Source organism: Sphingopyxis sp. MC1, from assembly GCF_000371385.1.
Lineage (GTDB): Bacteria > Pseudomonadota > Alphaproteobacteria > Sphingomonadales > Sphingomonadaceae > Sphingopyxis > Sphingopyxis terrae.
Map to the genome: position 1 here is coordinate 115,344 of NZ_AOUN01000002.1, position 57,671 is coordinate 173,014.

Annotated in this window: 51 protein-coding genes, 2 tRNA genes and 1 pseudogene (2 of these 54 cut by a window edge); 21 read left to right on the forward strand and 33 right to left on the reverse strand. The window is 61.3% G+C overall.

The genetic code is table 11. The features are described 5' to 3' along the window. Window positions 1–808, reverse strand: the 5' end (the start) of a protein-coding gene (locus EBMC1_RS01090; RefSeq protein WP_003039299.1) for a hypothetical protein. Its footprint begins 815 nt before the window's first position; only the first 808 of its 1,623 coding nucleotides appear in the window; its start codon is at window positions 806–808; the stop codon falls past the left edge of the window. Window positions 809–1,126: 318 nt separating this feature from the next. Here EBMC1_RS01090 and EBMC1_RS01095 point away from each other — a divergent pair. Both EBMC1_RS01095 and EBMC1_RS01100 read left to right on the forward strand, forming a co-directional pair. Continuing rightward, window positions 1,127–1,213: transfer RNA gene (locus tag EBMC1_RS01095), tRNA-Leu, on the forward strand. Between the two features lie 369 nt (window positions 1,214–1,582). Next, complete coding sequence (locus EBMC1_RS01100) at window positions 1,583–2,797, forward strand: hypothetical protein (RefSeq protein ID WP_003039302.1); 1,215 nt, start codon at window positions 1,583–1,585, stop codon at window positions 2,795–2,797. Between the two features lie 388 nt (window positions 2,798–3,185). Here the strand turns inward: EBMC1_RS01100 and EBMC1_RS01105 are convergent, their stop codons facing one another. The 3 genes from EBMC1_RS01105 to EBMC1_RS01115 are packed head-to-tail and all read right to left on the reverse strand — an operon-like array spanning window position 3,186 to window position 5,582. Beyond that, entirely contained in the window at window positions 3,186–4,889 is a 1,704-nt protein-coding gene (locus EBMC1_RS01105) for a recombinase family protein (protein ID WP_003039304.1), read from the reverse strand. Beyond that, window positions 4,882–5,319, reverse strand: coding sequence for a DUF2924 domain-containing protein (locus EBMC1_RS01110; protein WP_003039307.1), 438 nt, complete (start codon window positions 5,317–5,319; stop codon window positions 4,882–4,884). Before EBMC1_RS01110 ends, EBMC1_RS01105 begins: the two co-directional genes overlap by 8 nt. Next, window positions 5,319–5,582, reverse strand: coding sequence for a DUF3489 domain-containing protein (locus EBMC1_RS01115; protein ID WP_003039310.1), 264 nt, complete (start codon window positions 5,580–5,582; stop codon window positions 5,319–5,321). Before EBMC1_RS01115 ends, EBMC1_RS01110 begins: the two co-directional genes overlap by 1 nt. 93 nt (window positions 5,583–5,675) lie before the next feature. On the opposite strand from EBMC1_RS01115, the gene EBMC1_RS18255 reads away from it, so the two are divergent. From EBMC1_RS18255 to EBMC1_RS01125, 3 genes are all read left to right on the forward strand, one after another. Continuing rightward, the gene (locus tag EBMC1_RS18255) at window positions 5,676–6,086 is read left to right on the forward strand and encodes a hypothetical protein (protein ID WP_156000845.1); all 411 of its coding nucleotides are present in this window, start codon (window positions 5,676–5,678) and stop codon (window positions 6,084–6,086) included. A gap of 222 nt (window positions 6,087–6,308) precedes the next feature. Beyond that, a complete protein-coding gene (locus EBMC1_RS01120) occupies window positions 6,309–10,103 on the forward strand; it encodes an SIR2 family protein (RefSeq protein WP_003039312.1) in 3,795 nt (1,264 codons plus the stop codon). Between the two features lie 233 nt (window positions 10,104–10,336). Further along, entirely contained in the window at window positions 10,337–11,581 is a 1,245-nt protein-coding gene (locus EBMC1_RS01125; RefSeq protein WP_003039315.1) for a phospholipase D family protein, read from the forward strand. A 247-nt stretch (window positions 11,582–11,828) separates the two neighbouring features. On the opposite strand, the gene EBMC1_RS01130 is transcribed toward EBMC1_RS01125, so the two are convergent. Beyond that, window positions 11,829–12,047, reverse strand: coding sequence for a hypothetical protein (locus tag EBMC1_RS01130; RefSeq protein ID WP_040589102.1), 219 nt, complete (start codon window positions 12,045–12,047; stop codon window positions 11,829–11,831). 68 nt (window positions 12,048–12,115) lie between these two features. Then, entirely contained in the window at window positions 12,116–12,643 is a 528-nt protein-coding gene (locus tag EBMC1_RS01135; RefSeq protein WP_040589104.1) for a hypothetical protein, read from the reverse strand. A gap of 241 nt (window positions 12,644–12,884) precedes the next feature. Between EBMC1_RS01135 and EBMC1_RS01140 the strand changes: the two genes are divergently transcribed. The 4 genes from EBMC1_RS01140 to EBMC1_RS01155 are packed head-to-tail and all read left to right on the forward strand — an operon-like array spanning window position 12,885 to window position 20,169. Then, on the forward strand, window positions 12,885–14,396 hold the full coding sequence (locus EBMC1_RS01140; RefSeq protein ID WP_003039323.1) for an ATP-binding protein: 1,512 nt from the start codon (window positions 12,885–12,887) through the stop codon (window positions 14,394–14,396). Further along, on the forward strand, window positions 14,389–17,151 hold the full coding sequence (locus EBMC1_RS01145) for a Z1 domain-containing protein (RefSeq protein ID WP_003039325.1): 2,763 nt from the start codon (window positions 14,389–14,391) through the stop codon (window positions 17,149–17,151). The genes EBMC1_RS01140 and EBMC1_RS01145 overlap by 8 nt, the downstream gene beginning before the upstream one ends. Then, complete coding sequence (locus EBMC1_RS01150) at window positions 17,138–18,109, forward strand: PD-(D/E)XK motif protein (protein WP_003039326.1); 972 nt, start codon at window positions 17,138–17,140, stop codon at window positions 18,107–18,109. The genes EBMC1_RS01145 and EBMC1_RS01150 overlap by 14 nt, the downstream gene beginning before the upstream one ends. Then, window positions 18,109–20,169, forward strand: a complete 2,061-nt coding sequence (locus EBMC1_RS01155) for an AIPR family protein (protein WP_003039329.1) — start codon at window positions 18,109–18,111, stop codon at window positions 20,167–20,169. Before EBMC1_RS01150 ends, EBMC1_RS01155 begins: the two co-directional genes overlap by 1 nt. Window positions 20,170–20,194: 25 nt before the next feature. Here EBMC1_RS01155 and EBMC1_RS01160 read toward each other — a convergent pair whose 3' ends face one another. Next, the gene (locus EBMC1_RS01160) at window positions 20,195–21,772 is read right to left on the reverse strand and encodes a DNA cytosine methyltransferase (protein ID WP_231292845.1); all 1,578 of its coding nucleotides are present in this window, start codon (window positions 21,770–21,772) and stop codon (window positions 20,195–20,197) included. Window positions 21,773–21,789: 17 nt separating this feature from the next. Here EBMC1_RS01160 and EBMC1_RS01165 point away from each other — a divergent pair, with 17 nt between their 5' ends. The 3 genes from EBMC1_RS01165 (at window position 21,790) to EBMC1_RS01175 (ending at window position 23,667) form a co-directional block, all read left to right on the forward strand. Next, a complete protein-coding gene (locus EBMC1_RS01165; protein ID WP_003039334.1) occupies window positions 21,790–22,248 on the forward strand; it encodes a very short patch repair endonuclease in 459 nt (152 codons plus the stop codon). Between the two features lie 10 nt (window positions 22,249–22,258). Beyond that, the gene (locus tag EBMC1_RS18260) at window positions 22,259–22,435 is read left to right on the forward strand and encodes a hypothetical protein (RefSeq protein ID WP_156000851.1); all 177 of its coding nucleotides are present in this window, start codon (window positions 22,259–22,261) and stop codon (window positions 22,433–22,435) included. Window positions 22,436–22,495: 60 nt separating this feature from the next. Then, window positions 22,496–23,667, forward strand: a protein-coding gene (locus EBMC1_RS01175; protein WP_156000854.1) for an IS3 family transposase whose coding sequence is annotated in 2 segments (ribosomal slippage) — window positions 22,496–22,760 and window positions 22,760–23,667 — 1,173 coding nt in all. Because the reading frame shifts where the segments join, the coding sequence is not laid out codon by codon here. A gap of 163 nt (window positions 23,668–23,830) precedes the next feature. Here EBMC1_RS01175 and EBMC1_RS01180 read toward each other — a convergent pair. The 7 genes from EBMC1_RS01180 to EBMC1_RS01195 form a co-directional block, all read right to left on the reverse strand. Then, window positions 23,831–24,280 (reverse strand): hypothetical protein, encoded by a 450-nt coding sequence (locus EBMC1_RS01180; RefSeq protein WP_081611112.1) that lies wholly within the window; start codon window positions 24,278–24,280, stop codon window positions 23,831–23,833. 10 nt (window positions 24,281–24,290) lie between these two features. Beyond that, a complete protein-coding gene (locus tag EBMC1_RS17990) occupies window positions 24,291–24,593 on the reverse strand; it encodes an excalibur calcium-binding domain-containing protein (RefSeq protein ID WP_156000857.1) in 303 nt (100 codons plus the stop codon). 120 nt (window positions 24,594–24,713) lie between these two features. Then, a complete protein-coding gene (locus EBMC1_RS18955) occupies window positions 24,714–24,908 on the reverse strand; it encodes a DUF6961 family protein (protein WP_081611113.1) in 195 nt (64 codons plus the stop codon). A gap of 191 nt (window positions 24,909–25,099) precedes the next feature. After that, window positions 25,100–25,372 (reverse strand): DUF5818 domain-containing protein, encoded by a 273-nt coding sequence (locus EBMC1_RS18000; protein WP_231292846.1) that lies wholly within the window; start codon window positions 25,370–25,372, stop codon window positions 25,100–25,102. Window positions 25,373–25,685: 313 nt separating this feature from the next. Beyond that, window positions 25,686–26,627, reverse strand: coding sequence for a plasmid partitioning protein RepB C-terminal domain-containing protein (locus tag EBMC1_RS01185; protein WP_003039343.1), 942 nt, complete (start codon window positions 26,625–26,627; stop codon window positions 25,686–25,688). After that, window positions 26,614–27,516, reverse strand: a complete 903-nt coding sequence (locus EBMC1_RS01190; protein ID WP_003039345.1) for a plasmid partitioning protein RepB C-terminal domain-containing protein — start codon at window positions 27,514–27,516, stop codon at window positions 26,614–26,616. The genes EBMC1_RS01185 and EBMC1_RS01190 overlap by 14 nt, the downstream gene beginning before the upstream one ends. Then, window positions 27,513–29,201, reverse strand: a complete 1,689-nt coding sequence (locus EBMC1_RS01195; protein WP_003039346.1) for a recombinase family protein — start codon at window positions 29,199–29,201, stop codon at window positions 27,513–27,515. Before EBMC1_RS01195 ends, EBMC1_RS01190 begins: the two co-directional genes overlap by 4 nt. Here EBMC1_RS01195 and EBMC1_RS01200 point away from each other — a divergent pair. Both EBMC1_RS01200 and EBMC1_RS17680 read left to right on the forward strand, forming a co-directional pair. Then, the gene (locus EBMC1_RS01200; protein WP_003039348.1) at window positions 29,200–29,604 is read left to right on the forward strand and encodes a hypothetical protein; all 405 of its coding nucleotides are present in this window, start codon (window positions 29,200–29,202) and stop codon (window positions 29,602–29,604) included. The genes EBMC1_RS01195 and EBMC1_RS01200 overlap by 2 nt on opposite strands. A 227-nt stretch (window positions 29,605–29,831) precedes the next feature. Next, window positions 29,832–31,073: an NYN domain-containing protein gene (locus EBMC1_RS17680; protein ID WP_196795380.1), complete on the forward strand. Its 1,242-nt coding sequence runs from the start codon at window positions 29,832–29,834 to the stop codon at window positions 31,071–31,073. 41 nt (window positions 31,074–31,114) lie between these two features. Here the strand turns inward: EBMC1_RS17680 and EBMC1_RS18005 are convergent, their stop codons facing one another. Next, a complete protein-coding gene (locus EBMC1_RS18005) occupies window positions 31,115–31,369 on the reverse strand; it encodes a helix-turn-helix domain-containing protein (protein WP_003039352.1) in 255 nt (84 codons plus the stop codon). 109 nt (window positions 31,370–31,478) lie between these two features. Here EBMC1_RS18005 and EBMC1_RS01210 point away from each other — a divergent pair, with 109 nt between their 5' ends. After that, window positions 31,479–32,357, forward strand: a complete 879-nt coding sequence (locus EBMC1_RS01210; RefSeq protein ID WP_156000860.1) for a GIY-YIG nuclease family protein — start codon at window positions 31,479–31,481, stop codon at window positions 32,355–32,357. Window positions 32,358–32,636: 279 nt separating this feature from the next. Here the strand turns inward: EBMC1_RS01210 and EBMC1_RS01220 are convergent, their stop codons facing one another. After that, window positions 32,637–33,200, reverse strand: a complete 564-nt coding sequence (locus EBMC1_RS01220) for a hypothetical protein (protein ID WP_003039360.1) — start codon at window positions 33,198–33,200, stop codon at window positions 32,637–32,639. Here EBMC1_RS01220 and EBMC1_RS01230 point away from each other — a divergent pair. Further along, window positions 33,199–34,495: pseudogene (locus EBMC1_RS01230) on the forward strand (IS3 family transposase). The gene EBMC1_RS01220 and the pseudogene EBMC1_RS01230 sit on opposite strands and share 2 nt — an antisense overlap. A 175-nt stretch (window positions 34,496–34,670) precedes the next feature. On the opposite strand, the gene EBMC1_RS01235 reads toward EBMC1_RS01230, so the two are convergent. From EBMC1_RS01235 to EBMC1_RS01245, 3 genes are read right to left on the reverse strand one after another with little or no spacing between them, the layout of a single operon-like run. Then, entirely contained in the window at window positions 34,671–35,864 is a 1,194-nt protein-coding gene (locus EBMC1_RS01235; RefSeq protein WP_003039370.1) for an NnrS family protein, read from the reverse strand. After that, entirely contained in the window at window positions 35,861–38,113 is a 2,253-nt protein-coding gene (locus EBMC1_RS01240; protein WP_003039373.1) for a nitric-oxide reductase large subunit, read from the reverse strand. Before EBMC1_RS01240 ends, EBMC1_RS01235 begins: the two co-directional genes overlap by 4 nt. Before the next feature lie 42 nt (window positions 38,114–38,155). Further along, on the reverse strand, window positions 38,156–38,506 hold the full coding sequence (locus EBMC1_RS01245; RefSeq protein WP_003039377.1) for a cupin domain-containing protein: 351 nt from the start codon (window positions 38,504–38,506) through the stop codon (window positions 38,156–38,158). 298 nt (window positions 38,507–38,804) lie between these two features. Here EBMC1_RS01245 and EBMC1_RS01250 point away from each other — a divergent pair, with 298 nt between their 5' ends. After that, on the forward strand, window positions 38,805–39,512 hold the full coding sequence (locus EBMC1_RS01250) for a Crp/Fnr family transcriptional regulator (RefSeq protein ID WP_003039380.1): 708 nt from the start codon (window positions 38,805–38,807) through the stop codon (window positions 39,510–39,512). A gap of 360 nt (window positions 39,513–39,872) precedes the next feature. After that, a complete protein-coding gene (locus EBMC1_RS01255) occupies window positions 39,873–41,357 on the forward strand; it encodes a peroxidase family protein (protein WP_003039382.1) in 1,485 nt (494 codons plus the stop codon). 316 nt (window positions 41,358–41,673) lie between these two features. On the opposite strand, the gene EBMC1_RS01260 is transcribed toward EBMC1_RS01255, so the two are convergent. From EBMC1_RS01260 to EBMC1_RS01285, 6 genes are all read right to left on the reverse strand, one after another. Next, window positions 41,674–42,675 (reverse strand): type IV secretory system conjugative DNA transfer family protein, encoded by a 1,002-nt coding sequence (locus EBMC1_RS01260; RefSeq protein ID WP_196795381.1) that lies wholly within the window; start codon window positions 42,673–42,675, stop codon window positions 41,674–41,676. A 5-nt stretch (window positions 42,676–42,680) separates the two neighbouring features. Continuing rightward, window positions 42,681–43,355, reverse strand: a complete 675-nt coding sequence (locus tag EBMC1_RS01265; RefSeq protein ID WP_196795382.1) for a hypothetical protein — start codon at window positions 43,353–43,355, stop codon at window positions 42,681–42,683. A gap of 264 nt (window positions 43,356–43,619) precedes the next feature. After that, the gene (locus EBMC1_RS17685; RefSeq protein ID WP_003039392.1) at window positions 43,620–44,030 is read right to left on the reverse strand and encodes a DUF5681 domain-containing protein; all 411 of its coding nucleotides are present in this window, start codon (window positions 44,028–44,030) and stop codon (window positions 43,620–43,622) included. A 119-nt stretch (window positions 44,031–44,149) separates the two neighbouring features. Continuing rightward, the gene (locus EBMC1_RS01275) at window positions 44,150–45,436 is read right to left on the reverse strand and encodes a site-specific DNA-methyltransferase (RefSeq protein ID WP_231292847.1); all 1,287 of its coding nucleotides are present in this window, start codon (window positions 45,434–45,436) and stop codon (window positions 44,150–44,152) included. Between the two features lie 113 nt (window positions 45,437–45,549). Further along, a complete protein-coding gene (locus EBMC1_RS01280) occupies window positions 45,550–45,978 on the reverse strand; it encodes a hypothetical protein (RefSeq protein WP_003039397.1) in 429 nt (142 codons plus the stop codon). After that, a complete protein-coding gene (locus EBMC1_RS01285) occupies window positions 45,975–46,196 on the reverse strand; it encodes a helix-turn-helix domain-containing protein (protein ID WP_003039400.1) in 222 nt (73 codons plus the stop codon). Before EBMC1_RS01285 ends, EBMC1_RS01280 begins: the two co-directional genes overlap by 4 nt. 54 nt (window positions 46,197–46,250) lie before the next feature. Between EBMC1_RS01285 and EBMC1_RS01290 the strand changes: the two genes are divergently transcribed. Further along, window positions 46,251–46,802: a hypothetical protein gene (locus EBMC1_RS01290; RefSeq protein ID WP_156000871.1), complete on the forward strand. Its 552-nt coding sequence runs from the start codon at window positions 46,251–46,253 to the stop codon at window positions 46,800–46,802. Between the two features lie 481 nt (window positions 46,803–47,283). On the opposite strand, the gene EBMC1_RS01295 is transcribed toward EBMC1_RS01290, so the two are convergent. The 8 genes from EBMC1_RS01295 to EBMC1_RS01330 form a co-directional block, all read right to left on the reverse strand. Continuing rightward, window positions 47,284–47,360, reverse strand: a tRNA-Met gene (locus tag EBMC1_RS01295). A 59-nt stretch (window positions 47,361–47,419) separates the two neighbouring features. Next, window positions 47,420–47,905 (reverse strand): 2'-5' RNA ligase family protein, encoded by a 486-nt coding sequence (locus tag EBMC1_RS01300; protein ID WP_003039406.1) that lies wholly within the window; start codon window positions 47,903–47,905, stop codon window positions 47,420–47,422. A gap of 230 nt (window positions 47,906–48,135) precedes the next feature. Next, window positions 48,136–48,897, reverse strand: coding sequence for an alpha/beta fold hydrolase (locus tag EBMC1_RS01305; protein ID WP_003039409.1), 762 nt, complete (start codon window positions 48,895–48,897; stop codon window positions 48,136–48,138). A 2-nt stretch (window positions 48,898–48,899) separates the two neighbouring features. Continuing rightward, window positions 48,900–49,832, reverse strand: coding sequence for an endolytic transglycosylase MltG (gene mltG, locus EBMC1_RS01310; protein ID WP_003039412.1), 933 nt, complete (start codon window positions 49,830–49,832; stop codon window positions 48,900–48,902). A gap of 63 nt (window positions 49,833–49,895) precedes the next feature. Continuing rightward, window positions 49,896–51,155 (reverse strand): beta-ketoacyl-ACP synthase II, encoded by a 1,260-nt coding sequence (gene fabF / locus EBMC1_RS01315; RefSeq protein ID WP_003039414.1) that lies wholly within the window; start codon window positions 51,153–51,155, stop codon window positions 49,896–49,898. 169 nt (window positions 51,156–51,324) lie between these two features. After that, window positions 51,325–51,561 (reverse strand): acyl carrier protein, encoded by a 237-nt coding sequence (locus EBMC1_RS01320; RefSeq protein ID WP_003039428.1) that lies wholly within the window; start codon window positions 51,559–51,561, stop codon window positions 51,325–51,327. 222 nt (window positions 51,562–51,783) lie between these two features. Next, the gene (locus EBMC1_RS01325; RefSeq protein WP_003039433.1) at window positions 51,784–53,544 is read right to left on the reverse strand and encodes a tetratricopeptide repeat protein; all 1,761 of its coding nucleotides are present in this window, start codon (window positions 53,542–53,544) and stop codon (window positions 51,784–51,786) included. Window positions 53,545–54,063: 519 nt separating this feature from the next. Then, window positions 54,064–54,627 (reverse strand): DUF3617 domain-containing protein, encoded by a 564-nt coding sequence (locus tag EBMC1_RS01330; RefSeq protein ID WP_003039436.1) that lies wholly within the window; start codon window positions 54,625–54,627, stop codon window positions 54,064–54,066. 50 nt (window positions 54,628–54,677) lie between these two features. Here EBMC1_RS01330 and uvrB point away from each other — a divergent pair, with 50 nt between their 5' ends. Both uvrB and EBMC1_RS01340 read left to right on the forward strand, forming a co-directional pair. Continuing rightward, window positions 54,678–56,864, forward strand: a complete 2,187-nt coding sequence (uvrB, locus tag EBMC1_RS01335; RefSeq protein WP_040589269.1) for an excinuclease ABC subunit UvrB — start codon at window positions 54,678–54,680, stop codon at window positions 56,862–56,864. 97 nt (window positions 56,865–56,961) lie between these two features. Then, window positions 56,962–57,671 carry the beginning of a S10 family peptidase gene (locus EBMC1_RS01340; protein WP_003039442.1) on the forward strand. 796 nt of this gene lie beyond the right edge of the window, so 710 of the gene's 1,506 nt are visible here — the first part of the coding sequence; its start codon is at window positions 56,962–56,964; its stop codon lies beyond the right edge, outside the window.

Consider the following 57,671-nt stretch of genomic DNA (forward strand, 5'->3'; position numbering starts at 1 on the left):
CCGAACCGACGCCCTGCAGCGTCAGCGACTGAAGCTCGCTGTTCGCCGACAGGATGTAGCCCGAATAGCGGATCTGGACATAGCTCATCCGGCCGCTGCTTTCGCCATTAGTGGCACCGCCATAGAGCGCCGGATCGACGGCGCCTTCGGTCTGGCGTTCGCACGCCGTCGTGCCCGGGGCCGCACCGCTGGTGCCGCAATCGGTGATCTGCGCGCGGCCGCTCAGCACGACGCCGCCCCACTGGCCCGACGAATTTTCGGTGTTCAGGCCCTGGACGTTGTCGCGGCTGGTGAAGATGATCGGCAGCGTCGGGGTGCCGACCGCCTGGATCGAGTTGCCGCGGTTGACGTTGAGCCACGACGGACCCGATTCGCCGTACAGCATCACGCCCGGCTCGATCGTCAGCACGACGTTGGTCGTGCCCGACGTCGCCGCGCCCTGATCGGTGCCGACATCGACGCGGCCGTTCATGCGATAGACGAGACCGGCGATCTTGGGCAGCGTAACGCTCTTGTTGATGCGCGACGGCAGCGTGCAGACGCGGAATTCGCCGACGGTCGGATTCTTGATCGTGCCGCTGTCGGTCAGGCCCTGCGGATCGGAAATCGTGGGGCAGCCCGCGGCCGGGGTCACGCTGGGCGTCGGGGTCGGCGTCGGGGTCGGCGTCGGCGTGGGGGTCGGCGTGGGATTGATGATGATGGTGCCGCCCTCACCCGGCGACGCGATATTGTCGGCGCCGCAGGCTGCCAAGACAGAACAGGCCACGCCACTGAGCATGACCAAACGAACGCGCGCAAAAGCCGCCATGAAAATCTCCGTTCCCCGTGTGCGCGCCCTCGGCACGCTGCTGAACATTCATCCGCGAACGAGAAAAGGAATCGCCCCTCGCCCCCGGTGACGCCGCCACTAGGGTGATTCGATGACGGTCTGACGGTAGAGCCGTGACAGTTGAGTGACTCTTCGGAGTCGTTTCGATGACATGGCGCGAACGCGCGCCTCTGCGCCGCCGCGCCGATTGCGCGATCCCGAAAAATAATTGCGCGGTGCTCGCTTGCATCGCCAACAAAGCTTTGCTAGGCGCCCGCTCCTACCTGGTGCCGGACCCGATCCGGACCATCATGATGTGCGGTCGTGGCGGAACTGGTAGACGCGCAACGTTGAGGTCGTTGTGGCCGAAAGGCCGTGGAAGTTCGAGTCTTCTCGACCGCACCAAACAGTCTAAGTTCTTGATAAAGAACGACTTTTAATTTTCCTGGCTAGAAAAATTGGCGCCTTTTTGGGGCCAGTTTAGTGCACCCAAAATGGGCGTGCAGTCTGCTGAGGTCTCTGGTCGCCGTATTTTTAGACCAGAAATCAGCCCGGTCTCAGGCCGGCAAAATTCCGACTGCACTGGCTATTGGCAGGTCCGGAGAATTTGAGGGCTGAGTCGTCCTCATCACCGCTGTTACCATCTGCAAGGCCTTCAGCGTGGGGATCACCTCGGTGGCTCGAGCATAGACGAATTCCTTCGGAAGCGCGAGATACAGCTTTTAGAATGACGTACCCGTTGCCTTCATCAGGCCATCAGAAACGGAGCCGAACATGCCCAAGCAATATAGCCGGAAAGAGTTCTACGACTTGGTGTGGTCGAAACCCATTACGCACCTCGCCAAAGACTTTGGCCTGTCTGACGTCGCGATCCACAAGATCTGCAAAAAGCACAATATCCCCAATCCGCCCTTGGGCTATTGGGCTAAGAAGGCCCATGGTAAAGCCGTCACCCAGACGCCCCTTCCGCGCAGCTCGAAAGATGTTGCCGACACAATCCTCATCGTCGAGGGCAGCTTCCTCTCCGAACCTGACAGTCTACGGTCAGCCCGTGAGCAGGCCAGGATCAACGCATCAGCGCCGGAAGCACAGCCCCCTGCCGCGCGCCATTCAATCGTGGAGCGTACAATATCAAGCTTGATAAAAGCCAAGGTAGATGCGCGGGGACTGGTTTCGTCCGCTCAGCAAGGATGCATTTCAGTTGCCGTAGCGCCGCCCTCGATTGAAAGGGTCGGCGCGGCATTGGACCTGCTGGTTGCAGCTGCTTCCGCGCAGAACTTCGAGCTCGCCAAATCGGAAAAGGCCATTGTTTTTATCGGGCACGAGACGACGATCGGTTTCAGCGTTCAGGAGACCGTGAAGCGCGTCAAACATGACCTGACCGCTGAGGAACTTGCCGAGGAGGAGCGTCACAAAAAGAAGCAGCGTCGAGACGAATGGTTCTCGTCATTTCTATTTCGGCGCAGGTTCCCCGAATGGGATTATCTACCAACGGGTCAGCTCGCAGTCGAAATCGAAGGTTCGTACTCTTATAGCGGCTCGGGGCCGCGGAAAAACTTCAGGGATGGAAAGACCCAGAAGATAGAAACGATGGCCGTAGAGATTGCGATCGGCTTGGCGGTCACGGCAGCGGCAAAGAAGGAACGAATCAGAGCAGATCGCGAGCGCGAAGCAAGATGGCAAGAGGAACGTCGACTCCGGCAGGAAGCCGAGCGGCAGAAGCATATTTCCGGTCGGCGACGCGACGAGCTGACATCCGTGCTCGAAGAGGTGGAAAAGTCGATCCGGCTGCAGCGTCTGGTGGCAAGTCTGCGAACTGACGTGGCGGGAACGGAACATCCGCGTGTCGCCGAATTCATCAAATGGGCAGAGGCTTACGTCGATCGCCTGACCGACAGACTTTCAGCCGGCAGTCTGGAAGATCGGTTCACGCTCAACAAGGTCTTTGGATCTGACGACGATCACAATTTCCATCCCAGCAGATGGTAAGCATCGCACTTTCAAAGTCGCACGCCTAAAACCAGTATCAGACTCTTTGCTCTAGCACTCAGTCGTGGCGCGGATTTGTCTCGTAACCGCAATCCCGAAATTCGCGTCGGTAACCGGCGGAAAAGTGGCGACCAAATTCAGCGAATTTGCCCGCTGTGGTGAGACTGAAAAGTTTGTATGTGTCTCCTCGACTGCACCATACAGTCCTGCGGGACTTCAAAAATCGGCAGCAATGTGTGACCGCCCCGCAAGGGCGCGCCTTTCTGCGCGGTTTGTGTCCCTGTCTATCGGCTTTGCAGTCAGAGACCCGCAAAACCTGACATCAAAACGCCAAAAAGGAAGCCCGGTCTCAGCCGGGCATTTTAGTGACTGCAGTCGATAGTTCGGTTCAGAACCCGAGAGCGGCGCGCTGCTCCCGCCAGCACAGCGGCAAGTCAATGCTGTTCAGCACCTTTGCCGTCAGCTTCGCTGGCTGACGCCCTTCGACGATGGCTGTCACAATATCAGGCGCTAGGCACGACAGGCCGACCAGCTTGGTAAGGCGCGTGCGACACCGGCCATGATCCGCCGCGATCGACGCTACCGCTCGTCCCGGGTTCTCCAGGACCAGCTTCCGCGCTGCGTGCGCTTCTGCGACAAGCTGAACCAGCTTCTCATCTCGCGCTCGTGGCGGAATCGCCGGCATCGATGGAGGCAGGATCAGCCGCAGCGCATGTCCGCGCCTTACCTTGATGACCGGGCAATGCAGAACGGTCTCTTCGAGGGCGCCTTCTTCGCTCGGCACCTCTGGCAGCCCAAGTTGGACCCTCAGTCCGACATTGTTGACGGTGATGACTATGTTATCCTGAGCGAGGTCGATGCGTCGAATGATCTGTTCGATGGTGTCCCTGCATTCGCCTGTCGCTTGCGAACGGAGTTTTGCAGCCATGCCGAGTGCAGACGACAATATAGCGTTGATGACTTCAGCGCTGCGACCCCCGGCCATCGCGATGATCGCCTGTTGATCTTCGAGGAAGGCTGCGAGACGGCTGCGGATCAGAGGTTCGATATCCGACGCCGTGACGCGCCACGCGACGCCGCCCTTGGCATCGGGCCGAGTTTGATAATAGCGATAACGCCGCCGCTGGGCGGCCCCGTCGGCGTTGACTGCTTTCCGCGTCGAATGGCTTGGAGACATTGGACGCCCTTCCCCATCGTAGAGAAGGTTGATCAGCAGGCTGGGCCAGCGCGCCGCCTGCCTTGTTGATCCGCCCTGCGACCGGTTGGCGAGCGCACGCTGCACGTCATCCCATAGCTCTTCCGACACGATCGGCTCATGCTCGCCGGGATAGGCCTCGCCCTTGTGAACGATGTCGCCTCGATAGATGCGGTTGGCGAGCATGTGGTAGATGGTACCGCGGCGATAGAGGCACCCACCCTTGTGCGGCCCGCTGGTCCGGTTCTGGACCTTGGTCCGGTAGCCGTCAGCATTGAGTTCATCGACAAGCGACCGAACCGAGCCGAGAACCAGATAGCGCCGCATGATATGGCGGACCTGTTCGGCTTCGATTGGTTCGATGACGAGCTTGCGATCGCGCACAATATAGCCCAGCGGAACCGGACCGCCCATCCACATGCCTTTGCGCTTCGACGCAGCGATCTTGTCGCGGATGCGCTCGCCGGTCACCTCGCGTTCGAACTGCGCGAACGACAGCAACATGTTCAATGTCAGTCGGCCCATGCTCGTCGTCGTGTTGAACGACTGCGTGATTGACACGAAGCTGGCGCCCGCCTGGTCGAAGACATCGACGATGCGCGCAAAGTCCGAGAGGCTGCGCGTCAGCCGGTCGATCTTGTAGAGCAGGATGACATCAATCTTCCTAGCCGCGACGTCGGCGAGCAGATGCTTCAGACCCGGCCGTTCCATATTGCCGCCCGAGAACCCCCCGTCATCGTACCGCTCAGCTATGACCTTCCAGCCCTCATGGCGTTGGCTCGTCGCATAGGCGACGCAGGCTTCATATTGAGCATCTAGGCTGTTAAACTCCTGTTCAAGACCATCCTCGGTCGATTTGCGCGTATAGATCGCGCAGCGAACAACCCGGTCAGCCACGGCGCGTTCTCATTCCGAAGAAGCGCGGGCCCGACCAATGGGCGCCCGTCACCTCACGCGCGATATGGCTCAGCGATTTGTAGGTTCGTCCTTCCCACTCAAAGAGGTCATCGCGAACCAGCACCTCGATGGTGCGGCCATTCCATTCACGGATGAGCCGGGTGCCGTCAGAGATCCTGATCGGCATGACGGGTGGCCGGCTGCTCTCGGCGGCTTCCGGCGCCACCTCGGTGAGCCGCGCAAGCTCACGGCGGATGATCGCAGGGACATCGCCGTAGCGGCGTTCCTGCAACATCTGCGCGGTCAGGCGACGGAAGAGCGGATCGGGGAGGCGTGGCGCCTCCGCTGCCCCGAGTTTGTTCCATTGGGCTTCGACCTCGGAGCGCTGCATCGCCGGCATCGTGGCGATAATGGCGTCGACCTTTGACATCAGGCCTGGCCCGCCGCCGCGGGAGCACTGCCGGTCCAGATCGTCGTCCCGTCTTCCCGCTTCTTGCGCTCGATCGCCCAGCCTTTCTTCCGAAGGCCCGTCAGGAACGCGCGGCAGCTATGCGGCTGCCAACCGGTCGCGGTGGCGAGTTCGTCGAGCGAGGCTCCGTTCTCGCGGGTCAGAAGTTGCTCGAAGGCTCCTGATTTCTTGATGTCGGCGCCGGCCTTGGCCGGCATCTTCTTCGCTGCAGTCTCTTTGGTCATGTCGGATCTCCATTGCGGGGCCGATGATCCGGTCCCACCGATCCGAGGCCACCTGCGCGCTCAGCGCATTGGCCTTACCAGCCCTGCGCTGGCATGAGCAGCAATGCTTCCAGTGCACCACAAGTCCAGTCGAATATGATCGGATTCCAGAAAGATGGTTATCGACTTGCGCGGCACGTCGAGCATGGTCGAAACATGTCCGACAATGACGACATCGAGGAATCAGCGAACATCCCTGCCCTGTTCGCCGAGATCACGGCGCTACTTGAAGACGCGCATGAGATCGCCGTTCGAGGGCAGAAGTCAAAGCTGGCACGAACGGATTATCTAGGGGTTCGCCGACTTCCTCATAACGACGCAGTAGGTTTGCTAGAATTTGACCCGTATCGACAGGGAAGGCGCAGGCCTGCGTCTCCGTTCGACGTGGGTCAGCTCTCGGAATGCTCGCTTCAATCTCTGCACTGGGGTCGTTGTCGATCACCTGCGCTCGTGCCGTTCCGTTAGCAACCGCTTCCATTAGTCCCCCTGAGGCTCCGATGATGCGCGAGCCGATGCTGTCATGCGGTTGATGGCAGTTGCCAGTTATTAAATCCAGCGGAGATACCGCGCTCTTGAAGCGCGAAACGACTGCCGGACAGCTGCGCGATCGATTTATAGTTCAGCAATGGCACATCGCTCGGTCGCCTAGCCAGACCGGCACTGCTACAATGCCCGCGGAGGGGCTTTATGCGCTTTATTTCTGGCGGGATTGATCTACCTGACGAACTGCTGAATGCGCGCGATGCTGGGGAATTATTGCTGTTTTGCGGCGCAGGTATCTCCCAGGCAAAAGCTTGGCTTCCGAACTTTCCAGTGCTTGCACGCACTGTGCTGCAGAGTCTTGGTTCGGCGCTCGATAGTCCAGCGCGACGGCTCTTCGAGGCCAGCGAGAAGCTCGAGGAGGTAAGTGGCCTTACCGGCCTAATTGCAACTGACCGAATTTTTGGGATGCTCGAACAGGAATTCCATCCAAGCGAGGTGCGCGAGGCAATGGCTGTCGCGCTCAGGCCGCCAGTTGGATATGGACTTGGAGCGCACCGGACAATTCTGGATCTCGCCCGCACGCGAGAAGGGGTAACGCGCCTGGTCACAACCAATTTCGACCGGCTGTTCGAGGAGTGCGATGGAAGCCTCGCTTCGCATTTTCCGCCGCGTCTTCCGGATCCGCGGCGCGACAAGGACTTCCGAGGCGTTGTCCACATTCATGGCATGGTTGATCAGGCCTATAGCCGAACGTGCGATGATGAGATTGTGCTGTCGAGCGCTGACTTCGGGCGTGCCTATCTCGCTGACGGGTGGGCCACGCGCTACATCCAGCTGTTACTCGAACGCCACAAGATTCTATTCATTGGCTATTCCGCAGACGATCCGCCCGTTCAGTATCTGCTCGAGGCCCTCAACCAGTCGGGTACGCACACGGGGCGTATTTTTGCTTTTCAGGCTGGGGATTCTGCGCAGGCTGTAGCGCAGTGGGCCCATAAGGGAGTCCTGCCTATCGCTTATAGCCCGGAAAATGGGCACCGTGAGCTTTGGGAAACGCTCGACGCGTGGGCTGAGCGTTCCCGGGACGTGGATGCTTGGTACGAGCGACTTCTCGTTGGCGCTGGGCGCGGCCCCGAAGTGCTTGACCCTGCTGAGCGCGGTAGGGTCGCGAATCTTGCAGCGACACACGAAGGAGCAAGGCGCTTGGCGCTTTCGGCTGGCTCCCTCCCCGCGACATGGCTAAATGTGCTGGATCCAGCGAGGCGCTACGCCAATCCCGATCGGACCGACCTTTACGACGAAGATAGCCCCCGCTTCGATCCATTTAACGCGTATGGCCTCGACCGAGATGAGCCCCCAGCAATTGGCGATCCTGACAATCGCTGGGAGAGCCGGAAGATGCCGTCCGACGCGTGGGATGCCTTCGTGGGCACAGAGATGGATTGGGGCGGGCTCGGCGCCGACGCAGTCGCGCAGTTGCGCCGTCACGGCGATCCAACTGTCAAGCTGCCGCCGCGCCTATGGCAGCTTGGTATGCTGGTAGTTGGAATGGCGCATCAGCCTACGGCGCTTTGGTGGGCGGCGCAACAAGGCGGCTTGCACCCAAGCATCTGCGGGCATCTTCTATGGAAGATCAGAAGGGAACCAGAGAGCTTTCCGGCGGTCGTGCGAGATGGCTGGCGCCTCCTGATTTCGTCTTGGGAAGAGCGGCAGGTCGACGTCGACGGACCGCGCTACGATATCGATGCGCGCGTGACTGCCGAAGGCGGGTGGACCAGCCGTATGGTGCGTGAGGCTGTCGCGCTCTACCGGCCGCGAATTCGTGTGGCAGCATCCTATGGGGTTAAGGCGCCGGAACCCGACCCCGAACTCAAGCTCGGCAACATCGTCCGCGTCGAGATCGAATATCCGCGCCCGCATCTCGCGCTGTCGGTGCCCGACGAGCATCTGGCCCTTTCAGTCGAGCTGTTTGCAGAGAATATTGCGCACGCGATCAGACTGCATCAAGAGGTGAGTCCAGCGGGCGAACTATACTTCGACAGCACACGGCCCGACGATGGCGAGGAAGCCGACGAGGATGCCTTCCAGTTTACCGGCCATCTCAACATCTACCTTGGTCTCGTCGCGCGCCTCGCGCAGTTCGACCGAGCGGCGGCGCGTGCGGCCTTTGCGCGCTGGCCGGCTAACGTCGACGCGGTTCACACGCGATTGCGTATTTGGGCGGCCGGACGGCCCGAGCTTCTTGACCCGGACGAGGCGGCCGATGTTTTCTTTTCGTTGTCTGACGAGGACTTCTGGACCTTCCGTCAGGAGCGTGACCTCCTTTTCGCGATCCGCGATCGCTGGACCGATATGGCGATGGAATCACGGCGCCGCATCGAGGAACGGTTTCTAGGCTCTCCTATCGCTTGGCTGGAGGACCGAGAAGACAGGGGGTTGCTTGATGCGCACTCTCGCCTCAACCGGCTGCAGTGGCTGCGTGACCGCGGCATAGTTTTCACTGATGAAACCCAGACGTCCACCGCTGCTCTCATGGCCGCTGCTGCGGATTGGGAACCGCGATTTGCGGCGCATACGGCTCAGCCACAGGTTGGTGAAGCTTATTCGATCGAAACCGATACTGATACCGCAATGCTTGAGGACGTTCCTCTCTCAGAAATTCTGGGCGCAGCACGTAATCAGACAGGGCACGATTTCGAAAGGCGTGTCGACAAGCAGCCTTTCAAAGGATTGGTAGCGGAGCGGCCCGTGCGTGCCCTGGCTGCGCTGTCAGATGCGGCTCGCCGGTCGCAGTTCGATAAGGAAGCTTGGCGGACATTGCTGCACGCGGACGGTGAGGCACTCCGCACGCCGCGCATGCTACGCCAGATCGCTTACAGGCTCCTGCGCTTGTCTGAGGCTGAGATCGCCGAAATCCGATATCCGCTTTCGGAGTGGCTGCGCGATGTCGCGGAGCCGCTACTAGGAGCGTGCCCTCGACTGTTTGGGGATATCTGGGACCGGATTATCGTAGCGCTCTCGACTAACCCTCCTCCAGAAAAATTCCGCCGTTCCGACGCAAGCTGGGTCGATGAAGGCCTGAACCAACCGCCGGGGCGCCTCGTTGACGCATTATTCAAGGATCCCGCGCGGCACGAGTTCAAGAGCGGAGACGGCCTAGGAGATCTTTGGCGTGCGCGCTTAGACCAACTCCTTGCGCTTCCTGGCAGCCTGCGCCAGCAGGCTCTCGCCATTATAGCCGCGCGGCTCAATTGGCTGTTCGAGATTGATCCCGGCTGGACGCTCGAGAATCTCATTCCTGCGGCCACTGCTGAGGGCGCTGACGCTCATGCGTTCTGGGGCGGATATTTCTGGCCAGCTCGCGTACCACAAGGGCCGCTCTATTCGCACTTAAAGCCCGCGTTCGTCGCGCTCGCACGTGGCGGCCTAGAAAGCCGCGAACAGAAGAACAAACTCGCGGGAATGCTGCTAGCGGGTTGGAAAGGCGCGCCGCGCGCGAATGACGAAGCGTATCGGATCTCGGATGTCGAGCTTCGAGAAATTCTCATTCACGCTGACGACGAACTGCGTTCACAAACGCTGGGTTATCTCATTCGCTGGCCCGGCGATCCCGACAGCGGTTGGGGGGAGTGCGTAATCCCGTTTCTTCGCGACGTGTGGCCGAGGCAGCTTGCCGTCCGCACTCCGCGAACATCAGCCCGGCTCGTCGATCTTGCAGTATCGAATCCCGATCGGTTCGCAGCAGTGGCGGAATTAATCCTTCCGTGGCTAACGACGGTCGAGTCCGGCGGCTTTATGCGTCTTGCAATCAACGACGCCGACCAGGTGCTAATCAACGAGCATCCAGCCATAGTATTGGACATCCTTTGGGCCGTGCTTCCGGCGGATCCGAATCAATGGCCTTACGAGACTGACAAGATCCTCGTCGCGCTTGAGGCTACAGAGGCGCGAAGCGATGAGCGTCTCGCAGAACTACGACGTCGCCATCGACTGCGCTGAGCCGAGGCGATCACGCTCAACGATCCAACCATGTTCGACAAAGGTCAGTCACCCAGCATACCTGTTTGGCGAACTCTGATCGGCAGCGGCTAGTTGTGGCAGAATTGTTCGTTTGCGGCCAGAAAGCCGACAGGTTGCAAACGGCCAGAACGATGGCAACTTTCCGATATGCTAACGCCCTTGCATCAATTTCGATAGCGGACGAATGTCGTCTCTTCTGGGGGAAGAAATTCATGAAGTCCGAACCACCGTTTGTGTCGGCTTCGCTGGTGGAGAACGGCGAAGATGAGGGCCATGGCGACGTACTCCTGCGGCATTTCGGGGACGCGGCCGCCTTCATCGGCATCGTCGCTTTTGCAAAAATGTCGGGCTGGAAGCTGATAAAGGGGGTAGTCAAGGAGCGGGTCGAGAGGGGACTCTGGGCGACGTTCGTTATCGGAATCGACTTCTATCAGAGCGATCCCGAAGTGCTGCGCGCGCTTTTGCGGCTTCGCGAACCTGCGAAGAAGGCTGGCGGTGAGGTCAAGGTCTACATGGGCAGTGAGGCAGGCCGCTACACTCTCCATCCCAAATCCTATTGGTTCAAAGGCCGCGAACGCGAGACGCTGCTCCTCGGTTCGGCGAACATGACTTCGGGAGGCTTTGCCGACAATCACGAACTTTCCGTCGAACTCTCGGACTCCGGACCCGGATGGCAGACATGGTTTACTCGCTGGATTTCCGAACGAATCTCGAATGAGGATATCGTAGAGGCTACTGGTGAGCTGATTAATCGCTATGAAAGTCGGCGCAACATCTACCGCGCCGCGATGAAAGCTGCCGAACGTCGTGCGAACCGTTCCATTGGGGAGCCTCCCGGCCAGATTATATCCTTGGCCGACCTGCTTAGCGAAATGCGCGCCAACGTTGGTCCTGAAGGCTTCGCAGCGCTGGTGAAGCAGCGGCGACGCAACCATCGCATGGCCCGCACGCTCCTCGCCGGACTCGCCCGACAACCCGGCCTTAATCGGCAAAAGTTTCTTACCCATTATGAAGAGTTAATTGGGCACTGGCACTCAGGAGGCCTCCAGCGCGGCAAAACAACAATCGCGAAAAAGGCTCCATCATTCCAGGCTGCCATACGGGGTCTTGCCGCCGAACGCTCGGACGATCCGGCAACGCTTTTCAATCTCCTGAAGGCGCATTTCGACAAGGTTCCACGCGCCGGAATCAATGTACTTACCGAAATTCTCCACACCCGCGACCCCAAGCGCTTTCCCGTCATGAACCGCAACTCGGTCGCGGGAATGGGGCTTGCCAATATCGCAAGATATCCGCGAGCACCGGCCAAAACGACTGTCGATGGCGAATGCTATGCTCGCTTCACGGCTGATGCAGAGGGCCTCCGTCAACGGCTCCAGCTTCGCGATCTCGCCGAACTCGATGTCCTGTTTAACTTCGCCTATTGGAAGCCAGATGAGGATACTGAAGAGGATTAGGCGCGAAAATGGCCAAAGATGATTTCAGGTGTGACGTTTGCGGCGAATATGCTCCGGCGCATGCAGAGGGCTGCGCCGTTCTGGCGCGGCCGCTGCGGCCTGCTTCGGAAGCGACAGCGAAGAAACGGACCAAAACCCGGCGATACTGAGTGGCTGGCCGCTTGCGCCGTTGCGTTTAGAATAGCCATGGTAGGTCCGCTGCTCGCAATTCGTCCCCAGAAGCGGTCAGTCCCCTATCGGCCAAAGTTCAACTTCTTAGGGCGTTAAACCGCTTCTCCAGTTCATCTAGAATTGCGTCTGCATCGGCAATGGCCCGATCCTTAGCGGGTTGCAGCGCGCCGTTCCTGATTGGTCCACCTATGTCGGCGGCGGCGGCTCGAGCCTCTCGATCAGCCGCATCGTTGATCCGTTTGTGCCGGTCGCGCAAAAGCGCCCAAAGCTCTTGATCGGATTTGTCTTCGAACATCGAATGTCCTCGAACAGAAAGCAATTACAGTCAGATACACGCCGGCATAATGCTCGAAAAGGCCCCTTTCAGGCTTCAGCAGCCTTTCGCAACTGCCCCAGAATCGAGGCAAGGTGCTGGCCCTCGCGCTTCAAATCAGCGAGGCGTGACTGGGCTTCGATACGCTCCATCACCACAACGCCGCGTTCCGATTGGCGGGACCGGATGGACAGGCTCCGGATGACGAGTAGCCAGTCGCAGTTCTGATCGACCGTAACCTTGATTGCGCCATGGCAGAGCAAAGCTCGAAAAGATTCCTGGTGCTCGCGGTAGTGCGTCAGTTTTGCAAAAGCGGCGTGGCCCTTTGCAGAAAAGGGCCCTTCGGGTCCGATCGCTGCCGCAAGATCTTCGAAACGCTGGCCGATCAGCTGGCGAAGGCGGATCTTTTCGCTCTGGGAAGAGGCTTTGGCGAGCGTCAACAACGTCTCGGTAACTGCCATTTCAACCGTCGAGAAGTGGTGCATACAGGCGCCACGCCACGCATTTACGTCCGCGAATATTGCGTCCCAGTCAGCACTTGGCGCTTTCTGGTTGGATGGTGCGGCGTCGGTCTCCATGATTACAATTTAGTGAGCAGCATTTAACGTCGCGCTAAGGCCGATCTCAGAAGCTGAGCCATCAGGTCGACACACATCAGCACACCTAATACGATGCCGGATTTTTTAATTGCTTCTATTTAGGTCGACGAACTTTGCAGCCGTAGATCCTATGATCATTCCACGTCGGATGTTTTGGCAATTGAAATAAGAACGTGAGCGTCTCAAACAGGGGCGGATATCTGGGGGAACACGGGAAATCATGAGTAACGAAGGTCCTGCCGCGGTCGAACGAAGGACCGCCGACGCAACCCCGCACGCGGCGTCGCTGATTCAGAGCCTGCGGGATATCGGCTACTCGTGCGAGACCGCACTTGCCGACATCATCGACAATTCCATCACGGCGGGCGCAAAGAGCATCCAGCTCATGTCCGACGCAAGTTCTGCTGAACCGGCGCTTGGGATACTCGACGATGGCCGAGGGATGAGCTTCGAAGAGCTTGTCGAAGCAATGCGACCGGGGACGCGCAGCCCGCTTGTCAGCCGCGACATGAATGATCTCGGCCGGTTCGGCCTCGGGCTGAAGAGCGCCAGCTTCTCCCAGTGCAAGCGGCTGACGGTCGTGACGAGAAAGAACGGTATCTTCTCAGGCGCCACATGGGATCTCGACGTCGTCGCAGACACCAACCGATGGGACATCGCGATTCACGACGACGAAAACGGCATTCCATGGGCGGATCAACTTCAGAACGACGGCACACTGGTTGTCTGGCGATCGCTCGACCGCCTTTCGGGAGGGCTTCAGCACGACCTCGGAAAGCAGGCCGAGCATATAAACCGCGCGATAGCCGGAGCAGAGCGCCATGTTCGTCTCGTCTTTCATCGTTTCATGTCTGAGGGCCGCAGCCCTCTCGTCATTCGATTGAATGGACGACAACTCGAACCTATCGATCCATTTGGCACAAGGTTCAGCACCCATCAGAGTGATCGTCCGGATCAGCTCGAACTGCGAAATGGCATTGTCGAGTTCCAGTCCTTCACCCTGCCCCATCACAAATCGATACCCTTGTCGGACTGGAACGAGCTCGGCGGTCCGGAGGGCCACCTCCGATCGCAGGGCTTCTATGTCTATCGCGGCCGCAGGCTGATCATTGCCGGCAGCTGGCTCGGCCTCGCACGCCAGACCGAGCTGACCAAGCTCTGCCGTATCAAGGTCGACATCCCGAACACTATGGACGCGGACTGGAAGATCGACGTCAAGAAGGCCTCTGCCCAGCTTCCTCCGGCCGTTCGCGAGCGAATGCGACTATTGGTCGAACGTCTCGCAGCAACCTCGAAGCGCACATATCAGCGCCGCGGACAAAGGCTGGTCGATGTCGAATACATGCCGATCTGGCATCGCGTTCAGAAGGATGGCGCCATCATCTATCGGCCTGATCCCGCCCATCCGGTGTTTGCCGACTTCTCGGCTCAGCTTCCCGCGGAGCTGCAACCGGCCTTCGCGAGCCTCGTCGGCCTCATCGGCTCCTCGGTTCCGATCGCGTCGCTCCATTCGGATTTTGCTGGTAGCGCCGAGGATATCGTCGCCGACGCAGCGGATATCGAAGCCATACGGCAGATGGCCGAAGCCATGGTGCCCCGCCTCCTTACGCAGGACACCGACCGAGACCGGGTGCTCGATATTCTCAGACAGGTCGACCCATTTCGTTCGTCTTGGCCAATTGCCCAACCTGTCATCGAAGACGTGATCTCGGCGGAGCCCATTGATGAATGATCCCCTGACCAACCTCGACGCAGTCGTGTCCCAGCTCATTGCCGGGCAGGATCATCCAACCGAGGAAAACATTCGCGCGACAATCGAAGCGATGCGCATTTCTCCGATGTTTTCCGACGTTACCGATCAGCAGGCGGAGCTGCTTGCTCGGCAGATCGAGGAACGCATCGGCATCAGCATGGGCATTGGAGCGATCGTCAGTGACGCCGAATTCAAGCCTTGGCTGAACGATGCGAAGGCCGAGAACCGCATCGATCCTTATTATTGGAACCGCTACCGGCAGCTCCTTCAGAAGAAGCGCTTGCCCCGCGACGTCATCACCTCGACGGACGGAGTGACGGATCGCATTCTCGATCGGATGGGCAACCCCCACGACACGAATTCCTGGGACCGCAAGGGAATGGTCGTGGGCCACGTTCAGAGTGGAAAAACCGCAAACTACACCGGCCTCGTCTGCAAGGCGGCCGACGCCGGCTATCGCCTCATCGTCGTCATCGCCGGCATTCACAACAATCTTCGCAATCAGACGCAAGCGCGCATCGACGAAGGTTTCGTCGGACGGGACACCGGTCGTCTCGAACAGCGGGACACGAGGGAACGACCGAAGGTCATCGGTGTTGGCGCGTTTGATGATCGACGCACGCCTGTCAGTCTCACGACCACACTGAAGGATTTCAACAAGGCAACGGCGACGACCAACACCAGCGAGATATCATCCTACGCGGTCCCGGTCGTACTGGTCATCAAGAAGAACTCGCGCACGCTCGCGAACCTGATCGACTGGCTGAAAGAGCATAGTACGGGACGCTACTCGGAGATGGTCGACCAGCCGATGCTGCTCATCGACGACGAAGCAGACAATGCATCGATCAACATTGCCTATGGAAAAGACGAGGTTTCACGTATCAACGGACAGATCCGAGACCTTCTGGGCCTCTTCCGGCGCAGCTGTTACGTGGGATATACTGCCACGCCCTTCGCCAACATCTTCATTGACCCTGACAGCGACGACGAGTCCTACAGTCAGGACCTGTTCCCCAGACACTTCATCATCGGACTCGATGCGCCGAGCAATTATTTTGGTGCGCGCAAGGTGTTCGTCGATGGTGTCAGCGACGAGGAAGATGTCCGTCCGCGGCACCTTCGCTACATCGAAGACAATGGCGACCTGCTGCCGGTCAAACATCCGATAACGCATGACGTGACCGAAATTCCGGACAGCATGATCGACGCACTTCGGACCTTTCTTGTAGCACGCGCGATCCGCAATCTCCGAGGTCAGAGCAATCAGCACGCATCGATGCTGGTCAATGCATCCCGCTTCACCGGCATCCAGAACACTCTTCGCAATCGGCTGCACGAACATCTGAAGACGATCGAGGATGCAATTCGCGTCGATGGATCGCGGCCCGATGCCCTCGCCAATCCGGTGATCGCCGAGCTTCATCGGTGCTGGGAGGACGAATATTACGACGTCTATCCGGACTGGCATGAAATCCTGAGCAGTCTGCTTTCCGTCGTCGCATCAGCCATCGTGGTTTCGGTGAACAAAGACTCGCCAACCAGCCTCGACTATGACGCTGCGGGCGAGAACGGGTTGACCGTGATAGCTATTGGCGGATTTTCACTGTCGCGCGGCCTTACGCTCGAGGGGCTGACCGTCTCCTATTTTCTGCGCAACTCGCTGATGTACGACACATTGATGCAGATGGGACGGTGGTTCGGATATCGACCGGATTATGAAGACCTTTGCAGGATCTGGATGCTCCGCGACGCGGCATCCTGGTATGCCCATATCAGCGACGCGACCGAAGAGCTTCAAAACGAACTGAAGCGCATGGAACAGCTCAACGCCACCCCGATGCAGTTCGGGCTCGCTGTCAGAAGCCACCCAAGCGCACTCATGATCACTGCGCGCAACAAGATGGGATCCGGTGAGAAGCATGTGCTGGTGGGGCTTTCGAACAGCTTCGTCGAAACAACGCGCCTGGCCCTTGCCCCAGGTTCGATCGACCAGAATCGTACCGCGCGCGATCGCTTCATGGCCGCCTTGGCCGAAGCAGGCCATGATCAATCGTCGGCGAAGCGAGCTCCGGGGGGCCTTCTTCTGTCGGGCGTCCGTGTCGAGCTGGTCGATGACTTCTTGCGTGGTTTCGACAACCATCCGGAATCGCTGCTCACGGCGATCGCTCCCGTTCGTCGATACATTGCTGATCGCCGGACCGATGAACTTGAAACATGGGATGTTCTGGTCACCGCGCTCAAGCCGGCCCCGGACCTCAAGCCCGAGAATCTCGGCGGATGGAAAATCACACCAATGAACCGAAGCATAGGCGCAAGCGATCTCGCCGCTGGCGTGTTGTCGATCAGTGGCAGTCGCGCTCGCGTCGCCTCCCGCGGCATGGAAAAAGCGGGCCTTAGCGATACTCAGATCGAATTGGCCGAGCTGGATTATTGCCAGGAAAAGAAGGACCCCGAGGGCGCGAGGCTCAACTTCCCCGATCGCGTATATCGGCAGCGACGCAGCCGACCGCTCCTGCTGCTGTACAACATTCGGATAAAGGAGCCCGACGATCCCAAGGCTGACAAGACGAGGATTCCTGCCGAGCCGGTCGTGGGTTGGGGGATCAGCTTCCCTCAATCGGCGCGGCCGGATCAGCGCGTAGAATACATGTTGAACACGACAAAGCTCAGGGAACTCTTCGGCGATCCCGACGAAGACGAAGGGGCCGAGGCGGAGGATGATGATGTCTAAGGATCCTTGGGCCGGGCTTGCGATCGGGGGCATCGATGCCCGTCGCGTATCGCCCGATGGTCGGCACGACTTCTTCTGGATATTGGCCGCCAATGGCGAGCCCGGGCTCCTTCTTCGGCTGCGGGATGAAACGGCAGAGGTCCAGCCACTCCCGAAAATGCGCAATCTCGACCTTGCTTATCGCGAGATCGCCGATCGACGATCCCTCATCCTGCTCCTGAAGGACAGCGAGCAGCGCGAGCTATTTGCCGAACTGTGCCGCGACATCGTCCGCGCGGGCGAGGCGGCAACCGAGAATGGCGATGCGCTGAATCGCTCGATCCGCCGCACGATGCGCTGGCACCATCTGTTGCGTGGCGGTCGCTCTGACCAGTTGTCGCTGGAGGAACAGCGAGGCCTTCTTGGCGAGCTGAACTTCCTTGAGCGGCTCATCGGCCTTCTGGGCCACAGGGCCGCGATCGAAGCATGGCGTGGCCCCTCTGGTTCCTCCAAGGATTTCGAGCTCGGAGACTGTTTGGTCGAAGTGAAGGCCCGCCGCGGCGCGGCTCGACCTTACGTTCAGATATCATCCGAAGATCAGCTCTTGGATGTCGAGAATTGCCGACTGTTTCTGATTGTCACTCCGATCGACGCGGTCGTCAAGCCGGCCGGAAAGACGCTCACCGATTATGTCTCGGACCTCGACAGGCAGTTCTCGATGGAAGATGCCGAAGCGTGCATGCTCTGGGAGCAAGCCTTGGCCGAGACAGGCTTCGATTTCGCGCACGACTATTCCGGGCGCCGCTGGATGATTGGCCGGAGCCTCGAATTCGAGGTGATGGACGGGTTTCCTCGCATAACCGGTCCACTGCCGAATGGTGTTTCCGGCGTCCGCTACAGCATCGGCCTCGACGCCTGCGCACCCTTCGCGATCGCGGACAACATTCTCGACCAGCTGATCGCGGACGGGAACTCCTGATGGAAGAACTGGCAGAATATCATCGCGAACTTCTCGCCGAGGTCCAGCGGGACGCCGACGCGATGGGAATGATCACCACCGAGGCCTTTCTTGAAAAGGTATCGGATATTCTGGACGAAGCTGGCGAGGTCGCGTCGCTGTCGCAGGCCTATCATTCCGGCAAGCACGGCGTGAAGAACATCCAGGTTGATGCCTATGCGTGGGACCCGACGGACGACGAAGGCGTCCTCAGCCTCGTCATCTGCGATTTCAATCTGGCCGAAGACCTCCAGTCGATCCTCAAGGCCGAGGCCAACAAGCTCCTGATGCGACTTGTCGATTTCGTGGTGGCGGCAAGAACGAGAGAGTTTCGGGAGAAGCTCGAAGAAACCAGCAACGCCTTCGTGATCTCCGACCTGATCGCGCGAGTCTGGAAGCAGATACGCAAGATCAAGCTCATCCTCGTCACCAACCGCGAGAACAGGGCCACCACCGACGCTCAACCCGTCGGCGCCATCGGCGGCATCCCCGTGACCTCCAACATATGGGATATCTCGCGTCTGCACCGCTATGAGTCATCCGGTCAGACCCGCGGCGAACTCATTGTCGATTTCGCGGAAGAGTTCGGCGAACCTATCCCCGTCCTGAAGGCATCCTATGATGGAGCTCCTCTGGAGAGCTACATCGCGGTCATACCGGGCAAGCAGCTTGCTGCCATTTACGACAAGTGGGAAGCGCGGCTTCTCGAAGCCAACGTCCGCAGTTTCCTTCAGGCACGCAACAAGGTGAACAGGGGGATCCGCGATACGATCCGCGATGCGCCAAGCATGTTCTTCTCTTACAACAACGGCCTGACTGCCACAGCGGAGGGCGTGGAGATCGCCGATATGGGCGAAGGGCTGTTCCTAATGTCCGCCACCAATTTTCAGATCGTGAATGGCGGGCAGACCACCGCCTCGATCCATGCGGCACGGAAGCAGGATGAGCTCGCCGACGTCTTCGTACAGATGAAACTGACCGTCGTACCTCCGCACGAAGCGGAAGACGTCGTGCCTCTCATTTCGCAGTACGCCAACAGTCAGAACAAGGTGAATGCGGCAGACTTCTTCGCCAACCACCCATTCCATATCAGGATGGAGCAGAACTCCCGACAGATCCTGTCGCCCGCCGGTGACGACAACTACCGCGAGACGAAGTGGTTCTACGAGCGCGCGCGTGGACAATATGCGGATGAACGTGGCCGTCGTAGTGCCTCGGACCGGAAGAAGTTCGACGCCGAATTTCCAAAGAGCCAGTTCTTCACCAAGACCGACCTCGCCAAATTCGAGAATTCCTGGCGCCGCAAGCCCCATGTCGTCAGCTTGGGTGCCCAGAAGAATTTCTCGGAGCTGGCGAAGGCAGTCGGTGAGGAATGGAGCCGAAGCGATGCTGGCTTCGACGAAACATGGTTCCGGCGGCTCATCGCCAAGGCCATCATTTTCCGGAACATCGAGCGGCTTGTACCCCACCAGCCCTGGTACACCGGCGGCTACCGCGCCAACATCGTCACCTACGCCTTTGCGAAGCTCGTGCATGATGCCGAGACAAGAAAGAAGGTGATCGATCTCGACAATGTCTGGAGGCTACAGCGCGTGCCTGCCATTCTCGAGAAGGCCAGCCTAGCTGCAGCACAGGCGGCAAACGACATCATTACCAGCCCGCCAGTCGGAGTCAGAAACCTCAGCGAGTGGGCGAAGAAGCAGGCTTGCTGGTCATCTCTGGCGAACCGCCGCGTGGACTATGACGCCGACTTTGAAGACAGCCTGATCGATCCGGACGAGGCGCGCACTGCAAAACGTGACGATCGCCGCGATCGAAAGGCAAAAAGCGGAATCGAAGCTCAGCGCGAGGTCATCCAGTTGGGATCACAATATTGGGAACAGCTCAGCGCATTCGGTCAATCTATCGGAAAGCTTACGCCAAAGGACACCGGCATCCTGCAGGCCTGTTCGCAAATGTCCGTCCGGCCCCCGAGCGAGGCACAATGCCGCGCCGCACTTGCCATCGCCGACAGGCTCGAAAAATTCTATCCTCAGGAGTGATCGCAACAACGCTCGATCTGACCGCTCAATCGTCGGTGTCTGGTTCCAGCAGACCAAGAACGACCTCCGCGATCTGCCTTGCCAGCAGCGGCGGTACGGCGTTGCCGACCTGAACATATTGTTCTGTTCGGTTACCCTCGAAGAAGTAGTTGTCAGGGAATGTCTGAAGGCGAGCCGCTTCCCTGACGGTCAGGCTCCGGCACTGCAGCGGGTCTGGATGGATGAAATAGTGCCCGTCCTTCGAGATATGGCTGGTAATCGTGGTCGACGGCTCGTTCCAAGTCTGTACCCGGAACCTGTCCGCGAACTTCCCGCTTTCCCAATTCTTGTGATCAGGCGCTAGCGCGCTGGGATATTCGCTTGCTTTGGGCGAGCGACCGCGACGCTCGGCGAAGGTGGCGGCGAAGGCATATCGCGACAGGTCGGTGACCATGTGCCCCCGCGTCTCGTGATTGGGCAGCGCCCGGAGACGGTCGTCGATCAGCCAGTCGCTCAGCCAGTTGTCACGAACTGCGGTGACACGGCGATCGCTGCGGGGCAATTTCTCCTTGGCGGCGTCTATCGTGGCACGGTGAGCGTCCAGCACCGGCGCGATGTCGCCCAGTTCCCCCGCACGATCCGCTCTGCATGCGCGAGCGGCCGCCTCGAAGGCATCGACCGCAGCAGCACGCCAGGCGACTTCGGAATCGGCCTGTCGGCTGAGCCCGCTGCGCAGCTTCGGCATGTCACCAAGCACATCCGCGACACTGCGCGTGGTCGCGTCAGCCGAAAGCCAATGGTTCGTGAGGATGGACGGAACGGCCAGTCTGTCCGAGCGAATGCCGACGAGGATGACGCGGTGTCGGCGCTGCGGGATACCGTAGAGCTCGCTGCGGATGATGTGCTCCCCGTGCCTCCCCTTCCCTTCGTTGACCAGCGGCAGAAGCGTATATCCGTCGGGCGCACCTCCCGCGTTGCGAAGATCGGCGAGCACTCGCTCGAAGATGCTCTCACCCTCCACCTTCGATGACAGGATGCCCTTGACGTTTTCCATGATGAAGGCAGCCGGGCGAAGGCGATCGAGAATCCGGATATATTCGCGGTACAGGAAGTGCCGATGATCGGCGGCAGGATCGTATGAACTGTTCCCACGGTTTCTTGCTCGACCAACGAGCGAGTAGGCTTGGCATGGAGGGCCCCCGATCAATACCGTGTCGTCGTTGCCATCTCCACGGATGGCATCCAGTCGCTGGTCGATAACGGCCTTTGCATCATCGCTGCCGAGTTCGAGGAGCGCCGTTTCCTCTTCTGCGGCCTTCCATTCGGCCGGATGCGCCTGGATCAGTTCATCGCGCGAAATCTCGCCGGCAATGTAGCGATAATAGGCATCGGGGATTTCGCGAAACTGACGCGTGAAAGCCCGAAGCCTCAAGGTCCGAAATGCCGAGGGCTCCTTTTCGACCGACAGGGCGATGTCGAAAATGGGTCGCCCTTCCCTTCTGATCGACGAAAAGCCTTCCGCAAGGCCCCCTGGCCCGGCAAACAGATCCACGGTCTTGAAGATACGGCTCATCGTGACGAAATTTCCCTTCACGACGTCCTCATACCAGGACTTACCGAACACGCCAGGGAGAATGCGGATTGGTCGATATTGTCGACTCTGCCACCAGATCAAGGATGATGGCCAGTATCCGCGGCAAGGATACGAAGCCCGAACTCCTTCTACGAAAGGCCATGCATGCACAAGGCTTCCGCTTCCGGCTGCATGACAAGTGCCTCCCCGGCAGCCCCGACCTCGTCCTTCCCCGATACAGGGCAGTCGTTTTCGTGCACGGGTGCTTCTGGCATCGCCACGAAGGTTGTCGGTTTGCGACCACTCCCGCGACGAGGCCTGATTTCTGGGCCGACAAATTTCAGGCAAACGTCGCGCGCGACAGAAAGCACGAAGCTGCTCTACTAGCCGCAAATTGGCGTGTTGCGATCATCTGGGAATGCGACATCAAGAGCTCGGTCGAGAATATGGCAGACGAGTTGGCCAGTTGGCTGAAAACCGGGCAATCAACCATCATGGGATCAGAAGCGAAGAAGAAATCGGCATAGGAGATCAGAAATGCAATTTGTCGAGGCGTTCGAGCATCTGGTATACAATGTTGAAGCTCCACGCCAGGATTGGAGCGCCGAAAAGGAAGATGGCATCTGCATCTCGCTCTGGAAGAAGGAGATGGGGACGCGTGACGGCCTAATGTGGGTAAACACCTTGGTCCACGCCGATCCGATCGAGAATTGATCTGCCCCCTTCTGAGTGGTCCAAAATTGATGATATTTTGGACGACGAAGGAGATATAGAATGCCGAGCAAGAAGCATCGCCCGGAAGAGATTATCGGCAAGCTACGTGAGGCGGAGGTTGTGCTTGCGCAGGGCGCTACGACCGCCGAGGCGTGTCGTCGGATCGCGATCAGCGAGCAGACCTATTATCGGTGGCGCAAGGAATATGGCGGCCTGAAGACCGATCAGGCGCGTCGGATGAAGGATCTGGAGAAGGAGAATGCGCGGCTTCGTCGTGCGATCTCGGACCTGACGCTGGACAAGCTGATCCTGCAGGAGGCTGCCCGGGGAAACTTCTGAGCCCCGCACGCCGCAGGCGCTGTATCGACCACATCAGAATGATGATGCCGGTGTCCGAGCGGCGGCTGTGCCGCGTGCTCGGGCAGCACCGATCGACGCAGCGCAAGGCGCCACGCGGGGCGGATGACGAAGCGGCCCTCACTGAGGATATCATCGCACTGGCCCGGCAATATGGACGTTATGGCTATCGCCGGGTGACGGCGTTGCTACGCGATGCGGGGTGGCATGTGAACCGCAAGCGGGTTGAGCGTATCTGGCGCCGCGAAGGGCTGAAGGTGCCACAAAGGCAGCCGAAGCGCGGGCGTCTGTGGCTGAACGACCGATCGTGCATCCGGCTGCGGCCAGAATATCCCGGCCATGTCTGGTCCTACGACTTCGTCGAGGGCCGGACGCACGATGGTCGCAAATACCGGATCCTGTCGATCATCGACGAGGCGAGCCGGGAGTGCCTGGCGTTGCCGGTGGCGCGTAAGCTCAAGAGCGACGACGTGCTCGCGGCACTGGCCGAGCTGTTCGTCACGCGTGGGCCGCCGGCGCATATCCGGTCGGACAACGGCCCGGAGTTTATCGCGACGGCGGTGCAGCAATGGCTCGCCCAGATCGGCGTGAAGACGCTGTATATCACGCCCGGATCGCCATGGGAGAATGGCTATTGTGAAAGCTTCAACGGATCCCTGCGCGATGAGCTGCTCAACGGCGAGATCTTCTACTCGCTCGCGGAGGCCCGGATCCTGATCGAGGCTTGGCGGCGGCATTACAACACCGTCCGGCCGCACAGCTCGCTGGGAAATCGACCACCGGCGCCGGAGGCCGTTCCATCGCCAGTGTCGCCCGCCGGTTCCGCTTCGCTCCACCTGCGGCCAACACTGGCGATGGACGCGTCAATGCACTAACAATCCCAGCGGACCACTCGGTGGGGGCCGGTCATGGGCCGTGCTCGATTTCGCTGCAACGACATGCAAGGCGCGAACCCCGCTTTGCTCCGCTTGCCCGGTGAAAAGGCGCTGCGCCTTCTACCGGGCCAGCGGACGCTCCCCGGTTACCCGCTAGATAAGATCAGAATCGCCGTGGCATCGCGCTGGGGACGTAACGGTCACATTCGCCCACGTAGTTGCCTGCCTTACCAGAAAGGCGGATTAAACCAGTTCGGCGATCGATGATCATCTTGGGGTTGTTGATAAAATTGACGGCAACGGAACCAGTGATCTCGTCATCGGTCACCTTCAGGTCCTTTATCTTGAACCAGCCGTCCTCACCTCCGCGGACAAGCGGCAACATCACGCGGGGCATTCGCAAACGCCCCTCGTCGCCTTCGATCCAAAGATTCACTTGGTCCGCAAACGGCTCGCTTCGGTTGCCGATCACGTTTCCCCACGCCGAGTTGCCATTTGAATCATATGCGTAGGCGCTGCTGCTCGTTTGCTTGTTGGCAGAGCCCTGCCCAAGACAAACGAGGTCGAGGCGTCCTTCGTATACCGCGGCAAGTGCAAGAAGCATGGTTAGCATTTGGGTCCTCCTATTCGCAGCCGATCCCGTCACCGTCGCGGTCGAGATGGCGAGCATAGCCCGGATCGCCACGCCGCACGGGCGCCGCCCCCGCCGACCTGGCTGCAGCACAATTGGGATAGTAGACAGTACCGCCCGCCGCCCGTTGCGGCCGGTCAGCCGACGGCGCGCTGCGCCCGGGCGGACGGTGGCAATGCCGGCCGCCGTTTTTCCGATCGTTGTGACATCCGTCGGCCGCGAGCCCACCGGGATGCGCCATCGCAGTGGAAAGGCCGAGGATCCAAGTCCACGAAAGGGTAGCAATCAATCGCATGCGGCGAGCCTATAGAAAAAATGGATCAAGAACCGCTTAAAGCACCTGAAGCCTCGCGAGGGGAAAAGAATATTATATCCAAATTGGAAGCAACTCCGCGGCGGCATGAGGTTAAGCTACTCAGTCAGGCTCTCCGCGGCCCGGTGGAGAAAGATTAGCAAGTCTCGCCGCTATTGCTTTCCATGTCTCGACGCCCGCGGTGTCTCCACGGAGCGCGAGCGCACCGATCCGCTCGGCAACAAAGATGGCCGCTCGGGGGCCGTACTGTCTTTCCACCGCAAGCGCGCAAGCCCAAATATGTTGCACAGGCGTCACGGGCTGGACATTAGGCCAATTACGGGCCTTTATGAAGCCGCACGAGGCGCTTTCCTACATTTAAGCTCGATGCCATGACGCGTAAATGGATAACCGCGAACCCAATCGGCGCGATCGAGCGCTCGCCATCGAATTCTGGATCGCTACCGCAGTCGTCGGCGGATCCTTCTTGGTCGGCGCTTGGCGAGCACTCAAGTATTGGCTTTAGCGTCGCTGGAAACGCCCGTTTCGCACACCGCCATGAGATCCCTGGCTAGCGTTCCCTCGGGGGCCACGACTTCGACGTCAACGAGACCTTCGCCGACAACGATGCCGGTTATCCGAACGCGCTTTTCAACATGATCGACAGGAACGCGATAGAGATCGAGCTTCCAACGGCCACCCAGGTCTCGACGCAGCGAAAAACCACCCGCGTCTCGGAGCAAGGTTCCCGTCTCTTCGATTCTCGTGCCGATGGTTGCCATGAATGGTACCTACGAAATGACCCGGGCCGCTGCCAGAAACTTTGACCAAGCCATCTTAATTTGCCCTTCTCTCCCGCGCTATCTACCTCACCAAAGCGGCCTGTAAGCGAGGCCATCGCTCACAATCCATCTCCAGCGGCAACGGCACGACGTGCCGACCAGGCACGTCGTGCCGCGCGGCCGAAATATGCGTTCCGGCCTAGTGGGCTTCTTGCGGGTTCGCCGCCCTTCCCACCTCCGCGCTTGATCCGCCCCACGGTGCGGCGTCTCCCGCGGTCCCCGCGCTTATCGGGTCCGGGTCCCCGTCATGCCCTCACTCGGCGGGTTCAAGGACGCTCGCGAGCGTATCTATCTCCGCGATGCGCTGAAATTCCGCCAAGTATTCTTGCCGGTTGTTCGAGAGCCAACGCACAACCCCGGCGTTTCCAAGGAGCTTCGCGATATAGCCCCGTGCCAACGTCAGGTGCAGGTTGTCGATGCCGTAATTCTCCTCGACCGACTTGATGCGGGTCTGGAGAACGGCGAGTTCTCGTTCCATTCGGGCGAGCTGCTGGCTATTGGGCGCATCAGCACCCTTTTTCTCCTTCCTCGGTTTTGCCAGCTGGTCGTCGGCCGTCGCGGCCAACAGCGCCTTGGCAAAGATCGACGTGAAGTTGTTTTGGCCGATCATGAGCTCGGCGCATTCGACTTGGCGCAAAGGCGACATCCGCCGAAGAACGTCGAACACGGTGATCGGGCAATTTGTCTTCTTGAGCAACTCGGCGGCGTCCGCGCCAATGCCTTCGAGCAGCCGTGACCGCTTCTTTATCGTCTGCTCGTCAAGGCCCAGCGCCTCCGCTATCTGGAAACGCGATACGCCCCTCTCGATCGCGCGCACGATCATCCTGTGTTCCTGGACAGGGGGCAGCCTGTTGAGCCGCTTGTTGTATGTATAGGTGTCTTCTTCGGTGGCCACGAGACATTCGACGGTCGAGGCACCTAGTTGCTTGAGAACCTCGAGGCGCAGGTGGCCATCAAGTAGGAAATATCGCCCGTCACCTCCCGGCCCTGGGATAACGACCGGCGCTTCCACCAGGCCGATCGCGCGAATGGAGCTCACGACCTGTGCGTATTTCTTGCTCTCGTGGAGACCGTCTCGCAGCACCTTGAGCGGTATGATTTTCTGTATCTCCACGGTCACGTAAGCGCCCTCGAAAGCCGCACGCACTTCCGTCTCCGGGGGAACGTCCTCCACCGACCAATCAATCGTCGACATCGCCGTTCATCCTTAGCTGGAGTGCTCTCGGAATGTGTTCTAGGCCCTCGGCTCGTAACAGGGTGGTGAAGCCCTCGTCCGCGACGAGGTCCTTCATGGCTTCGACGACGAACAGCAGGCGCGTCTGCGTGAAGTCCGATTTCTTCACCAACAGCCGCTGCTTCTCGGCTTCACGTTGATAAATCTCCATGAGATCGGCCGCAGAGAGCTTTCGGTTCGTACACTTTCGGCCGAGACGACCGGGGTGCAGGCCTTTCTGGCCTCGACGCATTCGCAACTCGAGGAGACGGCGCACCGCGACCAGCTTCTTGCCGCGCAGCTTCCCGCTCTCGTAAGCATCTAGCAGGAGGTTCTGGGCCTCGGCAGTTTCTGCTCGCGATATCTCGACAGCGAGCGTGATGGGCAAAAGCCCCGTCTCGACGGCCGCCAGCAACCGTTCTTCGCCGCGATCGAGCAAGGTCAGGACCAGGCTAACCCACGAGGTGCTAACGCCGATCCTACCGGCGATTTCGGCTTCTCCGTGGCCTCTATCGCGAAGCGCGCCAATCTCCCTCATGATATCGATAGGGCGATGAATGCGTCGAGCAATATTCTCGACCAAGCTCATCACGAGGCACTCGCTCTCCGACGCCTCGATCACCACCGCGGGTATCTCGGTTTGCCCGAGCATTTGAAACGCCTCGAGCCGGCCTTCGCCACATACGAGGTCATAGCGCGTGCCGCTCGCACCGTTACGGCGACTAACGGTGATCGGGCGCTTAAGGCCAACGGCCTCGATATTGTTCGCGATTTCGCGGTGCTGCCGCTTGTTTCGCGCCCTCGGATTGAGAACGGTGATCAGCGAGATGGGCACCATTTCGATTACGGCTGGGCGGATCGCGTCGGTCATGCCGCCTCCGCGATCCGAACAGGTGCCGCGATCTCATAGAAATAGGCGAGGTCCTCGAAGCGATACGCATCCAGCCCGAGGTCGTTGTCTTCTGCCAGCTTGATGCGCTCAGCTGCCAGGTCAAGGCGTGGAAACAAGTAGTAGTCGAGAGGCACGCGGTTGCATTGGTCCATCCGGACGACCACCGTGATGTCGGGGTTTAGCGACGTATCAAAGCGCAACTTCCAGCGGAGCAGCCCGGTAGGCGTTGACTGGCACCGGGCGATCACGACCGACAGGAAAAACTCGTCGTTTATTCGGAACCTTGCATCGACACCTGCTTTGCTAGCGGTACTTCCCAAGGCCGAGAGCCCACCGAGAACCTCCAAGATAACATCGGCATGCAACCGCCGAAGCGCCCGGTTGATCTCTATGTAGCGATAATCGCGATCAGGCCGGAATCCTACCAAGCTATATGCCCGCAATAAGCTTCCGAACCTACCACTGTAGGCGCTGCTCGATGGCAGGTTTTCGCATTCATCGATGATGAGACCAGAAAGAAGCCCGCGCTGCTCGTACAGGCCACGCAGTGCCCCTAGCATCTCGGCGTCGGATAATCGAAACGAGCGTGCCCCGATGATCGCGTGCGCCGCGTCAAATAGGTCCCTCTCGACGACTGCCTCGAACGCCCCCTTCGCCCGGATCCAATGATCGGGGTCGTTGCGAACGCGCTTTTGCTTGAGCTTGAAGGAACGGCGGTTCCAGACGTTATCGCCGGCATATTTCTCGTTGATCAGCAACTGGTGAACAGTTCCCCGGGTCCAGGGACGACCAAGGTCGGTCATGACGCCGCGCGTATTTAGATCGTCGGCAATTGCCTGCTCGCACTGTCCTTCATGTACGAACGACCGGTAGATCTCGCGCACGATCGCGACCTCTTCGTCCGGTCCCGGCGTAAGGATAACCCGGTCGGTCTGTATGCTCTTGTGCTCGCCTCGCCTTAGCACCCCTTTTTCAGCGCCGAGCTCGTCGATGAGGGTACGCCGGAGCCCGAAGCCCGCGGGACCGCCTTGACGATAGCCCTTCTCGATTAGCCTCCCTTGCCCTGCGAAGACCTTGGCAGACAGCTCGCGACTATATTCTCCGGCCATCGCACGCTTGACGCCCTTGACGATCGTCGCGACCGGGCTCCCGTCATTGTCAAATTGCTCGGCGCAATATTCAACGATTATCCCCGCACGGCGACAGATATACTCGTAATAGGCGCTCTCGTCGGCGTCTTGGAAACGTCCCCAACGGCTCACGTCGTAAACGAGGACCATGTTGAAATCGACGACTCCCGCTTGCACGTCGTCGATCAACTGCTTGAGCGCGTCGCGCCCCTCGATCTTGAGGCCGCTTTTGCCGGCATCCGCATATGTCCGGACGATTTCGATATCTCGCGCGGCGGCATAACGACGGATGGCGTCGGCCTGGTTCTCAGTCGAGTATTTTTGGTGGTCCGTTGACATCCGCACGTATTCCGCCGCGCGAACTGGGGCAGCTTTGCGCCGTTCTGGGTCAAGACGATCACGCCCGCTTGGCATTTCCGCGATCTCCCGCCCGCGCGCCAAAGAGCCCACAAACTTAGGCGCCCCGTGGGCGTTTCTCGTCCGAGTCGGGTGCACGAGCTTCGCCCGATTATAGGCAAGGAGGAGCTGCAACATGTTTCCGAAAACGGGCAGGAAGTTACATGGCGATGGAGACGAGCTAGCTTTTGCAGCCATGATGTCGGAAGCCCTCATCGAGGCCCTTGGTCCCACCCATCAAGCGGTCAAGATCGCCATGCGCTGGACCGGGGCCAGCGAACGGAGCGTCAAGCACTGGCTTGCCGGTACCCATGCGCCGCGCGGCATGCACCTCCTAGGGCTCATGCGAAACTCCGACGAGGTCCTGAGGAGATTGCTAATCGCGTCCGGCCGCCGAGAGGCATTAATCGCGCTGGAGGTGTCTGTGCTTCGAACGAAGCTTACCGAAACGATGGGGTTTCTTGACAAGCTCTTCCCCCCGGAAATGGGAAATGCATCGGGCGAAGTGCAAGGCCGAGAAAGGGCGAACTGGAAGCGCTGATCTCGACAGGCCGAGCTCGCCATTCACGATGACTGAAAAGGATAGCTACCAGGCCCAAATCCATCTCCGGAACAGCCCGGCGCCGCGGGCAACCCGCCTGGCATTCAGGGTTTAGCCACACACGAAATCCTTAGCGGGCACCGTCGGCAGTGAATATTTAATCGGTCCCATATAGTACCCCCTGCCGACTGAGACGGTCTCAAGCTTTGCCGCGCGCGGAGGATTATTTGACAAAAAGCGCCCTTCTGGTCGATTTCGACAATATATTCAGCGCGCTTTGGTCGCTTGATCACCGCATCGCGATAAAATTTGCCTCTGAACCGGCAGACTGGCTTCAAATCCTTGCGAATAGCAACCTAACCGAGGGTACTCGCCGATGGCTATTCGCTCGCTGCTACCTGAACCCGGCGGGCTTTGTCAGCAATCTGGGTGGCGGGGCCGAGCGTTTATATTTTTCGAAGTTTCGACCGGGCTTTGTCAGGGCTGGCTTCGAGGTGGTCGATTGCCCCGCCGTGTCTCGCGGCGGGAAAAACGCTGCCGATATCCGCATCGTGATCGACGCGCTGGACCTGCTGTGCCACCGGACCCGATTTGACGAGTTCGTGATCGCGTCCGGAGACTCGGACTTCACTCCGCTGTTGCACCGGCTACGCGCGGAGGATCGCCACGTCGCGGTACTGTCGCCGGGATATCTTGCCGCGGCCTATGCCGCTGTCGCCACTCGGATTATAGGCTTCGAAGCGCTGGAGAGTATCCTAAACGCTGACATCGAAGGCGACGCCAGCTTGCCGCAGAATGCCACGGCGACCGCCGGAGTTGACACCGAACAGCTGGTTTCCAGCGAAGAGAGAGATTTCTCGTCATTTATCCGGGAGCGATACGAGCAAGCCACTGGTCCATTGAGCTTGGCAGCACTGGCGTTCGAGGCCGCGCGCGCCTGCCCCGCAGCCAAGCAATCAGGTTGGCTTGGCAAGGGTTTCAAAGGCGCGATCGCGGATCTTCGCCTGCCCAATGTCGTCACGTCGCAGCACCATATTTGGGATGACGAGAGGCACCAGCCGCCCTCCTCCGCACCCACGGCAGCCACTCTTATTCCGGACACGCTCGCCGAGATGAGTAGGCAACTCGACCTTCCTTCGCTGGATTCTCACAGTTGGCAGGCGCTATTCGCCGCGTTGCATGCCTATTCCGAACAGCACGAATTCCGTTTCTCGGAAGCCACGCACTGGACGCGCGACCGACTTGCGGAGAAGGGAATAAAGATCGCGCGCGCTTCAATCGCGCAGGTAGCGCGCGGCGCGCAAATCGGCGGGGCGCCGCTGAACGAAAGCGAGGCCCCGAGCGCCATGGCAATTGGGCATGCCTACCTGACGTCGTTGATAGAGCGCGCCGCGACGCTAGGTGTAGCGGTTGATCAACTCGGCGAACAAGCGCTTAGGGCCATGCTTGGTCTGCCTGTCACGCATTGACGGAACGAGCTCCCACATTGCCTTAAAACTAGCCATGCCAATCAAAGCTCGACTGGTTTTCCTGCCTGCCGTGCACACTCAGCGGCCGCGCGAACATCGAAAAGCTCTGCGACATCTACTCCGAGGGCGTTAGCGATTCGCACTAGAACGAGGACGGACGGGTTACGCACGCCTCGCTCCACGCCGCTGATATAGCCACGATCGAACCCGCTATCGGTGGCAAAATTCTCTTGGCTTATCGCGCGCTCCTTGCGCAGTCGCCTGAGATTCCATCCAATGCGCTGTGGGACGTCCATCAACCAGTAAATCAGGCCGTGAGACCAATTAGCCCACGACTTATAAGTCTCATTTCACTGGACTGGGCGGAGCTCTTCGAGCACGACTGTCTCGTCACGCCTTAAGCTGGTGATCGCCGTGTTAGATTTCGTATCACTTCTGCCGTCAATCGACATCGACCCCGCAAGAACACTCGTCGTTCGCCACGTCCCGGTAGAAAAGTCCCTGAAACGCGTTCTTCCGTGGCTAGTCGTAGAGCGACCAGCCTTGTGGCGCGCATATCAGCAAATCCAGTGGGAGAGCCTAGAAAAAGCGATGATCCGCGGGCGCTATGTAGCGTCGTTCATAGGCCAGGAGGCCGGGACAGCGACCTTTGCCGGGCTCTACGAGATAGGCGCTTCTACTGCTCTCGACATAGCCGGTTACAATGATTTCCTTGGCAACAGCGAACTCATGGCGCTCGGCATGGGAGGCAGGGCGGCCGATGCGCCTGACTGCCTGGCGTTCGATCTCCGCCCACTTCCACATTTTGACGACTGGGTCGGCCGGCTCTCTATCCAGTGGCCCAAGCCTTATCAAAAGTGGTGGCGCTGGGGTTCTAGCGGGCGCTTCCCCGTCTTGGCGATTGAACGCGAGAGCCGCTTCGTTCGTGGCATGCCGGGATGGCAGGACATCGTGCTTACCCAGGCAGAAATCCGTAGCTTGCCCGCGCCGTGGAAGGCTGCCCTATCGCAATGGAGGGGAATTTACTTCGTCTACGACACTGGCCGCCGCGCGGGATACGTCGGATCAGCTTATGGGGCCGAAAACATTCTCGGGCGATGGCAGGAATATTCACGCACGGGGCACGCCGGCAACAAGGGGCTAAAGGACAGCGAGCTAGGGAACTTGCGGTTCAGCATTCTGCAGCGAACTTCGCCAGACCTGGTTGCCGAAGAGGTCATAGCCCTAGAATCCAGTTGGAAACAGCGACTCCATACTCGCGAGTTCGGCCTCAACCGGAACTGAACCGCTCCGGTATCGGTGGCCAGACGCCCCCCCATCACGCATGGCTCTCCTAGCGTGGTCCCTTGCGCAAGCGAGGCGGCAAGAGTGAGTTCAGAAGATCAATCTTCGCCGACAGGTCCGCTTGGTGGCGCTTGCGGGCACCGCCACTCACGCGCGGTATTGCCATAAACTCGTCGAATATGCTGATGGCCTTGTCGCGGAGCTTCAAGACCTCGAGCATCTCCAAGTGCTGCGAAGCAGTTGCCGGGCCCTCGATCGTGACCGATCCATCGTGATGGATCACGACGTCACGTGGGTGCGGGAACACCCACGGCAAGGGATCTCCGCGCCTTTCGGCCTGTAAGAACTTAGCCAGAAACCGATCCCGATGATTGATGGCCTTGTAAAGTAGATCGTTGTCGTAGTCGCGTTGCGCATGCCTGCATAATTCCAGGCATTCGTGCGATTACGCCCAAAACGACCCATCATTATGTTATTAATGTGCTTTTCATCGCCGTTCTTGAAGACGGCGATGAACTCCGTTTGCGAACGGTAAAAGGCTCCCTGTCCCCCTTGCTGCTTGATCCAGGTGCAGATGGCCTTGAGCTCGTCATACACGATTGCCCCGGCCCGCAGCATCTCCAGGAGATAGTGCCACGACATGAAGATCATATGGATCGATCCATCGATACTCGCACCGCGCATGCAGCGCATCGCGCTGGTCAAGAAGCGCGTGAACTCGGCTCGCGACATCTCGCCGGCACCTTGGATAAAGTCGCCGTGTTTGATCTTGCCGCTGCCCGAGATGGTCTTCCCGCTCAAGTTGTAGGGAACGTCGCTCAGCACGAGCTGGGCGAAGGACATCCGCCGACAGACCCGGCGCCACTTTTCGGCCGAGGACAAGATCCGCATCGTGCTGGATGGCCTGCGCGGGGAAGACAGCATCGCCGAGCTATGCCGCAAGGAAGGCATTGCCCAGAGCCTGTATTACACCTGGTCGAAGGAGTTCATGGAAGCTGGCAAGCGCCGCCTGGCCGGCGACACCGCCCGTGCCGCGACCACCGGAGAGGTCCAGGACCTGCGCCGCGAAGCCCGGGCCCTGAAGGAATGCGTGGCCGATCTGACACTGGAAAACCGTCTGCTCAAAAAAAGCATGGTCGCGGATGGGGGCAACGACGAATGAGATATCCCGCATCCGAGAAGCTCGAGATCATCAGAACCGTCGAGCAGTCGCACCTGTCGGCCAAGCGCACGCTGGACCAACTCGGCATCCCTCGTCGGACATTCTACCGCTGGTATGATCGCTACCTCGAAGGCGGGCCGGAGGCGTTGGAAGATCGGCCATCGGCGCCGAGCCGGGTGTGGAACCGCATCCCGGTGGGCATCCACGACCAGATCATCGAGCTGGCGCTGGAACAGTCTGAGCTGAGCCCCCGGGAACTGGCCGTGCGCTTCACCGATGGGCAGCGCTACTTCGTGTCGGAATCCACGGTTTACCGCCTGTTGAAGGCCCACGACCTGATCACCAGCCCGGCCTATGTCGTGATCAAGGCTGCCGATCAGTTCCACACGAAAACCACGCGGCCGAACGAGATGTGGCAGACCGACTTCACCTACTTCAAGATCATCGGGTGGGGCTGGATGTATCTGTCGACCGTGCTCGACGACTTCTCGCGCTACATCATCGCCTGGAAGCTGTGCACCAACATGCGAGCCGAGGACGTCACCGACACGCTGGACCTCGCCCTGGCGGCTTCTGGTTGCGACAGCGCCACGGTGCTGCACAAACCCCGGCTACTCAGCGATAATGGCCCCAGCTACATCGCGGGTGAGCTGGCGGAATACATCGAGGCCCGGAAGATGAGCCATGTCCGCGGCGCCCCGTGTCATCCCCAAACCCAGGGCAAGATCGAGCGCTGGCACCAGACCCTGAAAAACCGCATCTTGCTGGAAAACTACTTCCTGCCCGGCGACCTCGAAGCCCACATCGAGGCCTTCGTCGAGCACTACAATCACCAGCGATACCACGAGAGCCTGGCCAACGTGACGCCTGCCGACGCCTACTTCGGCAGGCTCCGGCAATCATCAAACTGCGCGAAAGGATCAAGCGACAGACCATCGAACATCGGCGCTTGCAGCACCGCAAGTTCGCCGCCTAACATCAACCCCCTGACGAGGTCCGCACTCCGCTAATCTACGCCGCGAGTTGTGCCGAATGTTCTGACGACGGACAGTCCCTTGCCGCATGGCAACCTCCCCTCCTTGGCCCCGCCCTCGCTGGCGGGGTCCTTCTTTTAGGCCCGGCGTGCTGACAATCGCGGCGGCAGCCGGCTTCTATCGCGGCCGCACCGCCATTGGCACATAGACGAGCAGGAACAGCAGGAAAGCCGCCGCCCACAGCCCGCCCGCGGCCGCAATGACCGTCAGATAATCGAAGGGCAGCAGCGGCGCGACCACGCGCAGCAGCGCGCCTGCGTGAACGAGAATATAGATGAGGACCGTCGCACGGTCGGCCTCGAGCGGACAACCGGTATGGCCGCGCGTCGCGCGCGTCATCACCGCCAGCGTCATCGCCCCCATCGCGCCCGCCCCGAGCGCATGAATCGCGCTCGACACCGGCAGCACCGGATGCAGCGTCGCGCAGCCGAGCAGGATCAGCCCCGTCGGCAGCCACGCGTAGGAGATGTGAAGGACGAAAACGAGCGGATCGCTGAGCGCCTTCATCCCCGCCCAGCGCGCGAGGCGAATGAACTGGAGCACGCCCGCCGCGATCAGCAACCCGGCTGCGATGGCGCTGGCTGGCTCCGCGACCCACGCCGCGAGCGCGAGCGCGGTGGCGCCGATCACCGCCATGTCGAAGCGGTTCGGCAAGGTCGGCAGGCCCTCGCTGCTCCCCCGTCGCATCAGCCAGTTGCGCGTGAAGGCGGGGGTGATGCGCCCGCCGATCAGCGAGATCAGCAGCAGGATCAGCGCAAAGCCCAGATGCACGCCGAGCGCGGGGTCGGCGAGCGCCCCCATCATCGCGGCATGATCGAGCGCGCAGGCGGCGGCGAACAGGAAAAGGATGATCAGGATCGGCTTGTTGCGGTTGCCCGAGGCGAAAATCTCGCGCGCCGCATAGGCGAGCAGAATCAGCAGATAGACGACATCGAGCACCGCGCCGACGAGCGGCGGCACCGTCGCCGAAAAGAGGATCGCCAGCCGCGCCGCCAGCCACAGGCCGCCGACCGCCGCGACCCGCCAGCCCGTCACCGTCGGCCGCCCGGTCCAGTTGGGCATGGCGGCGCTGACGAAGCCGCCGATGATCGCCCCGAGATAGCCGAACAGCATCTCGTGCTGGTGCCACGCGAGCGGCTCCATCGCGATCGGCAGCGTCAAGCGCCCGCCAAGCGCGCCGACCCACAACGTCACGACGACGACCGCCCACAGCGCGCCGCATCCGAAGAGCAGGCGATAGCCGCCGCGCAGCCAGAGCGGCGACCGCGCTCCGGCATCGGGCGCCGCGGCGGCCATCATCGCCATATTCATGCCCGCGCGCCCTTCCGCCACAGGCCGAGGATCACGACCTGCCACGCGATCGCGACCGCGCCGACGATGAACACCACGTCGCCGAAGGTGCGGACCCAGCGCAAGGTTTCGAGGAAGCCCTGCTGCAGGAAGGTATCGCTGCGCGCATACCACATGCCGGTGGTCACGCTCGCCTCGAACTGGAACAGGCCGACCGGCAGCAGGCTGGTGAAGATCATCAGCACCAGCCCCGCGTTGAGCCCCCAGAAGCCCGTGCGCATCAGCCGCTCGTTGAACGCGATCTCAGGCCGGATGTAGCGCAGCACCAGCAGGGTGAAGCCCAGCGCGAGAAAACCGTAGACCCCGAACAATGCCGCATGGGCGTGAACCGCGGTGGTGTTGAGCCCCTGGAGGTAAAAGAGCGCGACCGGCGTGTTGATCATGAAGCCGAAGACCCCGGCGCCAAGCATGTTCCAGAAGGCGACCGCGACGAAGCATATCAAGGGCCAGCGCAGCGAGCGCATCCACGGCGCGCGGTCGCGCAGGCTCCAATGCTCCCACGCCTCGTAGCCGAGCACGATCAGCGGTACGACCTCGAGCGCGCTGAACGCCGCGCCGACCGCCATCACCGGGGTCGTCGTCCCCGAGAAATAGAGATGATGGAAGGTGCCCGGCACCCCGCCGACCATGAACAGCGAGGCCGAAGCGAGGCTGGCCGCGGTCGCGATCCGTTTCGACACGAGGCCCATCGAGGCGAAGATGAAGGCGATGGCGGCGGTCGCGAAGACCTCGAAGATGCCCTCGACCCACAGGTGGACGACCCACCAGCGCCAATATTCCATGATCGTGATGTGGGTGCGCTCGCCATAGAAGAGACCCGAGCCGTAGAAGAGCCCGATCGCGACCGTCGAGACGGTGAGCAGCAGGAGCAGGCTCCGGTCGCCTTCCTTTTCGCGCCGCAGCGCGGGCATCATGCCGCGCAGCATCAGCACCAGCCAGAAGAGCAGCCCCGCGAACAGCGCGATTTGCCAGACGCGGCCGAGATCGAGAAATTCATAGCCCTGATGCCCGAGCCAGAAGCTCAGCCTCTCGGGCATCGCGTGCGCGATGGCGAGATAATTGCCCGCGAACGAGCCGGCGACGACGAGGATCAGCGCCCAGAAGAGCAGGTCGACGCCGAGCTTCTGATGCTTCGGATCGCCGCCGTGGACCACCGGCGCGAGGAACAGCCCGGCGGCGAGGAAAGCGGTCGCTATCCACAGTACCGCGCTCTGCACATGCCAGGTGCGGGTCAGTGCATAGGGGAACCACTGCGAGACATCGATGCCGTAGAAGCTCTGTCCCTCGATCGTGTAATGCGCGGTGAAGCCACCGATGAAGACCTGGAAGATGAACAGCGCGGCGACGACGAACAGATATTTGCCGAGCGCGCGCTGCGACGGGGTCAGCGCCGCGAGCGTCAGCGGATCCTTGTCGGCAGGGGCGAGCGGCGTGTCTTCGTGGCGGCGCAGAAACGCCCAGCCCCAGATCAGCGAGCCCACGCCCGCGATCAGGATGACGACACAGGCGAGCGACCAGAGAATATTCTCCGGCGTCGGCTGGTTGCCGATCAACGGCTCGGGCGGCCAGTTGTTGGTGTAGGTCGCGACCGTCCCCGGCCGCTCGGTCGACGCCGCCCACGCGGTCCAGAAGAAGAAGTCGGCCAGCTTCTGCCGCTTCTCCGCGCTCGGCAGCGTATCCTCTTTCATCGCATAATTATCGCGCATTTCGCGCAGCGCCGGATCGGTGCCGTAGAGCGCGTCATAATGCGCCGCGACGATCGCAAGCGCGCGGGCGCGGCGGTCCGACACGGTGACGACGCCGGTCGCCGGATCGAGGGCGTTATGCCGATATTCCTGCTTGAGCTGATAGGTCAGCGCCGCCTTCTGCTCGACGGCAAGATCGTCGAACGGCTTGCCATAGCCGTCCTCAGCCGCAAGGCTCAGCCAGGCGGTGAGTTCGCGGTGCAGCCAGTCGGCCGACCAGTCGGGCGCCTGGTAGGCGCCGTGGCCCCAGATCGAACCGAGCTGCATCCCGCCGGTGCTCTGCCACGCCGCCTGCCCCGCCATGATATCGTCGTGGGTCATCAGGAGCGCGCCCGAGGCGCTGACGACCTTCGCGGGGATCGGCGGCGCCTTGCGATAGACTTCGGCGCCGGCCACCCCCAATATGGCGAAGGTCACGGTCAGCACCGCGATCAACGTCCACCAAAGCTTGCGATATTCGCCCATTGCAACCCCCTGTTTCTAAGCCATTATCTGCAGAACATGCGATTAGCCCGCCGGCGCCGCGGCCTCGGCACCGGGTTCGTCGAACAGGATCGTCAGCAGCAGCGACGTGTCCGCGACCGCTGCGAGCGCATGCGGGGTTCCCGGTTCGAGGAATAGCCAGTCGCCCGCCCGAAGCTCGGACGGCGAGCCGCCCTCGAAACGCACATGGCCCGCGATGCAGTATAGCGTCATCGATCCCGTGACCTGATGCGGGGCGATCGAGCTTCCGGCGCGAACGACGAGGTGAATCGCCTCGAATGACGCGGTGCGCGCGAGCGCCACGCTGTGCGTGGCGGCGTCGCCAACCGGTCCGAGCCGGGCAATGTCGCCCGAGCGGCAATGGGGCTGTGCCATCGTCAGGCGCGCACCCAGCGGCGAGCGAGGCGCCTTGCACGCGCGAGCGTCTCACCGATCGACCGGCGCAGGAGCAACACAGCGCCATCCTGTCGTAAGGGCGCGGAGCGCCGCAGATCGAGCGGTCCTGATCCGATCACTTCTCCGCATTCGGGACAGACCATGCCATCCTCCTTCGCCTGTTTTCGCCGGGGTCCTTCCGATCCCCGATGGCGACGCTTCTAGCACAGGCGCGACACGCCGATTTGCGCTGGCGCAAAGAGCTCCACTTTTGCTCCGGCGCCGTTAGAAGCGAGTCATGGCCGCCCGAACCTCCGTCGATCCCAGGACGATCCGCACTCTCGCGCTGCTGGCCGGACTGCCGTCGGCCACGCGCGAAGAGGTGATCGCATCGGGACGGTTGCGCGAACTGCCGCATGACACCCGCATTTTCGGCCAGGGCGAGCGCGCCGGCCGCGCGCACGCGCTGCTCGCAGGCTGTGTGCGTATCTCGCAGGTTGGGAGCGACGGCGAAGAGATACTCGTGCGTCTTATCGGGGCCGGCGAGATTTTCGGCTGCGTCCCGTTCCTCACCGACGGGCTCTATCCCGCCGATGCGACCGCGATGGTCGACTCGGTCGAGATCAGCTGGGATCCCGCCGATCTGCTCGCGCTGATGCGGCGGCAATCGCAGGTCGCGATCAACATGGCCGGCATCATCGGCAAGCGCCTCGGCGAAGCGCAGGAGCGATTGCGCGAGCTCGCGACGCAGAGCGCCGAGCGCCGCATTGCGCGGACGCTGCTGCGCCTGCTCGAACAGGCCGGCTGCCGTGACGACGAGGGCGTGCGGATCGCCTTTCCGCTCCGGCGCAAGGACATCGCCGACATCGCGGGGACCACGCTCCACACCGCGAGCCGAACGCTCGCCGAATGGGATCGAAGGCGGCTGCTGGTCAGCCGGAATCAGCATCTGACGATTGTGTCGGAGGCGGAGCTACGGCGCATCGCCGAACGGACGGCGGACTGAGCGAGGTTGCTGAACCAGCGGCATAATCCGCATCCGTAAGCCGAGGCCCCCGCGCTGCCCGGCCCGGCGGCGCGACGGACCGGGAACCACACCGCTTGCGCGGTTGGAAGGCTAGCCCGCTTTTTCCCGATCGAAACGCCGGCCAATCCGTCAGACAGACCGCGCGCACTTGGTCGCGTTAAAGCACCTCCCTGTCAGCCTAACGCGGCATTAAGCCTCTTTTATCTTTGAAAGCGCCCGTCGCGCGCGCAACCTGCCCGTCTTGGTGTCGTGCCAGAACAGCGGATGCGCGCCGTCTCCTTGACGGCGAAGCCCTCCCAAAAATCGCAACAGCATAGCTAGATAGCAGGAGAGACTGCCATGCCTCGTCACGGCGTATATCCGCGCGACATCGTTCCGCCGCGCTCAAAATATTCCGACGCTGGCCGCTTCGGCCGCATGTTCGGCGAATTGCCCCCCTTCGCCGCCGATACCCCCGATGTCCGCGCCGCGCTGATGGAGATCGGCAAGCCTGGCGGGATCATGGATTCCAAGGACAATCTGGCCAAGACGCCCGCCGAGCTCATCACCAACCCGGCGCTGTCGGCGAAGAACAGCGACAACCCCAACCTGACCGCGGGCTTCACCTTCCTCGGCCAGTTCCTCGACCATGACATGACGTTCGACCCGACCTCCAGCCTCGAACGGCAGGCCGATCCCGAACAGATCGCCAATTTCCGCACGCCGAGCCTCGGCCTCGACAATGTCTACGGCGCCGGGCCGGGCGGCAGCCCGCATCTCTACGACACGCGAGGCGGCAAGGGCGGCAAATTCCTGCTCGAAGCGACGGGCACCGCGAACAAGTTCGACCTGCCGCGCAACAGCCAGAAGGTCGCGTTGATCGGCGATCCGCGCGATGATGAAAATCTCATCATCAGCCAGCTCCAGGTCGCGTTCCTGAAATTCCACAACGAGGTCGTCGATTATGTGAAGACCAAGATCAAGCTGACCGGCTCCGACGAGATTTTCGCCGAGGCGCAGCGGATCGTGCGCTGGCATTATCAATGGATCGTAGTCCATGAGTTCCTGCGCCGGACCTGCGGCGATGCGGTGGTCGACGATGTGCTGCAGAACGGGCGCAAATATTACAGCTGGCACAACGAGCCCTATATTCCGGTCGAATTCTCGGTCGCCGCCTATCGTTTCGGGCACAGCCAGATCCGCCCGTCCTACCGCGCGAACTTCACCGGCAACGGCGGCAATCCCTTCTTCGCGATGATCTTCAAGCCCACCCTGTCGGACCCCGACGATCCCGACGACCTGTCGGGCGGCTGCCGCGCGCCGCGGCGTTTCGTCGACTGGCCGACCTTCTTCGACTTCGCCGACGGCAATGTGAAGCCGAACAAGAAGATCGACACGACGCTGTCGACCGCGCTCTTCCGCCTGCCGGGCTCGGTGGTGCCCAACCCCGATCCCAAGACCAACCCGGCGTCGCTCGCGCAGCGCAACCTGCTGCGTCACCTGACCTTCGCGCTCCCCTCGGGCCAGCGCGTCGCCCGCGCGATGAAGCTGCCTGAGCTGTCGAAGGGCGACCTTGCCGACCTCAAGCCTCACGGCTTCGACGACCGCACGCCGCTCTGGTTCTACATCCTCCGCGAGGCGCAGACGGTGGAGAATGGCGAGCGGCTCGGCCCGGTCGGGGCGCGGATCGTGACCGAGGTGTTCCTCGGGCTGCTCCACGGCGACAAGGGCTCCTATCTGGCACAGGATCCCGAATGGCAGCCCTTCCTGCCGACCGTCGATGCGTCGAAGACGGGCGACGATTTCAGGATGGTCGACCTGCTGCATTACGCGAAGGTTGCGTAGAGAGCGGTCCGCGAAGATTGGCCGCCGGCATCGTGCGCCTATTGCCGGCGGCCAATTTGTGCCCTCCCCCCCCCCCGCCCGGGATTATCGCCTCGCGCGGATGCAGCCTGCCGGGGGAGATCCATGCCGGTGTCGCCGAAATAGGACATCTCGTCCTGAACGTCCTTGGAGTAATTCTCTCGATAATGCCGAACGATTGCATCAAGCTTGCCGCCGCCGGTGGCATTTATCAGCTCTATCGGTGTTCCATGGCAGTCCGTCGACGCTCGATAGCCCCGACCACATTGGGCTCGGGTGTGAGGCGGCCGGCACTCCGTCATTGGCTCGTCCTGTCAGAGTCAAATATATGCCTACATTCGCAGGAATACCTTGTCCCAACAAGAGGTAGTGGCCGTTTGCAGTCGGGCCGCTTTTGGCGGAATGTTGAGAGAAGCGGACTGTCGCCTCGCCCGGGTGACCATGGCTGGCGGCAACCAAAGCTGGCCGCTCGATCTCTTAACGGAGCTTCCGAAAAGCATTCGTTACCGGCTATGACACACGCCGCGAAGGAACGCGCAGGCCCGCGCAGGAAGTCGATCGCTTCCTGCGCAAATGCGACGATGCCGCCAAGGGTTTCCGGTGCGCTGATCTTGAAGAGCTGGCCGGTATTGCGCGCCTCGGGATGGCGCGAGCCTTCCAGGGCCTCGACGAGCAAAGCCCCGTTGCTCTCGGCTGCGCCGTTCACGATCTGCCGCAGCCGGCCCAGATTATGGTCCGACTTGGGCATATCGGTCAGCAGGTGAAACAGCGCCCCGACGAGCAACTGGCGCGCGCGCGCCTGCCAGAATTTGTCGCGGTCATTGGTAAATGCGAGCAATTGATCGATGAGAACATGCGCCTCATCGACGGCCGTCGCCGAATGCGGATCGATCAGATCGAGCGGGTTGAGACAGTCGCCGGGAAAGGATGTAATTCCGATCGGATCGAGCACGATAACCTGCTGCCCGAGCTCGCGCCGACGGCGTGCGGTAATCGCGGCATTCTCGCCCTTGGGGTCGATGACGATCGCGGGTCCCCTGTGCCGAAGCAGCGCCGGGACCACGCAGCCGATGCCCTTGCCGGCACCGGTCGGGGCGATGGTGATCAAATGCCCCTCGCCTTCGAGAAGTATGGGGCGCGCGGCAAGGTCCGACGCGCCTGCGTCGGCGCCGAAGCTGAATCCGATCGGCCGCTGCCTGGGACGGGTCTCGAGCGACCAGCCGACGAGCAAGCCATCGCCTTCGATGGCTTCGGGCAATTTGAGCGTGGAGGGGGTCTTTGCCCCGAACTGGTCGGCCAAGGCGCTCATTGCGATGCTCCTGCGCCGGTCTGACGATAGAATATCCCGTCGAACCGGATAGGATTATCGGGAAGACCGTCGGTCAGCAGCTTGTCGTCGATCATGTCGACGAGGCCGTAGGTCGAGATCAGAAAGGTCGCCTCGAACAGGGTAGCGCCGAAGAGAACGAGCGCGTGAATTTTCCATCCGTCGCGCTGGCGAACGGCCTCCAGCGGCCTCGCGAGCGGGACCGCGCTTTCAGGCAAGTCGAACGGGTAGATGAGCTGCTGGAGCCGGCCGGGCGATTCGATGATATAAAATGGCTTGTCCTCCATCCGGACGGCGCTGCAGAACACCCGCAGATAATCACACACGACCTCGGCCTTTTCGATCCGGATAGATATGAGATCGTTGACATCGTGGAAGATGCGCGATGTGCCATCGAGTATGTGCGGACCGTGAGGGCCGTAGAGAAAGGATATGACCTTCGAGGCCGCACCGGTCTCCTCGATCAGCGCATCCACCCACATCCAGTCCGGCCAGAAAAGCAGCGGATGGACGCGAAACGCGCCGATCTCGCCGGGCGGACATGCCGCGCTTGCAAAGCTGCCATCGCTCTCCAGCACCCCGCGAAACGCATCGGCCACATCTTCGGCGAGTTCGTGCCAGGGCCCGACCAGCGGTGGCGTCGGCCAACGCATATCCAGAATCATGCGAACTTCATCCCCTGCAAATGGCTTCGCCTTGATCGACCCGCGCGCATTCAGAAGGGACCCCATGGCTCCAACGGGCGTCGCGGTTCATTAAAGTTTCTGCCATTCTCTCACGCGGATAGTCGGACGTCCTTGCGCAAGTTTCAAGGATTTCTAAAGGCGTAGAGACCTGAGCGCCGAACCGCAGCGCTACCGCTCGGGCACCGCGTACCGCCCGGCACGCTGATCTCCTCGGCGGTTTCCCGCCTAACCTCATCCCAACTCGTCATCGACATTCTTGACGCGGTACTTCGACTGCTGAATTGCGGCAGCCGCACTCCATTGCTCCAACGGCATCTTGCCGGGCACGACCAGGACGCCACAGAGAGTGTCAAGTTTGCCAACGCCCGCATCGGCGCGCAGCTTGGCAAGATGCCGGCTTGCCGGCACATCGCCCTTGGCGGCTTTCCGCTGCATCGTCATCAGGTTGAGCTCGAGGAGGGTAACGGGCCGACCGTTGATCTCGACCACTTCATTTCCAACTCTTTCAAGAATGGACTTCAGGTCATTGTCTTGCGGAACCTTGGGACGTCGACCTGTTGGATTGCCGGATACTCCCTTTTTGAACTGGTGCTGCTTCGGCGGCTTGCCGTAGCCGACCTTGTAATCATCTTCGTCGTTCATCGATTTCTCCTCGTGCCGATGTCGAAGACGCGTGGCACGAAGTTCCGAGAACTTCACTCACGGCAATAGCAGCACAAATGAAATGAGCGGCGCGGGCATGACGCCCGCGCCGCTCATTCTCATTCTTCCAGGTCCGCGACCATTTCGGACAGCTCGTCGAATGTGCTGTCCGATCCGGCAAGCGTCGCCTTGCCGCCGGCCAGATGCTGCCAGCGCCGGATCGCGACGTCGACATACCGTGGATCGAGTTCGATCGCTCGAGCCCGCCGACCCGTCTGCTCCGCCGCAATGATGGTCGTTCCCGAGCCCGAAAACGCGTCGAGGATGACCCCGCCGCGGCGCGAACAGTCGCGGATCGCGTCGGCAACCATCGCCACGGGCTTCACCGTCGGATGCATCGCGAGTTCCTCGTCGCGATCGGCCTTCAGCGAATTGACGCCCGCATAGTCCCACACGTTGGTCCGGTACCGGCCATGCTGACCGAGCCCGAAATTGTTGATGTGGGGTGCGCTACCGTTCTTGAAGACGAATACGAGTTCGTGCTTCGAGCGATAGAAGGCGCCCATACCGCCATTGTCCTTGTTCCAGACGACAAGGTTCTTGAACTCCGCATAGGCGGAGCGGCCGGCGGCCAGGAGTTCGCCCATGTGCCGCCAGTCCATGCAGACATAGTGGATCGAACCGTCGTCGCTGAAGGCGGCAAGGTTCGAAGTGACAGTGCGGAGGAACGTGGTGAACTGTTCCTCGGTCATTTCCCCCGATGCCATCACGAACTCGTCGTGCTGCACCTTGCCCAAGCCACAGATGTGCCCGTTCACCGGCACATTGTATGGAGGGTCGGTGAAGACCATCTGCGCTTTCCCCTGATCAAGGAGACGGCGATAGACTTCGGGGTCCGTGGCATCGCCGCAGATCAGCGCATGATCACCGAGCTGCCACATGTCGCCGACACGGCTGACGACAGGAGCCTGTTCGTCGATCTGAACGGGCTCTTCTTCCTGTTGCTCGCCGGATTCCAGCCCGTTGAGCAGAGCCTCGATCTCGGCGACATCGAACCCCGTGAGCGCAAGGTCGAAGTCGCTGTCGAGTTCGGAGACTGCAGCCAGCTCCAGCGCGAGCAGGTCGTTGTCCCAGCCGGCCAGCTCGGCGAGCCGGTTGTCGGCAATGACATAGGCCCGCTTCTCGGCCTCCGTCATGTGTTCGAGACGCAACACGGGCACCGTCGCCATACCGAGCAGCTTTGCTGCCTCGATCCGGCCGTGGCCCGCGATCACCTGTCCGTCCCTGTCGACCAGAACCGGGTTGGTAAAGCCAAAGCGTTTGATGCTCGCCGCGATCTGCTCGACCTGTTTCTTCGAGTGGGTGCGCGGATTGCGTTCATGCGGCCTGAGATCGGCAACAGCCATGGATTCGAGCCTTTCCGGCTCGACTATCGTGATATTCTTCATGTCAAAGAGCTTTCCACTGGTTGATGGAAAGGCTCACATGTCACCCGCCCTTGGCGAAAACACTCACGGGATTACCGGCCCTTTATTTGTGAGACGATGTTGCGAACGCGCTCTGGCACCATCCCCATATACCTGCCGATGACGGCATAGGCCTTCTCCGCGGGTGCGAGGTTCACCGCCCACTTCTTTTCACCAGCAGCGCTGCGTTTCCCTGCCCGGGCCTGAAGCCGCGGGAGCAAGTCATCGTACAGCGAGACAATGTAAAGATCGCGCGCGATGCGAGATGGTAGCCGCTTACGGCCTCGCTTCGCGTGCAGTTGGCCTCTCAGCCCCTCGACAATGAGTTCGCGAAGCAGCGGATCCGGAACCAGGTCGACATTGGCTTCCACAATACGTGCAAGATCCTCGTTCAGGATGTCGAGGCCGCGCTCCTTTCGTGGATACAGCCAGCCGACGCTGGATCGATCATACGAGTAGAAGGGACTGCTCTCGTCAGTCATGCGCCTTTGGCCGGTCGCCGGAGCAGCTCGTCCACCTCCATGCCGAGGCCTTGGGCGAATTTCTCCGCAAGAACGATGGTCGGATTCCTCAGGCCGCGCTCGACGCCCGACACGTAGGTCCGGTCGATCCCCGCAACGAACCCGAATTCTTCCTGTGACAATCCCTTCTCCAGCCGAAGCCGGCGCACATTCGTGCCAAAGAGCCGCCGCACATCCATGCGCGCGACACGCCAGAATTTCTGCCTATCGGTCCACGGACAATGAGTCACAATTTGCTCGACTTCCGGGCACCGGGAAGCAATCTGGCGGCAATGCTGGACGAGCGCGCCTCCTATCTGGATTCTTCAGGCCTCGAGAAGGTTCTCGAACATCGGTTCGTCGCCGAACTGGCGACATCGCTGTGGATCGAAGGCTGCCGCAATGTCGAACTGCTGCGTTCGGAAGTTGATGCGCACGGGTATGACCTCGTGATCGAGGCCAGAGGCACGATGCGGCACATTCAGCTTAAGTCGATGGTTGCCGGCGGCAAGAAGCAACATGTGACGGTGAATACCAGGCTTGCAGCCAAACCATCAGGCTGCGTGGTCTGGTTCGATTATGATCCGCACACGCTGGAGCTGGGTCCGTTCCGCTGGTTCGGAGGGTCTCCGGGAGTCGGCTTGCCGGATACTGGCGATACTGTCGCCAGACATTCGAAGGCCAACGCCCTGGGACAAAAGAGCCAAAGAGCCGGGCACCGGGTCATTCGCAAATCCCGGTTCCAGCAAGTCGACACCGTAGGCGCGCTTGTCCAGTTGCTATTTGGTAACAAAACCACGCGCTAGGTTGACGTGCTGGCCGTTGGGCATTCTCCTTGGGCACACCTCCGGGAAGCCGCAGAAGCGCCCTTCCCTGCTCCGCTGAAAACATTCGCTGTTATTCCAGAATGCTTCCCTGTTTCGGGTCGACCAATTCCCTGTTTTCGGCGGTAGGGAATTCCGCTCGAAAAGCGCGGAAATCTGCGTCTCTCACCCGACTACAATCTCGCAAAACTCACCTGAATCGCAAGATTTCCCTGTAAACCTCTACTTATCAGGGAAATCCACGCGAGACCGAAGCTGTCCGGACTGCGTCGCGCACCATTATGTTTTGAGTTCATTGAATAATTTTTGGTCTTGCGCCGACTTTGGCGCAGTCCTTTTCTTAATCGCGGCCAACGAGGCCTTCTTCGCTGCATTCAAATGTGCTGACAATCAACGATTGTTCATAAACCAGCGAAAATCAGGAAATTTTTCAACCTTTGACGACCACCGTCAAACAGAAAAATGGTAGCGGAGGAGGGACTCGAACCCCCGACACGCGGATTATGATTCCGCTGCTCTAACCTGCTGAGCTACTCCGCCCCGAAAGGCCGCCCGTGGGCGAGCGGCGCCTATAGGATGCGCCATGCGTCCGGTCAATATCATGTGCGCGGCCCGCGAAAATTCCTTGCGAATGCGGCCTCCCACGGCCCTCCGCGGTAGTGATGGGCCGCGATTCCGGTGATTTCGATCGGTCGCGGACGAAAGTCGCGCGCGAGCTCGGCGAGCAAGGCGCGCGCCTCGGGCGGCGCAACCTTGTTCTGCACCGTGACATGCAGACGCGGCGTCGCCTGATCCTGCGGCGTCAACAGTCCCGCAAAACGATCAGCGATGCGCGCCCGGATCGCTATCAGGTCCGGGCTGTCGATCCGAAACGCAACCCCGCGCCCGAGCGAATAAACAGCCGACACGGCCGCGCGCGGCGGCGGCGTATCGGCGGCGATGGCGCGGAACAGAGCCGCAAGTTCCTCAAGCAGCGACGGCGGCAGATGATGGAACAGCGTGATATGCGCCGAGAGGTAATTGCGCTCGGGCGGGAAATGCGCGCGGCGCAGCGCATCGAAGTAGCGCTGATCGGCCGCGCCCATCGTTCCAGTGATGACGATGGGCGCGGCGCCAGCGACGCGAGCGGGAGGGGGGGTGTCCGCGCCGCCGCTTGCGAGATGGGATGGACGGAGAGCTCGGGAGGGGAGTTCGCTGTCGTCCATGGGACGCCCTTTCTCGCTGCCGCAGCCTCTGCGCCCAAGCGCGTCCGGCATCCAATCGATTAATTGGTTCAGAATGATCGCCCGAAACGATCAGGAAAAATCGCGTGCGCTTACAGGCTGTTCCAGAAAGCGTGAAGCGCCGCCGCAACCGCGTGCGGCCGCTGGGCAATCGCCCAATGTCCCGCATCCCCGATGATCGTCAGCGGCATCGCCCGATTCGCCGCGAACCGCTGCGCCACCGAAAGCTCGACATAGGGGTCGCCCGCCCCCCAGACGAGCATCCCCGCGCTCGGCAAGCGATCGAGGTCGAGCGCCCAGTCGTGCGCGAAACTGAGCCCGTGCGCCGATCGATAGAGTTTCAGGATCGCGCGCCTTTTGTCCTTGAGCGCCCATTGCGCCGCTTCTTCCTGCGCAATGTCGGCCGGAACGCCTTGGTCGATCAGTCCGCGGGCAAGCGCGCCGGGACGGCTGATCGCCATGAAGGCTTCGCCCAGCAGCGGCGTGTTCCAGATGCGCGCGACCCGGTGACCGCGATAGTCGGGATCGATCACCGCATTGGAAACCGCCCAGCTCCGGATCAGGTCGGGGCGCAGCATCGCGACGCGCTGCGCAATCAGCGCGCCCCAGTCGTGACCGACGATATCGACGGGACCATGCTGCGCCGCCAGCGCCGCGGCCTCGCCGGTCGCCCAATCGGCATAGGCCTCCTTCGTTGCAGCGAAACCGGCGGGAAGCGGCCCGGTGAAGCCGGGAAGCGCGGGAACGGCGACAGGCGTATCACCCAGCGCCAGAGCATCCAGCAGCGGACTCCAGATCGCCGGACTGTCGGGAACGCCGTGCAAGAAAAGCTTTGCGGTCATTCCCCCGGTCATCGCTACATCTCCCCCCTGTCGCGGCGCAGTTCATACCATTTCTGCACATTGGCATTATGCTCGGACAAGGTGCGCGCAAAGACGTGGCCACCGTCGCCCTTCGCAACGAAATAGAGATACTCATTGGGCTCGGGGTCAAGCACTGCGGCGATCGACGCCTTGCCGGGATTGGCGATCGGCCCCTTGGGAAGCCCGGCGATGGCGTAGGTATTATAACCGTTCACCGCCTGGATTTCGGAGCGCAGGATGCGGCGACCGAGCGGCTTGCCCTTGGTGATCGGATAGATGATCGTCGGATCGGCCTGCAGCCGCATCCCGATGGCGAGCCGATTGGTATAGACGCCGGCGACCGTGCGGCGCTCCGCAGCAACACCGGTTTCCTTTTCGACGATCGACGCCAGCGTGATCGCTTCGTTGCGGTCCTTTGCCGCGGTGCGCGGGCTCCGCTTGGCCCAGAGCGCGTCGAAGGTCTTGGTCATCGCCGCCTGCATCCGCGCGACCACGGCTGCACGGCTCTCGCCGGTGGTAAAGGCATAGGTGTCGGGCAGCACGCTGCCCTCGGCGGGCACCGCGACCGTTCCCGTCAGGCGCGGCTCGGCCATCAGCCGCTCCCACACCATGATCGACGGCATGCCTTCGGGGACGGTCACGAAACGCTGGACGGTTCGGCCCTCCTGCATCATCCGCAGGATGTCGCCGGCGCCCATGCCCTTCTTCACCTCATATTCGCCGGGCTTGATCGGAGCGTCGGAGCCGAAGAGGCGCGCGCGGTTGCGAAAGCCGGAGGCCGAGGTTGCGCCCGCCTTTTCCAATATTTCGCCCGCTTTGGCGATGCTGGCACCGGGCGGAATAACGACCACGGTATCGCGCGGCGCGCCGCCGGAGCAGGCCGCAAGCAGCAGCGCGAGAAAGATGGTCAGAAGGGTACGCACCAAAATCCCACCTCGTTCATGCGTCAGCCGGCCTGCCCGGAGAGCAGGCCGGCGCGACAGAGAGATTTAATCGAGTGCCTTGACGATCACGCTCGCATTGGTGCCGCCGAAACCGAAGCTATTGTTGAGCGCGGCCTTCACCGCGCGCTTCTTCGCCTTGTGCGGCACCAGGTCGACGCCCTCGGTCCCCTCGTCGGGATTGTCGAGGTTCAGCGTGGGCGGCACGATCTGGTCGCGGATCGCGAGGATGCAGAAGATCGTCTCGACCGCGCCGGCACCGCCGAGCAGATGGCCGATCGCCGATTTTGTCGAGCTCATCGACACATCGCCGATCGCGTCGCCGAACAGGCGCTTCACCGCGCCGAGTTCGATCGTGTCGGCCATCGTCGACGTGCCATGGGCATTGATATAATCGATGTCGGCGGGCGTCATTCCCGCCTTCTTCAGCGCCATTTCCATCGACCGATAGGCGCCGAAGCCCTCGGGGTGCGGCGCGGTGACATGATAGGCGTCGCCCGAAAGGCCATAGCCAACGACTTCGGCGTAGATCTTGGCACCGCGCGCCTTGGCATGCTCATATTCCTCGAGCACGACGACGCCGGCGCCTTCGCCCATGACGAAGCCGTCGCGATCCTTGTCATAGGGGCGGCTCGCCTGTTCGGGGCGGTCGTTGTAGCTCATGTTGAGCGCGCGCGCCTGTGCAAAGCCTGCAATGCCGATCGGACAGATGGTCGATTCCGATCCGCCGGCGAGCATGATGTCGGCATCGCCATCCTTGATCATCCGCGCCGCGTCGCCGATCGAATGGGCGCCGGTCGAGCAGGCGGTGACGACCGCATGGTTCGGCCCCATCAGGCCGTATTTGATGCTGACCTGACCCGAAATCAGATTGATGAGGCGGCCGTGGACGAAGTGCGGGCTGACGCGGCCCGGCCCCTTTTCGGCGAGCAGCAGGCTTTCGCTCTCGATCCCCGGCAGGCCGCCGATGCCCGACCCGATCGAGCAGCCGGCGCGCAGCTTTGTCTCGTCGTCCATCTCGGTCAGCCCGGCGTCTTCGAGCGCCTGTCCGGCGGCGTCGATGCCATAGATGATGAAGGGATCGACCTGCCGTTGCACCTTGTGGTCGACGCGCTTGTTGGCGTCGAAGCCATATTCATGGTCGGCCGGCTTGACCTCGCACGCAATCGTGCATTTCTGGTCGGAGGCGTCGAAGCGGGTGATCGTTCCCGCACCCGACTTCCCGGCAAGCAGATTGGCCCAACTGGTTTCGACGTCTCCGCCCAGCGGCGTCACCAATCCCAAACCCGTCACCACAACCCGGCGCATAGACTTTCCTTTCGTCGGTTCCGGCCCTTGCGGAACCCGGCATCATTCTTGTCGGGGCATGCCCATAAAAAAAGCTTCCCGGCCACTGCGCGCGAGCGCTCGGGACCGGGAAGCCGGAAACGCGTGGGCAGCGTCGCCGCCGCGTCCGGCTGGGCCGGACCGGACCGCTTTAGCCCTTGTTCGCTTCGATGTAGTCGATCGCGTCCTTGACGGTGGCGATCTTTTCCGCCGCGTCATCGGGAATTTCGACACCGAATTCTTCTTCGAACGCCATCACCAGTTCGACGATGTCGAGGCTGTCGGCGCCCAGATCGTCGATGAAGCTCGCTTCTTCGGTGACCTTGTCGGCTTCGACGCCCAGATGTTCGACGACGATCTTTTTAACCTTTTCGGCCGAATCGCTCATGCACAGTTCCTTTTTTCTGACTGTCTCGTGAATGTTGGGATTTGCCCTAGTGTCCGTCGGCGGGGCTGGCAAGAGGGCTGGCGCGTTGTGGGCGCCGAAGCTCGCATCAACCCGCCCTTTCCTGCCGCGCGGCGGGTCCAGACGCCTCCCCCTTTCGTCCCTTGGGCAACCACCGCATAAATAGGAAACGGCACCGCGGCCTTCAAGCGCCAGGCGCACCGTTCATCGCGCGACCGGCTGCGGTGCCACCACCCCCGATTCCCGCAGCGCCTTCGACGCACGCCGGATCACTTCGGGATTTATCATGAACTGGCGCAGCACCTTTTCGGGTGGCGCATCCTGCGGCTGGCGCGTGTAATCGAGCAGATGCCGCCACAGGCCGCGCGCTTCGTCGACCTTGCCCTGCCGCGCAAAAACGATGGCCCGCACCATCGTATATTGCGGCTCCATGGTGCTGGGCGATGGCATATGATCGAGGACAGCCAGCGCGTCGTCCTGCCGCCCCTGCTGCGAATAGACGAAGGCGAGCGTGACCGCCGGAACGCCTGGCGCCGACGCGTCGAGCGCCAGCGACCGTTCGAGCAGCGCAATGCCCTCTAAGGGCTGGTCGCAGGCAATCTTGAACACGCCCTGGAATCCGGCCGTGTCGGCGTCATAGGGGTTGAGCCGTACCGCGGCATCGCCAATGCCAACGCCGCCGCGGCAATTGCCGGCATAATATTGTGCGCGCGCCATCGCGAATGTCGCCGCCGCAGTTTCGGCGCCGCTGTCATAAGCGCGCTGGGCGAGCGAGACGGCTTCGGCATAGGCCTTGTCGCCCGCCGGTGTGCCGCGCAGCGGCTGCCAATCCCCGAAACGCACGAGCGAGAGCGCGGCAAGCGCCGCCGCGTCGCGTGGATTGCGAAAGATCGTCGCGCGCAGGCAGGCATCGACCTTCTTCGCGGTGTCCTTGTCGCGCAGTTGTCGCAACCGGTTGAACTGCGCCAAGCACGGATAGCCGGGCGCAAAATTCTCTGGCTGCCGCGCCAACTGATCGCGAACGATCACGCCATAATCGCCGGCAATCTGCGCGATCGCCGGATCGATCGCTTCGAATCCGGGCATCTGATCGCGCGCCAGGTGAAATTGCTGCGACCAGATGGTGCGCTGATCCGAAACGCGGTTTAGCACCAGCGTGACATCGGCCGGCCCCGCGAGCGTGCGGACGAGCGAAACATCGAGGCGATAGTCGGCACGCTGCGTGGTATCGACCTTGCCCGCTGATGCTGCACTGCGGAGGTCGATGAGGTCGAAACGGCGCAGACCGTCGCGCAACCGCGCGTCGAGCGCCCGGGCCAGCGCGCGCGAAACCGGCGTGCTGCCCGATTGCGGAAGCGCAATCTCGAGCAGCGGCGGCGGCACGGCCGATGGCGCGAACATCCGTTGCCAATTGCCGGCAAGCCACCAGCCGCCCGCGAGCATGGCGACGGCGACGATGACCAGCACCGTCCACCAGCGCGCCCGCGACGATGGCGCTCCAACGCCGGGATGACGCGTTGACGTCACACCGGCCCCCCCCGCCTCCGCAGCCGCCGCATCTTCGCCGACGCCGGGGGTTACAGCGGCGCTACGTGCCGGCGGTGCGGTCCGGTGCTGCACCACAATCTCGTAGCTGCCCTGTGGGACGCGCAGGCGATGGACCCACGGCGTTTCGGCATAATAGCGGTCGAGAAGATTGCGCAGGCGGCCCACCATCACGCGTGGATAGCTGTCGACCGCGGGATCGAAATCGGCGTTACGCCCCAGCGCCTCGGTCGCGATCGCATAGGCCTTCGGAGCGCTGCGGCCGCCGCGAAGCCGGTGTTCGACCAGATATTGCAGCAGGCGCGACAAGACCGGCGAGCGCAGGAACAACTGGGACTCGCGGAGCCTCTCGAACTCCTCGGCGATGATCTGGTCGGTTTCGCCGGCCTCGAGTGTCTTGTTCGCTTTCGCGCGGTCCATGCAACCCTCTTATACCCTCTGGCGGGGTGTGTCCGCTAGATACGCAAATCGACGAATGCGGCCAGCCATATTTGTTTCAATGTAACGGTAACAGCCCGGATTGGCCATATTTCACCGGGTTTAACCCCTCCCGGAAGGGTGAAAGGACAGGACGAAAAGATTAAGAAAATCCTAATTTTGGGCGACATGCCGCAACGTGACCCCATGTTACTGTCATCTTCCCCGACGCCATGAGATCGTTCGATTGTCGTGATGCGCGCTTGCGCGGTCACGGCCCGGTTCGGGCTTTGCCTGCCGGGCAATTGAGGTTTCAGGATCGAAGCGCGCGAGCTGGTCCCTGGCGCACTCCGGTATATCCCGAGACCTCATGAACAAGTGACTTCGCCGGGCGGGATTGTAGCCCCACCTGCACCTCGCCCGGCAAGTCCGCACTTACCCTATTCAACAGAATGGTCGCTCCCAAGCGTCAGGCCAGTGCGATCCAGATGGGGCCGTCGGCCGAAGTCTGCGCTCGTCGCGTCAGACGTCGCCGGCCTTGCAGGCGCCGGTGCGCTTGGCCGACATCTGCATCTTCATCGACATGCCCGCAGGCCCTTCGCCCTGCCCCGTGCTCGCCATTTCCATCTGGTAGCTGTCGCCGCTGTAGGTGCCCTTCATCGTCATCGTCCGCGGACCAGCTTCGCTGGTGCAGCTCATCTTCGCTTCGATCACGCCATGCGCCATCTCGAAATGATCATAGGTGCATTTGCCGCCCGAATTTTCCGCCATTCGCGCCTTCGGATCGCGCGCGTCTTCCGGGGTCAGGCAGTTTTCGAAACTATGCCCCTGTGCCAGCCGCGCCTTCATCTGCTCCTGCATCTGCGGCGGCAGTTTTTCCATTCCGGGCATCGTCATATCGGTGATCTTCACCGTGCCGGCCCATTGGCCGGGCTTCATGAACTCGCCCGAAGCGACCGCATCGGCGACCTTGTTCTGCACCGATTCGACCGATTCATTCTTGGCCGACACGCCCTTGCCGCTGTCGCATGCGGACAGCGCGAGCAGCGCGCCCGTCGCCAACAGAATATTGCGCTTGAACATCATCCAGACTCCCGCCGTTGCCGATGCGCGGCATCCTCACCATATTGGCAGCGATGGCAATTCAGATTCGCACCTCGCTCGACGAAATCGACACGGCGCAGGACTATGTGCCGCACCGTCCCGCTCGCCCCGACAAGGTGGAGGGCGGCAAGCGGTTCGAACTGGTCAGCGACTATTCCCCGGCGGGCGATCAGCCGACCGCGATCCGCGAGCTGGTCGACACCGCCAGGGAGGGCGAACGCGATCAGGTGCTGCTGGGCGTCACGGGATCGGGCAAGACCTTTACCATGGCGAAGGTGATCGAGGAATTGCAGCGCCCGGCGCTGATCCTCGCGCCGAACAAGATCCTCGCGGCGCAGCTCTATGGCGAGTTCAAGAGCTTCTTTCCGAACAATGCGGTCGAATATTTCGTCAGCTATTACGACTATTATCAGCCCGAGGCCTATGTGCCGCGGTCGGACACCTATATCGAGAAGGAAAGCAGCGTAAACGAGGCGATCGACCGCATGCGCCATTCGGCGACGCGCGCGCTGCTCGAACGCGACGACGTGATCATCGTCGCCTCGGTGTCTTGCCTTTACGGCATCGGATCGGTCGAGACCTATTCGGCGATGATTTTCGACCTCAAGAAGGGGCAGGTCGTCGACAGCGGAGAGATTATCCGCAAGCTCGTCGCGCTACAGTACAAGCGCAACGACCAGGCCTTCGCGCGCGGCAATTTCCGCGTCCGCGGCGACAGCCTCGAAATTTTCCCGTCGCACTATGAGGATATGGCGTGGCGCGTCAGCTTCTTCGGTGATGAGATCGAGGAGATCACCGAATTCGACCCGCTGACCGGCAAGAAGATCGCCAGCCTCAACTATGTGCGCGTCTATGCCAACAGCCACTATGTCACGCCCGGCCCGACGCTGAAGCAGGCGACCGAAGCGATCCGCCACGAACTCGCCGAGCGGCTGAAGGAGCTCGAAACCGAAGGCCGGCTGCTCGAAGCGCAGCGGCTCGAACAGCGGACCAATTTCGACCTCGAAATGATCGCCGCCACCGGAAGCTGCGCGGGAATCGAGAATTACAGCCGCTTCCTGACCGGTCGCCTGCCGGGCGAGCCGCCGCCGACCTTGTTCGAATATCTCCCCGACAATGCCTTGCTGTTCGTCGATGAAAGCCATCAGACGATCCCGCAGATCGGCGCGATGTCGAAGGGCGACCATCGCCGCAAGATCACCCTCGCCGAATATGGCTTCCGCCTGCCCTCCTGCATCGACAACCGGCCGTTGCGTTTCGCCGAATGGGACATGATGCGCCCCCAGACGGTCAGCGTGTCGGCGACCCCGGGGCCGTGGGAAATGGACCGCACCCAGGGCGTTTTCGCCGAGCAGGTCATCCGCCCGACCGGGCTGATCGACCCGCCGGTCGAGATCAAGCCGGTCGAGGAGCAGGTCGACGATCTGATCGCCGAGGCGAAGAAAACCGCCGCGGCGGGTTATCGCACCCTCGTCACCACGCTCACCAAGCGCATGGCCGAGGATCTGACCGAGTTCCTGCACGAAGCGGGGCTCAAGGTCCGTTACATGCACAGCGACGTCGAAACGCTCGAGCGCATCGAGATCATTCGCGACCTCAGGCTCGGCGTGTTCGACGTGCTCGTCGGCATCAACCTGCTGCGCGAGGGCCTCGACATTCCCGAATGCGGGCTCGTCGCGATCCTCGACGCCGACAAGGAAGGCTTTCTGCGCAGCGAAACCAGCCTCGTCCAGACGATCGGCCGCGCCGCGCGCAACGTCGATGGCCGCGTCATCCTCTACGCCGACCGCATCACCGGCAGCATGGAACGCGCGCTGCGCGAAACCGACCGCCGCCGCGCCAAGCAACAAGCGTATAACGAAGAACATGGCATCACGCCGACGACGATCAAGCGCAACATCGGCGACATCATCGCGCATGTCGCGTCGAAGGATCAGGTCACCATCGACCTCGGCGACGACAAGCCCGACCATATGGTCGGCCACAATCTGCGCGCCTATATCGCCGACCTCGAAAAGCGGATGCGCGACGCCGCCGCCGACCTGGAGTTCGAGGAAGCCGGCCGCCTGCGCGACGAAATCCGCCGCCTCGAAGCCGACGAACTCGGCCTGCCGGCGGACGAACAGGTGGCACCGCGTGTCGGCCGGAGCAACGAAGGGAAGCCGGGAACGAGGAAGGGCCGCTTCGGGAAGCAGAGCAAGACGAAGTGGGGGCGGTAACGCCCCCTTCGACCAAAGCCCGATTGTAACCGACAAGTAGCCTTGTCTCCCCTTTACGCGCGGCCTAGCGTCCGCTCCGCAAACGGGGAGAATATCTATGAAAACGGGTCTGTCGCTGATCGCGCTGGCGCTTGCCGCTGCGATTCCTGCCACGCTTGCCGCGCAGGACGCGCCGGCCGAAAAAGCCAAGCCGGAAAAGGCCGAGGACATCGTGCCGCAGGTGCACACGACGCGCCTTTCGGGCACGTTCGGCGGGCAGAAGATCGGCTATGCCGCGACGATCGGCGAGACGATCCTGAAGAACAAGGATGGCGTGCCCGAAGCGGCGATCGTCACCACCTCCTATATCAAGGAGCCGCGCGATCCGGGCCGCCCGGTGACTTTTCTGTTCAACGGCGGGCCCGGGTCGGGCACCGTCTGGTTGATGATGGGTGCGTTCGGGCCGAAGCGCGTCGCGATCCCCAGCGATGCCAAGGATGACGGCGCCCCGCCCTATCCCATCGTCGACAATCCCGATTCGCTGCTCGACGTGACCGACATCGTCTTCATCGACCCGCCCGGCACCGGCTTCTCGCACCTGATCGGCAAGGCCGACCCCAAGGATTATTATGGCGTGACGCAGGACGCGAAAGCCGTCGCCGAAGTCATCCGGCGCTGGCTCAACGACAATGGCCGCTGGAACAGCCCCAAATTCCTCGGCGGCGAAAGCTATGGCACCACGCGCTCGGCCGCGGTCGCGAACCAGTTGATGAATGTCACCTTCAACGATGTCGGCCTCAACGGCATCATCCTCATCTCGACGGTGCT

Coding starts and splice junctions, on each gene's coding strand:
- EBMC1_RS01100 (WP_003039302.1), top strand. CDS start 1,583: ATGCCCAAGCAATATAGCCGGAAAGAGTTCTACGACTTGGTGTGGTCG.
- EBMC1_RS01110 (WP_003039307.1), bottom strand. CDS start 5,319: ATGTCAAAGGTCGACGCCATTATCGCCACGATGCCGGCGATGCAGCGC.
- EBMC1_RS01115 (WP_003039310.1), bottom strand. CDS start 5,582: ATGACCAAAGAGACTGCAGCGAAGAAGATGCCGGCCAAGGCCGGCGCC.
- EBMC1_RS18255 (WP_156000845.1), top strand. CDS start 5,676: ATGAGCAGCAATGCTTCCAGTGCACCACAAGTCCAGTCGAATATGATC.
- EBMC1_RS01120 (WP_003039312.1), top strand. CDS start 6,309: ATGCGCTTTATTTCTGGCGGGATTGATCTACCTGACGAACTGCTGAAT.
- EBMC1_RS01125 (WP_003039315.1), top strand. CDS start 10,337: ATGAAGTCCGAACCACCGTTTGTGTCGGCTTCGCTGGTGGAGAACGGC.
- EBMC1_RS01130 (WP_040589102.1), bottom strand. CDS start 12,047: ATGTTCGAAGACAAATCCGATCAAGAGCTTTGGGCGCTTTTGCGCGAC.
- EBMC1_RS01135 (WP_040589104.1), bottom strand. CDS start 12,643: ATGGAGACCGACGCCGCACCATCCAACCAGAAAGCGCCAAGTGCTGAC.
- EBMC1_RS01140 (WP_003039323.1), top strand. CDS start 12,885: ATGAGTAACGAAGGTCCTGCCGCGGTCGAACGAAGGACCGCCGACGCA.
- EBMC1_RS01145 (WP_003039325.1), top strand. CDS start 14,389: ATGAATGATCCCCTGACCAACCTCGACGCAGTCGTGTCCCAGCTCATT.
- EBMC1_RS01150 (WP_003039326.1), top strand. CDS start 17,138: ATGATGATGTCTAAGGATCCTTGGGCCGGGCTTGCGATCGGGGGCATC.
- EBMC1_RS01155 (WP_003039329.1), top strand. CDS start 18,109: ATGGAAGAACTGGCAGAATATCATCGCGAACTTCTCGCCGAGGTCCAG.
- EBMC1_RS18260 (WP_156000851.1), top strand. CDS start 22,259: ATGCAATTTGTCGAGGCGTTCGAGCATCTGGTATACAATGTTGAAGCT.
- EBMC1_RS01180 (WP_081611112.1), bottom strand. CDS start 24,280: ATGCTAACCATGCTTCTTGCACTTGCCGCGGTATACGAAGGACGCCTC.
- EBMC1_RS17990 (WP_156000857.1), bottom strand. CDS start 24,593: ATGCGATTGATTGCTACCCTTTCGTGGACTTGGATCCTCGGCCTTTCC.
- EBMC1_RS18000 (WP_231292846.1), bottom strand. CDS start 25,372: ATGGCAACCATCGGCACGAGAATCGAAGAGACGGGAACCTTGCTCCGA.
- EBMC1_RS01185 (WP_003039343.1), bottom strand. CDS start 26,627: ATGTCGACGATTGATTGGTCGGTGGAGGACGTTCCCCCGGAGACGGAA.
- EBMC1_RS01190 (WP_003039345.1), bottom strand. CDS start 27,516: ATGACCGACGCGATCCGCCCAGCCGTAATCGAAATGGTGCCCATCTCG.
- EBMC1_RS01200 (WP_003039348.1), top strand. CDS start 29,200: ATGTTTCCGAAAACGGGCAGGAAGTTACATGGCGATGGAGACGAGCTA.
- EBMC1_RS01195 (WP_003039346.1), bottom strand. CDS start 29,201: ATGTTGCAGCTCCTCCTTGCCTATAATCGGGCGAAGCTCGTGCACCCG.
- EBMC1_RS18005 (WP_003039352.1), bottom strand. CDS start 31,369: ATGGACGTCCCACAGCGCATTGGATGGAATCTCAGGCGACTGCGCAAG.
- EBMC1_RS01220 (WP_003039360.1), bottom strand. CDS start 33,200: ATGTCCTTCGCCCAGCTCGTGCTGAGCGACGTTCCCTACAACTTGAGC.
- EBMC1_RS01235 (WP_003039370.1), bottom strand. CDS start 35,864: ATGAATATGGCGATGATGGCCGCCGCGGCGCCCGATGCCGGAGCGCGG.
- EBMC1_RS01240 (WP_003039373.1), bottom strand. CDS start 38,113: ATGGGCGAATATCGCAAGCTTTGGTGGACGTTGATCGCGGTGCTGACC.
- EBMC1_RS01245 (WP_003039377.1), bottom strand. CDS start 38,506: ATGGCACAGCCCCATTGCCGCTCGGGCGACATTGCCCGGCTCGGACCG.
- EBMC1_RS01250 (WP_003039380.1), top strand. CDS start 38,805: ATGGCCGCCCGAACCTCCGTCGATCCCAGGACGATCCGCACTCTCGCG.
- EBMC1_RS01255 (WP_003039382.1), top strand. CDS start 39,873: ATGCCTCGTCACGGCGTATATCCGCGCGACATCGTTCCGCCGCGCTCA.
- EBMC1_RS01265 (WP_196795382.1), bottom strand. CDS start 43,355: ATGCGTTGGCCGACGCCACCGCTGGTCGGGCCCTGGCACGAACTCGCC.
- EBMC1_RS17685 (WP_003039392.1), bottom strand. CDS start 44,030: ATGAACGACGAAGATGATTACAAGGTCGGCTACGGCAAGCCGCCGAAG.
- EBMC1_RS01275 (WP_231292847.1), bottom strand. CDS start 45,436: ATGGCTGTTGCCGATCTCAGGCCGCATGAACGCAATCCGCGCACCCAC.
- EBMC1_RS01280 (WP_003039397.1), bottom strand. CDS start 45,978: ATGACTGACGAGAGCAGTCCCTTCTACTCGTATGATCGATCCAGCGTC.
- EBMC1_RS01285 (WP_003039400.1), bottom strand. CDS start 46,196: ATGGATGTGCGGCGGCTCTTTGGCACGAATGTGCGCCGGCTTCGGCTG.
- EBMC1_RS01300 (WP_003039406.1), bottom strand. CDS start 47,905: ATGGGCGCGGCCGATCAGCGCTACTTCGATGCGCTGCGCCGCGCGCAT.
- EBMC1_RS01305 (WP_003039409.1), bottom strand. CDS start 48,897: ATGACCGGGGGAATGACCGCAAAGCTTTTCTTGCACGGCGTTCCCGAC.
- fabF (WP_003039414.1), bottom strand. CDS start 51,155: ATGCGCCGGGTTGTGGTGACGGGTTTGGGATTGGTGACGCCGCTGGGC.
- EBMC1_RS01320 (WP_003039428.1), bottom strand. CDS start 51,561: ATGAGCGATTCGGCCGAAAAGGTTAAAAAGATCGTCGTCGAACATCTG.
- EBMC1_RS01325 (WP_003039433.1), bottom strand. CDS start 53,544: ATGGACCGCGCGAAAGCGAACAAGACACTCGAGGCCGGCGAAACCGAC.
- EBMC1_RS01330 (WP_003039436.1), bottom strand. CDS start 54,627: ATGATGTTCAAGCGCAATATTCTGTTGGCGACGGGCGCGCTGCTCGCG.
- uvrB (WP_040589269.1), top strand. CDS start 54,678: ATGGCAATTCAGATTCGCACCTCGCTCGACGAAATCGACACGGCGCAG.